Annotated in this window: 34 protein-coding genes and 1 tRNA gene (2 of these 35 running past the window's edge); 20 read left to right on the forward strand and 15 right to left on the reverse strand. The window is 38.4% G+C overall.

The window, feature by feature from the left end:
- On the forward strand, positions 1 to 1,205 hold the end of the coding sequence (locus ACY2LT_RS09290; RefSeq protein ID WP_491815322.1) for a T9SS type A sorting domain-containing protein. It extends 2,584 nt beyond the left edge of the window; the window shows 1,205 of its 3,789 coding nt (coding positions 2,585-3,789); its start codon lies off the left edge, out of view; its stop codon occupies positions 1,203 to 1,205.
- A 193-nt stretch (positions 1,206 to 1,398) separates the two neighbouring features.
- On the opposite strand, the gene rplT is transcribed toward ACY2LT_RS09290, so the two are convergent.
- The 5 genes from rplT to ACY2LT_RS09315 all read right to left on the reverse strand — a co-directional run bounded on the left by rplT (position 1,399) and on the right by ACY2LT_RS09315 (position 4,119).
- Positions 1,399 to 1,743, reverse strand: a complete 345-nt coding sequence (gene rplT / locus ACY2LT_RS09295; RefSeq protein ID WP_491815324.1) for a 50S ribosomal protein L20 — start codon at positions 1,741 to 1,743, stop codon at positions 1,399 to 1,401.
- Positions 1,744 to 1,818: 75 nt separating this feature from the next.
- Positions 1,819 to 2,013 (reverse strand): 50S ribosomal protein L35, encoded by a 195-nt coding sequence (rpmI, locus tag ACY2LT_RS09300; RefSeq protein ID WP_491815325.1) that lies wholly within the window; start codon positions 2,011 to 2,013, stop codon positions 1,819 to 1,821.
- Positions 2,014 to 2,085: 72 nt separating this feature from the next.
- Positions 2,086 to 3,195, reverse strand: coding sequence for an alanine racemase (gene alr, locus ACY2LT_RS09305; RefSeq protein WP_491815326.1), 1,110 nt, complete (start codon positions 3,193 to 3,195; stop codon positions 2,086 to 2,088).
- A gap of 22 nt (positions 3,196 to 3,217) precedes the next feature.
- The gene (locus ACY2LT_RS09310) at positions 3,218 to 3,763 is read right to left on the reverse strand and encodes a hydrolase (RefSeq protein WP_491815327.1); all 546 of its coding nucleotides are present in this window, start codon (positions 3,761 to 3,763) and stop codon (positions 3,218 to 3,220) included.
- Positions 3,764 to 3,765: 2 nt separating this feature from the next.
- On the reverse strand, positions 3,766 to 4,119 hold the full coding sequence (locus ACY2LT_RS09315; RefSeq protein ID WP_491815329.1) for an STAS domain-containing protein: 354 nt from the start codon (positions 4,117 to 4,119) through the stop codon (positions 3,766 to 3,768).
- 76 nt (positions 4,120 to 4,195) lie between these two features.
- Between ACY2LT_RS09315 and ACY2LT_RS09320 the strand changes: the two genes are divergently transcribed.
- From ACY2LT_RS09320 to ACY2LT_RS09365, 10 genes are all read left to right on the forward strand, one after another.
- On the forward strand, positions 4,196 to 5,215 hold the full coding sequence (locus tag ACY2LT_RS09320) for a glycosyltransferase family 9 protein (RefSeq protein WP_491815330.1): 1,020 nt from the start codon (positions 4,196 to 4,198) through the stop codon (positions 5,213 to 5,215).
- Between the two features lie 156 nt (positions 5,216 to 5,371).
- Complete coding sequence (locus tag ACY2LT_RS09325; protein ID WP_491815332.1) at positions 5,372 to 7,474, forward strand: tetratricopeptide repeat protein; 2,103 nt, start codon at positions 5,372 to 5,374, stop codon at positions 7,472 to 7,474.
- Between the two features lie 2 nt (positions 7,475 to 7,476).
- The gene (locus ACY2LT_RS09330; RefSeq protein WP_491815333.1) at positions 7,477 to 8,580 is read left to right on the forward strand and encodes a two-component system sensor histidine kinase NtrB; all 1,104 of its coding nucleotides are present in this window, start codon (positions 7,477 to 7,479) and stop codon (positions 8,578 to 8,580) included.
- A 28-nt stretch (positions 8,581 to 8,608) separates the two neighbouring features.
- Entirely contained in the window at positions 8,609 to 10,033 is a 1,425-nt protein-coding gene (locus ACY2LT_RS09335; RefSeq protein WP_491815335.1) for a sigma-54-dependent transcriptional regulator, read from the forward strand.
- Positions 10,034 to 10,118: 85 nt separating this feature from the next.
- A complete protein-coding gene (locus ACY2LT_RS09340) occupies positions 10,119 to 11,429 on the forward strand; it encodes a HEAT repeat domain-containing protein (protein WP_491815337.1) in 1,311 nt (436 codons plus the stop codon).
- A 65-nt stretch (positions 11,430 to 11,494) separates the two neighbouring features.
- Positions 11,495 to 12,406 carry a CheR family methyltransferase gene (locus ACY2LT_RS09345; protein ID WP_491815339.1) on the forward strand — a complete coding sequence of 304 codons (912 nt, stop codon included), beginning with the start codon at positions 11,495 to 11,497 and terminating at the stop codon, positions 12,404 to 12,406.
- 24 nt (positions 12,407 to 12,430) lie between these two features.
- A complete protein-coding gene (locus ACY2LT_RS09350; protein ID WP_491815341.1) occupies positions 12,431 to 12,796 on the forward strand; it encodes a response regulator in 366 nt (121 codons plus the stop codon).
- Between the two features lie 66 nt (positions 12,797 to 12,862).
- A complete protein-coding gene (locus ACY2LT_RS09355; protein WP_491815342.1) occupies positions 12,863 to 13,240 on the forward strand; it encodes a chemotaxis response regulator CheY in 378 nt (125 codons plus the stop codon).
- 12 nt (positions 13,241 to 13,252) lie between these two features.
- Positions 13,253 to 14,215, forward strand: a complete 963-nt coding sequence (locus ACY2LT_RS09360; protein ID WP_491815343.1) for a hypothetical protein — start codon at positions 13,253 to 13,255, stop codon at positions 14,213 to 14,215.
- A gap of 12 nt (positions 14,216 to 14,227) precedes the next feature.
- Entirely contained in the window at positions 14,228 to 16,276 is a 2,049-nt protein-coding gene (locus ACY2LT_RS09365) for a chemotaxis protein CheA (RefSeq protein WP_491815344.1), read from the forward strand.
- Positions 16,277 to 16,281: 5 nt separating this feature from the next.
- Here ACY2LT_RS09365 and ACY2LT_RS09370 read toward each other — a convergent pair whose 3' ends face one another.
- From ACY2LT_RS09370 to ACY2LT_RS09380, 3 genes are read right to left on the reverse strand one after another with little or no spacing between them, the layout of a single operon-like run.
- Positions 16,282 to 16,941, reverse strand: a complete 660-nt coding sequence (locus ACY2LT_RS09370) for an O-methyltransferase (protein ID WP_491815345.1) — start codon at positions 16,939 to 16,941, stop codon at positions 16,282 to 16,284.
- 16 nt (positions 16,942 to 16,957) lie between these two features.
- Positions 16,958 to 17,905, reverse strand: coding sequence for an MlaD family protein (locus ACY2LT_RS09375; protein WP_491815347.1), 948 nt, complete (start codon positions 17,903 to 17,905; stop codon positions 16,958 to 16,960).
- A gap of 16 nt (positions 17,906 to 17,921) precedes the next feature.
- Positions 17,922 to 18,434 (reverse strand): single-stranded DNA-binding protein, encoded by a 513-nt coding sequence (locus tag ACY2LT_RS09380; RefSeq protein ID WP_491815348.1) that lies wholly within the window; start codon positions 18,432 to 18,434, stop codon positions 17,922 to 17,924.
- Between the two features lie 290 nt (positions 18,435 to 18,724).
- On the opposite strand from ACY2LT_RS09380, the gene ACY2LT_RS09385 reads away from it, so the two are divergent.
- Positions 18,725 to 18,797, forward strand: a tRNA-Thr gene (locus ACY2LT_RS09385).
- A gap of 120 nt (positions 18,798 to 18,917) precedes the next feature.
- Here the strand turns inward: ACY2LT_RS09385 and ACY2LT_RS09390 are convergent.
- Together ACY2LT_RS09390 and ACY2LT_RS09395 are read right to left on the reverse strand one after the other, a co-directional pair.
- Complete coding sequence (locus ACY2LT_RS09390; RefSeq protein WP_491815350.1) at positions 18,918 to 21,329, reverse strand: TonB-dependent receptor domain-containing protein; 2,412 nt, start codon at positions 21,327 to 21,329, stop codon at positions 18,918 to 18,920.
- Positions 21,330 to 21,438: 109 nt separating this feature from the next.
- Positions 21,439 to 22,509, reverse strand: coding sequence for a DUF2279 domain-containing protein (locus tag ACY2LT_RS09395; RefSeq protein WP_491815351.1), 1,071 nt, complete (start codon positions 22,507 to 22,509; stop codon positions 21,439 to 21,441).
- Positions 22,510 to 22,661: 152 nt separating this feature from the next.
- On the opposite strand from ACY2LT_RS09395, the gene dnaB reads away from it, so the two are divergent.
- Positions 22,662 to 24,092: a replicative DNA helicase gene (dnaB, locus tag ACY2LT_RS09400; protein WP_491815352.1), complete on the forward strand. Its 1,431-nt coding sequence runs from the start codon at positions 22,662 to 22,664 to the stop codon at positions 24,090 to 24,092.
- A gap of 19 nt (positions 24,093 to 24,111) precedes the next feature.
- Positions 24,112 to 25,362 (forward strand): imidazolonepropionase, encoded by a 1,251-nt coding sequence (gene hutI, locus ACY2LT_RS09405; protein ID WP_491815353.1) that lies wholly within the window; start codon positions 24,112 to 24,114, stop codon positions 25,360 to 25,362.
- A gap of 47 nt (positions 25,363 to 25,409) precedes the next feature.
- On the opposite strand, the gene ACY2LT_RS09410 is transcribed toward hutI, so the two are convergent.
- Both ACY2LT_RS09410 and ACY2LT_RS09415 read right to left on the reverse strand, forming a co-directional pair.
- A complete protein-coding gene (locus ACY2LT_RS09410; protein ID WP_491815354.1) occupies positions 25,410 to 26,429 on the reverse strand; it encodes a D-alanine--D-alanine ligase in 1,020 nt (339 codons plus the stop codon).
- A 1-nt stretch (position 26,430) separates the two neighbouring features.
- Positions 26,431 to 27,273 carry a uracil-DNA glycosylase gene (locus ACY2LT_RS09415; protein ID WP_491815355.1) on the reverse strand — a complete coding sequence of 281 codons (843 nt, stop codon included), beginning with the start codon at positions 27,271 to 27,273 and terminating at the stop codon, positions 26,431 to 26,433.
- Between the two features lie 160 nt (positions 27,274 to 27,433).
- On the opposite strand from ACY2LT_RS09415, the gene ACY2LT_RS09420 reads away from it, so the two are divergent.
- The gene (locus tag ACY2LT_RS09420) at positions 27,434 to 27,994 is read left to right on the forward strand and encodes a tetratricopeptide repeat protein (RefSeq protein WP_491815356.1); all 561 of its coding nucleotides are present in this window, start codon (positions 27,434 to 27,436) and stop codon (positions 27,992 to 27,994) included.
- Here the strand turns inward: ACY2LT_RS09420 and ACY2LT_RS09425 are convergent, their stop codons facing one another.
- Entirely contained in the window at positions 27,995 to 29,245 is a 1,251-nt protein-coding gene (locus ACY2LT_RS09425; protein ID WP_491815358.1) for a NupC/NupG family nucleoside CNT transporter, read from the reverse strand.
- Positions 29,246 to 29,254: 9 nt separating this feature from the next.
- The gene (glmS, locus tag ACY2LT_RS09430) at positions 29,255 to 31,087 is read right to left on the reverse strand and encodes a glutamine--fructose-6-phosphate transaminase (isomerizing) (RefSeq protein ID WP_491816788.1); all 1,833 of its coding nucleotides are present in this window, start codon (positions 31,085 to 31,087) and stop codon (positions 29,255 to 29,257) included.
- Positions 31,088 to 31,476: 389 nt separating this feature from the next.
- Here glmS and ACY2LT_RS09435 point away from each other — a divergent pair, with 389 nt between their 5' ends.
- Positions 31,477 to 48,309: an MBG domain-containing protein gene (locus tag ACY2LT_RS09435; RefSeq protein ID WP_491815359.1), complete on the forward strand. Its 16,833-nt coding sequence runs from the start codon at positions 31,477 to 31,479 to the stop codon at positions 48,307 to 48,309.
- Between the two features lie 81 nt (positions 48,310 to 48,390).
- On the opposite strand, the gene kbl is transcribed toward ACY2LT_RS09435, so the two are convergent.
- On the reverse strand, positions 48,391 to 49,635 hold the full coding sequence (gene kbl, locus ACY2LT_RS09440; RefSeq protein ID WP_491815360.1) for a glycine C-acetyltransferase: 1,245 nt from the start codon (positions 49,633 to 49,635) through the stop codon (positions 48,391 to 48,393).
- A 283-nt stretch (positions 49,636 to 49,918) separates the two neighbouring features.
- Between kbl and ACY2LT_RS09445 the strand changes: the two genes are divergently transcribed.
- From ACY2LT_RS09445 to ACY2LT_RS09460, 4 genes are all read left to right on the forward strand, one after another.
- Complete coding sequence (locus ACY2LT_RS09445; RefSeq protein WP_491815361.1) at positions 49,919 to 53,068, forward strand: PEP/pyruvate-binding domain-containing protein; 3,150 nt, start codon at positions 49,919 to 49,921, stop codon at positions 53,066 to 53,068.
- Between the two features lie 61 nt (positions 53,069 to 53,129).
- Positions 53,130 to 54,194 carry a class I fructose-bisphosphate aldolase gene (locus ACY2LT_RS09450; protein ID WP_491815363.1) on the forward strand — a complete coding sequence of 355 codons (1,065 nt, stop codon included), beginning with the start codon at positions 53,130 to 53,132 and terminating at the stop codon, positions 54,192 to 54,194.
- 348 nt (positions 54,195 to 54,542) lie between these two features.
- The gene (gene metG, locus ACY2LT_RS09455; RefSeq protein WP_491815364.1) at positions 54,543 to 56,759 is read left to right on the forward strand and encodes a methionine--tRNA ligase; all 2,217 of its coding nucleotides are present in this window, start codon (positions 54,543 to 54,545) and stop codon (positions 56,757 to 56,759) included.
- A gap of 18 nt (positions 56,760 to 56,777) precedes the next feature.
- Positions 56,778 to 57,671: the 5' portion of a Wzz/FepE/Etk N-terminal domain-containing protein gene (locus ACY2LT_RS09460; RefSeq protein WP_491815365.1), read on the forward strand. Its footprint extends 255 nt past the window's final position; the window shows 894 of its 1,149 coding nt (coding positions 1-894); its start codon is at positions 56,778 to 56,780; its stop codon lies beyond the right edge, outside the window.

Here is a 57,671-nt window from a genome sequence, read left to right on the forward strand (position 1 = left end):
TCTATGGTCCTGATTTAAGCGAATTCCAAATAATCAATAAGTTCAATACTCCTTTTATTCTGAAAGAAAATGAATTGCTGAATATTTCTATTAGGTTTGAACCTAAAACGCCGGGCGATAAAAGGATTTATGCAAAAATTGTTATTCCCGGCGATACAATTTATGCTGAAATCAAAGGTCGCGGCATCGGCTACGGTTTAACTTCTTTGGGCGATATTGTCGATTTCGGCACTCTTGATATTAATGATTATCGCGATACTACGCTTGTCGGATTTATCCGTAATATCTCCCAAAGTAATATTACAATCGATAGCATTTACTTCGCAGGTCCAACTGATAAATATTTCAAACTTCTCTCTTTCCCTGAAACTCCTTTTGTCCTCACTTCCAACCAGTCTATCGATTTGAACTTAAGGTTTATTCCATATCATTTGGGTAGAAGTAATGGAGTGATCGCTATCAAGCATAGCGGTTCCCAGGTTCCTCTGTTCATCAACTTATTTGGAAATGCAACCGGTGTTCTGTTTGATAGTCTTCAAATCGAAGTAGGTAATATTACAGGGGCAAGCGGTAAAATAGTTGAATTACCTATCAAAATCACTAACCTTTCAGAAAATAAGCTCCTCAAACTTAATAATATTAAAGCAAGCTTATCTTTCAACTCTACTATGCTCGCTCCGATTGGCACTTTTGCTGATGATGTAATAGACTTATATAATAGAACTATTACGTTTGTAATGCCATTCGATGGTCGCCTGTCTGAAAATCATTTCTCAATTAAATTTCACGTTGGAACAGGCAATGATACGGTAACCGCTCTGAAGCTGTTCAATGTATATCCACTTGAAGATATTAAAGTTAAATTTCTAACCACTGATGGCTCTTTCAAATTAACAGGTTATTGCAATCAAGGTGGTCCGCGACTTTTCGACCCGGTTTCCGGTAATTTTAGCTTAGCTCAAAATCGACCTAATCCTTTTACTGTATCGACGACAATCGATTTTGAATTGCTCGAACAAGGTTTTTCCAGCCTGAAAATTTACGACCTTACCGGGCAATTGATAAAAGTCGTTTTCGAAGAATACAGAAAACAAGGGAAATATTCAGTTATTTTGAATGCTGTCGATATTGCACCAGGTTTGTATTATTACGTATTAGAAACACCAACTCAGAAATATATCAGAAATATGAGAGTGTTAAAATAATTCACTGGGGCAACTATAATAGTTGCCCTTTTTTTTATTTAATAGCAACAGTTCTCGTGCAATTATTCATCTGTCTCCAAACTTTCATCTCATCTTGAAATATATGTAATTGAGTATATTAAATATTAAAAAAATCTATAAATAAAAAAGGCTACTCGAAAGTAGCCTTTATTTAAAAATTATTAAGTAAAATTTACATTACTTGCTTTACAATAGCTGCAAAAACTTCTGGTTTATTCGTTGCATAATAAGCCAAAACTTTGCGATTGATTACTACACCTTTTTCTTTTAGTGCGTGTATCAATCTTGAATATGTAGTGCCATTTAATCGGGCCGCTGCATTGATACGAACAATCCACAAACTGCGGTATTCGCGTTTCTTTAATTTTCTTCCCACGTATGCGTGGAGCAACCCTTTTTCAATGTGGTTCTTCGCTATTGTCCAGACATTTTTGCGACGCCCCCAGTAACCTTTGGCGAGCTTTAACATTTTTTTACGTCTGGCACGCGAAGCTACTTTGTTGACTGACCTTGGCATAATAAAAACCCTTAATAATTAAACAAACATTAACGGACTTAGGGAGAGCTTCGATACCCCATTCGTCCAAAAAAATTAAAGCGCAAGCAAACGTTTTACTCTTGGCTCATCCACTGCCGAAATTAACGTAGTCGTGCGAAGCAATCTCTTGCGTTTTGGAGATTTCTTCGTAAGAATATGGCTGTGATAAGCTCTCTTACGTTTAATCTTGCCGCTTCCTGTGATTTCAAAGCGTTTCTTTGCCGAACCGCTTGCTTTCATTTTTGGCATAATAATCACCCGTAAGCTTTGATAAAAATCGAACTACAAAATTACAATTAATTCTATTATAAAAAAAGAAAATTATTGATTTATTATTATCCGCGGCACTCGCTTCGTAATTAAAGTTGTTACTTCATACGTGATTGTTCCTGCTAATTCAGCAATTTCATAAACTGATATCTCTTCGTTTCCTTGCCTTCCGATTATCACGACTTCGTCTAATGGTTCTACTTCACTGTTCCCTATATCGAACATACATTCGTCCATACAAATTGTACCAATTTGATTGTATCTTTTTCCTTTTATCAAACACTGCATCTTGTTGCTTAGATTTCTCAGAAGTCCATCGCCATATCCAATTGGCACAACTGCAACATTTGTATCTTTTTCAGCAATATATTTGAGTGAATAACCTACAGTTTCACCTTTTTTTACCGGTTTAATTAACTGCACCCGCGATTTCAAGCTAAGAACTGGCTTCAAATCCATCTTCTCTGCAAGCTCCTCGGTGCTCATCAATCCGTGCAGCGAAATGCCCGGTCTTACAAGATTGCACGCTTTGCAGGGAATATTGACAAGTCCTGCACTATTCGATAGATGTTTGTATTTAAATTTATATCCTTTGCTTTCAATGTATTCAACAGTTCGGTTGAATATTTCCATCTGTTCCAAAGCAAATTCTAAGTCATCACTATCAGCAGTGGATAAATGCGAGCAAATCCCAATGATTTCCACATTCTCCAGTTTATCTGCATTTTCGATAAATTTTGCTGCTTCTTCTGGTGAAACTCCATCGCGATGCATCCCCGTATCTACAAACAAATGGGCATAGACAACCTTGTTCTGTGCCTTAGCTTTCTCAGAAAATAATCGGGCAATTTCGAAACTAGAAAAAGTTGTTTCTATATTGAATTCCAAATATTTCTCGATTTCATCTTCCTGAGCTGAAACAAGCACAATCATTTTCCCGCGGTCGCCCAATTGCCGCACCTCGATTGCCTCTTCGACAAACGCAAATCCGAGATATTCAACTCCTTCTTCGCGCAAAACTTTAGCATAATGCTCTATTCCGTGTCCGTAAGCATTTGATTTCACCATTGCTACTATTGATGAATTCGGCGCGAATTTTTTTATCTGGGAAATATTATGGCGAAGGTTGCTCTCGTTTAACTCCGCAACTGTATATCTCATTTATTTCCTCTTTATGCTCGTTTTATTTTATTATTTTAGATATTTCTCTAAATTTTGGATGTTTGGAAGTGTTCGTGATTTCCATTAACACCGACTCATATGTACCTGGAAAAGCACCTTCTCTCAACATCCTCTTCAAACCATACTTTTTATCAGACAGCTTCCTCGACGAGACGCAATCTGCGACAACAAACGGATTAAAGTCATTTGCTATCAAATCTCTTACCGTTTGCATAACGCAAATATGAGCCTCTATTCCTGTTATTATTACGTTTTTTCTTCTCGATTGGCGAAGAGTGTCCAATACTTCGTCGCAACCTAAACAGCTAAAAGTATCCTTTTCAATGGGTTTGTAATCATCACCAAGCACATCAATCAATCTATCCGCCGTTCTCCCAAGCCCTTTAGGATATTGCTCGGTAACGATTATCGGCACTTCTAATAGCTTTAAGCCACTAATCAATCTTTCATTATTATTTATTAATTCTTCATTTTGATATATATAAGGCAACAATTTCGATTGAATATCGATTATCAATGCGATTGAATTATCAGGTGTGAGAACCATTTTTATTCTTCTGTTTCTTTCACAAAAGTTTCTAACGCTTCGTCCACTGTATCGTAGAACTCAAACAACTCATCAATTCGTGTGATGTTCATCAAACTACGAACAAAATCTTTTACACCAGTCAAAATGACAGGTATTGAGTAATCTTTCAGTTGTCTGTGAGCGAGCAGCAATGCCCCAAGACCCGAACTATCTATTGCTTCTACCGGTGATAAATCGATTATTAATGCTTCAATATCTGGTTGTGCCACTATCAAAAGCTTCGCTTTCAGCTGAGCTGCCACCTGCCCGTCTACATTAGAATTTTTCAAACGGAATATCACAATATTATTCTGGTTTTCTAACGTAAAGTTCATTTTATTCCCTACTATTTTTTATATTTAATCTTATTCATATTTTTATTAATTTGTTTAAATATCAATTCATTAATATATGAAATTATTTGAAAAAAACAATATTTTAATCGCAAGATTTAGTTCCATAGGTGATGTGGTTCTTACCACTCCTCTTCTTCGTGCTATCAAAGAGCAAGTCCCTGATTCTAAAATCACTTACATTACTACTAAACCTATGGCTTGCCTTCTCGAAGGAAACCCATTCATTGATAAATTGTTCCTGTTCGATAAATCTGACTCGAATCGTCAAATTCAAATTCTGAAAAGGGATATTCTCCGGGCTAACAACTCTCAAAAGTATAGCATTGCTATCGATTTGCAAAACAACCTTCGCAGCAAAATAATGCTTTCTGGACTTTATGAAAATAAAATAAGCTACAATAAATACAGGCTTTATAAACTTTCGCTTGTTCATCTTAAATGGCTTATTCGCAAACCTAAGCACGTTGTCGATAGATACTTCGAGGCTCTCGCTCATCTTAACGTTTACAATAAAAATTACAAAACCGAAATTTTTGTTTATAATAAAGAAGCAAGAAAGCATAAGAACGAAAAATTAATTTTCGGTATTGCTCACGGAGCCCAACACTTCACAAAACAATGGCTTCCCGAATACTTTGCCGAACTAATGAGACTAATCTCATCACAATATCAGGCTCAATTCTACTTGTTTGGCAACAAAAACGAAATTGATAATTCAAATATCATCACAAACTTGTTTAATGTTAATGTTGAAAATTTCACCGGGAAGCTCTCACTTTCCGATACTATCAATAAAATAAGCGAATGCGGCTATTTTATTTCCAATGATACCGGACTAATGCATATTGCCTCAGCTTTGCAAAAGCCAATTGTTGCAATTTTCGGCTCCACTGTTCCTGAACTTGGCTTTACTCCCTATGGTGTCAAAAATATTATATCCCAGGTTAGTTTGAATTGCCGCCCCTGTAGCCATATCGGACGCTCCAACTGTCCCAAAAAACATTTCAACTGTATGAAAAAAATCACTCCACACCAGGTATTCAGTGATTTACAAAATTTGATAAGCATTCAATAATAATATTTTAGAACGTACAAATTGAATAAAATATATTAATATATAAAACGTAAATTATTTGTTTGTAGAATATTCGCCATTTTGTTATTTTTGTTATAAATAATTGGTAATTATGAAAATAGTTACAACTTTTTTGTATTATTGAGAAATTCAAAAATGCGTTCAATACCAATAAATCGGCAATTTTTGCTTTTTCTGCTACTCGTATCGCTTAGTTCGTGTTTCCGATATGATAATTTTACCGCATACTTCAATACATACTACAATGCTAATCGCCTGCTTAAAGAAGCCGAAGAAGAGTTCGAATACCAGGAAGAAAAAAAACGTGTGCTGCCTCGTGTTCTGATTCCCGTCCAGCCTGTGAGTATTGAGATTCCACGTCGAAGCGGTATGCCCGATTTTTTGCAGGAATTCATCATTAATAGATTTAAACGCCAACCCGTCAACGCTAAGCTTGATTCAATCATTATCAAAGGTTCTAAAATCTTAGCATACAAGCCGAAAAGCGATTATGTCGAAGATGTGCTTTACTTGATGGCAAAAACTTATTTTTACCGTGAAGAGTGGCTGCCCTCGCAAGTAAAATGCAGTGAGCTTATCGATAAATTCCCTGATGGCAAGCTGTCTCCCGATGCACATTTATTGCTCGCTTTAAACCTATTAGTTCAGCAGAAATTTTACGCCGGCAGAATAATTCTCTCCCGCACAGTTGATATTGCCTGGCAGAAAAAACGTTACGACATCCTTTCTGATGCTTTCAGAATTGAAGCCGAACTTGCTCTTTACGAAAACGATTTGCCCTCGGCTCTTAAACCATATTTGCAGGCAGTTGCTCAATCAGATGACGAAGAAATGAAAGCCCGCTGGCAGCTTGAACTTGCCTCACTTCTTTTCCGTATGGGAATGTTCGAACGTGCAGAAGTTGAATTTGCTAATGTCCTGAAATATAAACCCGATTACTTGGGCATTTTCGAAGCCCATCTGTACAGAGCTGCCTCGCTTATCCGACTTGGGAAAACCGACGAAGCCGAAAAAATTCTCAACCGTCTCGATAACGATGGAAAATTCAGCGAATGGCGTGTTTATGTTCATACTCAAAGAATGCAAATTGCCCGTTATCATAACGACGAAGAAAAAATTGCTCAGTTTGAACGCACTGCCGATTCTTTGTATAACGTCAATCCTGTTACTTCTGCCTTTGCTTATGAACGTGGTATTGATCTCTATTTGAAAAATGATTATTCAAAAGCTCGAATGTATTTCGCCCGCGGTCGTGCTTCAGGGAATGTTCAGAATAATTTCTCAGATCAAATGTATCAACTCCTTAATGCGTGGGATTCCTATCAGACAAAAACAAGAGACGCACTCGCAAGATTGCAACGCGGCGAGTCACTTCAGGACACTTCACGCAAAATCTTAGCTAATGATTTATTCGAACTGGGGCGTGTTCACTCCCGACTTAGAAACATTGATAGCTCTCTCTATTACTATAATATCGCCATGACTGCTTCTCCAGAAAGCGATACTACTTCGGCACGTTATCTTTATGTTGTCTCATACCATCTGAGAGCTTCTGATTTGAGAACTTCTGATTCTCTGCTTGAAGTGATTGTTGAAAAATATCCCAAAACTGAATACGGCAGAGAAGCTATGAAAATTTTAGGCTATACAAAAGCCTTCGTTCAAGACACTGTCGAGGAAATTTATTCTTCTGGTAGAGATTTGATGAAATTCGGAGATTATAATTTTGCAATTAAGCAATTTCAAAGAGTTTATCTAAATTATCCAAATTCGGTTTTAGCTCCAAGAGCATTATATAATATTGGCTGGATATTTGAACGTTTCAAATCTTTGCCCGATAGTGCTTTAACTTATTATTCCCTGTTAATTGAAAAGTATCCGAATTCAGATTATGCAAAAGATGTCAAACTTAGCGTTGAATACCTTCTCGCTGTTCGCAGTGGGGAGCCAATTCCCGAACACCTTCGCGATCGGGAAAAAACCGTTTTCGAGAAAAAAGATATTCAGCTCCACGACCCGAATTTCAACCCAAATTTGCCTAAACAAGATAATGTAAAAGACTTGCTTAAACCCGAAAATTTACTGAAAAAAGCTGTTGAAACAATTATCGAGCAACCATCAGAAGAATTTCAGAAATTGAAAAATCTTAAACCGGAAGAACTTGTTCCTCTCCAAAAAAATGAAACTGTGCCAGATAGCACAAAAATTAATCCTGATGTGAAAAAAGAAAAGAAATAGTTATGGCAAAATCCGAAAAGAAAAGAGAATCACTAAAAGCAAAAGTCGAACGTTTAGAAAAACAACTTTCCTGGTATAAATCCTTTTTCGATAATGCCTCAGATGCTGTTTTCATCGTTCAACCAGAAACCTGGTGCATCCTTGATGCGAATGAGTATGCAGCATCTCTTTTGGGCACTTCCCGCGATGAACTTATTGGTTCAACATTACCCCAATTTCGCCGTATTTTTAAATTGTTGCAGAAATCAAGTTCTCCAATGGTTCTTAGCGAACTATCTTTGGAAACTAATAATGACGAAAGCCTTATGGTTGAAGTAAGTGCTCGCTTTGTCCAATATGACGGAAAAAATTTAATTCAGGCAATTGCCAGAGATGTTAGCGAGCAACACGCTCTCACCGATAAGCTGGTCCAGGCTGATAAACTTGTTCTTTTGGGGCAACTCTCCGCTGGTGTTGCTCACGAAATAAGAAATCCACTCGCAGCTGTTAATTTAAACCTGCAAATTCTTAAACGCAATATTTCCGAGAATGCTCCGGAATTTGATTATATTAATACCGCATTGCAAGGAGTAGAACGCATTTCTCGAATTGTCGAAGTTACTTTGAATTTCTCTCGTCCTACAATTCCAGATGTCAAAGAAGTTAATTTAAATTCTCTTGTCCCGACTACTCTTGAATTAGTTGCCTCTGTGCTGAAACGAAAAGAAATCACAGTTGAATTGCAACTTCAGGATAATTTGCCTCTTGTTGCTGCCGACGAGAAGCAATTACAGCAAGTTTTCGTCAATCTCATTACAAACTCTGCCGACGCAATTAAAACAAAAGGCAATATTATTATTAAAACTTATGTAGAATCCGGTATAAAACATAACGAAGGCGAGATGGTAGTTGTCTCCATTACCGATAATGGCGTCGGTATTACTCCCGAAGATTTATCCAAAATATTCAATCCGTTCTTTACTCGTAAACCTGATGGAACAGGTCTCGGACTGCCTATTACTCAAAGAATATTGCACCAACACGGTGGTGTTATAGATGTCGAAAGCAAAGTTGGTGTCGGTACTACTTTTTATGTTAAATTACCTGTTCCAAAACAATTTGAATGATATTTGTAAAAATAAATAAGGGTTAAGAATGTCCAAAAATAATTACACAATAGTAGTAATAGAGGACGATCCATTAGTCAATCAAACTGTCAAAGGTATTCTTTCCAGTAAGTACTCAAAAGTAGTTACCTTTACAGATGCAAATCAGGCGCTTGACGAACTTCATATGATCTCGCCCGATCTAATTCTTCTCGATATCTTCTTAGGGCATGCAAACGGGCTTGATATTTTGGAGCAACTTCGAAAGCAGGGATACTCTATGCCGGTTATCATTATGACTGCCTTCTCCGATATTAAAATGGCGGTCCGTGCAATGAGACTCGGGGCAGAAGATTTTATTGTTAAACCTCTCGACCTCGAACAACTCGAAGTTTCCGTCGAACGTGCTTTGAAAAACTTTGATCTGCGCCGTCAAGTCGATATCTTATCCGAACAACTGAAAAAAGATCAACCAAGCGAGATTTTAGGTTCGTCCGAGGCAATGCTGAAAGCTATCGAAATGGCTAAAATTGTCGCTCGTGCCGATGATACCACAGTACTTATACTTGGTGAATCAGGTACCGGTAAAGAATTGATGGCTCGCTTTATTCACGAAAATTCTCCGCGTGCCAAAGGTCCTTTTGTTACTATTAATTGCGGAGCAATCCCCAGAGAACTTGCAGAAAATGAACTCTTTGGCTATGAACGTGGTGCTTTCACCGGTGCAACAGAAAAAGTCAAGCAAGGCAAATTCGAACAGGCTCACCACGGCACAATTCTGCTGGATGAAATTGCCGAACTAAGTTTGGAACTTCAAGTAAAATTACTCCGTGTTTTGCAGGAAAGGCAATACTACCGTCTTGGCGGTTCAAAAGAAATCTCTGTTGATGTGCGCGTTATAGCCTCTACTAACAAAGATTTAGAAAAGTTGGTCGAAGAAGGCTCTTTCCGCGAAGACCTCTATTACCGTTTGAATGTTGCTCGTATTCTTTTGCCACCGCTTCGTGAACGCGGTGGTGATATCCTGAAAATTGCAACCGCTTTCGTTAATGAATTCAATCTGAAATTCGGTAAAAATATCAAAGGGTTTTCTCCCGAAGCCGTAGAAGCTATCAATAATTATCATTGGAAAGGAAATGTAAGAGAACTTCGGAACGTTATTGAACGTGTCGTTCTTCTCGAATCTAATGATTTAATTACTAAAGAATCTCTAAGCTTCCTCAAGTCCACTACGACAAGCGTGCAAATACCGGGAAAACAAACAATCGAGCTTGCCGAAGGACAGCACTTCCTCCAAATTTCAAAATCTGGTGCACCTATGGGAAATGTTGTCCGTGATTTGATTATCCAGACATTGAAAATCACTAACGGCAACCAGATTAAAGCTGCTAAAATTTTAGGCATTTCCCGTGCCAAATTGCGTTATAGAATTGAGCAATTAGGAATTAATATTACTGGAAAAAATATTGAGTAAAAATAAAATAATTTTGCTTGATATTTATCTATAATAAAATTATTTTAACTATATTAAATTATACAAAATTAATTTTTGTAATTCTATGGATAAAGCACGCTTAATAAAAGAGCTTAACGAAGGGAACGAAACATCTTTACTTATAGAAACCATTATTTCTATTGCCCAGACAAATGATTTCGACGAAGATGTTGTAAAATCTCTTTGTGAATTAATCACTCATGATGATAGCGGCGTTCGTGATGTCGCTGTTCGAGCTTTGTGTGATTTGAAAGGAGATTTGGCACGCCTTGCAGCTGAAATTATTGCTCCGCATATTCTAAGTCATAATATCGAGCTTCGTAATACTGCTGGCGATATTCTGGCTCACCTTGGTGAACCCTCTGCCGAATTTCTTCTGAACTATCTGGACAATCCTGACCCTGATGTCAGAAAATTTGCGTGCGATTTGTTCGGGCTTATTAACACTCGCCACCTTGCTCATAGAATTCATCCTTTGCTCGACGATCCAGATGAAAATGTTGTTCAGGCAGCTATTGAAACACTCGGGAATTATCAGGATGAAGCCATTATTGAAAAATTAGTTAAAATTTACAACACCAAAGAAGAACAAAAACCAAATGTTATCGAAGCCCTTGGCAAAATTGGCTCACGAAAAGCTATTGATTTCCTTATATTTGCTTTAACAGACGAAAAAGACGATTTTCTTAAAACTGAAATTATCGATGCCTTATCCATAAATTGCGATGATATTGAAGTAGCTCGCCAACTTTTTTCAAAAATAGAAGAAGTTAGCGAAACAATTCAGATTATTATCCTAAAAACTGTTGCAGCTATATCATTTAGGTTAGGTGAAGAATTTACTCTGCCCGATAATTTACGATACCTTGCCTACAAAGCCCTATTCGACGACGATGATGATATTCGTGCCGCTGGTCTTATTTCCTTAGGAAATGTGTTTGTAAAAGACGATTTCCCATCATTAATGAATGAAATTTTCAAAGGCAATAGCGATACTCAAAGCTTTGTTTTAGAAAAGTTGTTGAAATGTAACTCACCCGAAATTATTAAAGATTTTTTCAAATCTTTTTATAATGAAATTATTAATCGGTCAATGATTGGTTGCGATATAGATTTTCTTTCATTGCTTACTTATCTTTGGGATGAAACTCCGGATAATAACAAATATGCAGTAATCGATGTTATTTCTGATAATCTGATTGTTTGCAAATCAATCGAGTGTGCCTCTGCTCTCGAATTAATATTTAAACTTGATTATCAGAAATCAATTGAAAAAATTAAACAATTGTATGTTATCTCAGACGACAATAATAAAGAGTATATTGAAGAATTGTTCAATAATGCAGGAATCGACATAAGTTTAATTCATCATTAGAATTTTTTGTTTTTTTATTATGAATTGTTTATTAAGTTATAATACATTATTAATGAGTTTAGTAAATGGCAGCTCGATTATTTCAATTTGGGGCTGGCAAGCCAACAGAAGAAAGTAAAGAAGTAAAAAAAATAGTGCCGGTGAAAATGGAACTAAGTGATAATACTTTTAATGAGTTAAGAAATTTTATATACGATCAGTGTGGAATTTACTATACTGACAATAAAAAGTATTTGCTCGAAGGAAGAATTGCAAAACGTATTTCCAATAATAAACTTTCTTCGTTCGAAGAATATTTGAATTTCCTTCGCTCTCCGATGGGAAGAAACGAACTGAATGAACTTTTCGATGCTATTACTATCAACGAGACTTATTTTTTCCGTGCTCCCCAGCAGTTCGAAGCTTTTGAAACCCATATTGTCCCGGAAATCCTTTCTACCCGCCAAAATTTATTCAACCCTGTATTTCGTATTTGGAGCGCAGCCTCTTCAACCGGCGAAGAAGCCTACACCCTGGCTATGATTGTTGCTGAAAAGCTAAAACCAATGTATCCTCGCGTGCAATTCCAGATTCTTGCAAGTGATATTAATAAATCTGTATTGGAACAAGCTCAACAAGGCGTTTATAAAGAATATTCTATCAGAAATGTTCCACCACATCTGCTAAAAAAATATTTCACTCAGCATGGCACAAACTATGTCCTAAGCGATGAAATAAAACAGATGGTTAAATTTATGAGTATTAATCTCTATGATGCCCAGCAAATGCGTACTGTTACTAATTGCGATGTTATATTTTGCTGTAATGTGTTGATTTATTTTGATATGCCATCTAAACAGCAGGTGGTTACTCATCTTTATAATTCTCTTAACAAAGGTGGATACTTGTTCATTGGTTACTCCGAATCTTTGCACGGTATCTCAAAGGCATTTAAATTGGTTCATTTCCCTAAAGCTATGGCTTATCAAAAAGAATAATTTTGAATTAATTCGGGTTTGAAGATGGCAAAAACAATATTAATAGCCGAAGATTCACCATCAGTTCGCAAGTTTATTACGCTTGCACTCAAAATTAAAGGCTATCGCGTGCTTTCTGCCCAGGACGGTATGGAAGCCCTCGAAATTCTTCCAAAAGAAAAAATAGATTTGCTGATTACTGATTTAAATATGCCTAATATTGATGGATTTAAACTTATTCGCTCCATACGTCAAAATCCGGAATATAAAGATATTCCTATTATTATTCTCTCTTCTCTTGCAAAAGATGAAGATGTTAATGCTGGGCTGGCTGCCGGTGCAAATTCATATTTAATCAAACCTTTCAATACAAAACGAATTCAATATGAAGTTGCAAAATATATTGGATAATCCTATTAAAGTTTTGTCCCATTTTATCGATAATAATATTGAATAATAAATTTATGAGGTTGTTTTATGATTTTTTTAGTTGTGGATGATTCTCCAACTATGAGAAGAATAGTGATAAATGCACTTAAAACTTTCGGCTACAATGACGTTATTGAAGCCGGCGACGGACAAGAAGCACTCGAAAAACTTCATCAAAATAAGGTTGATTTCGTTATCACAGACTGGAATATGCCTAATATGAGCGGTCTCGATCTTACTAAAGCTATTCGTTCGGACGCTCAATTAGCTCATCTTCCTATTCTTATGGTTACCACACGTGGTCTTAAACAGGATATTATCGAAGCTCTGAAAGCAAGAGTTAATAACTATGTAGTTAAGCCTTTTACTCCACAAGTGCTTAAAGAAAAATTAGATGCTGTCCTTAAAACTATTCAAAATTCATAGTTTGGAGTTGATATGAAACAAAAAGATATTTCCCTTTTGCTCCAAAAAGCTGATGAATTGAGAGCACTTTTCGTATTAGGTCAGAGAGTTATCCCTTTCCTCGAAGAGATTTTTATTTTCGTAAGTGAAATTCAGCCACTTTTGGATGAAATAAATGCCTCTATTCAAGAGAATTTAAAGAAAATGCCTTCCGCTTCTAAGCAACTCAGCAAAGTTACAGAAGCTACCGAAATGGCAATTACCGAAGTTATGGATATAGTTGATGGTATCCAGTATAAAGTTGAAATTATCAAAAAGAACTATAATAGAATTATTGAAATTGTCCAAAAGAAAAGAGAAAATCCTATTGCTTTGCTCGAAGCACTTTATAAAGCAATTGAAAATGGTGAAGACCTTAAACAACATCTTCCCGTACTCGCAACAATTATTACAACAATGAAAAAAATTCCTAATGCTGAAATTGACAAGATTTCTAATGAAACCGAAGAATTAATTTCCAGCATTACAAACGATTCAAACTCTATTATGATTTCACTTCAGGTGCAGGATATTACTGCTCAGCAAATTGCTGCAGTTAATAACCTACTTGAAACTATCCAGGGCAAATTAACTAAAATTCTCCACCATTTCAATGAATCCGAAATTAGCGAACTTATGCATAAAGAGCATTCACCAGACGATAAAATGCAGGTTTCCCAACTCCATCGCAAAATTGCTTTCGATCCCGAAGCAGTTGAAGCTATGGCTAATAAAGAATTCCGCCAACAACAAGTCGATGAGGTTATAGAGCAAGTTGAAAGCGGAAACTTAGATGAACCAATTGATATGGATGAAATTGAAAAAATGTTCTCTAACCAAAATCCTTCGACTGAAGCAACCGGTGATACCAAATCCCCGGTCGTCGAAGATAATACCGAGGAAGATTCATTCGAGCAATTCTCTCAAGACGATATAGATGCTCTTTTTGGTAAATAATTTGGAGTGATTATGGCTTCGATGAGTTTTAACGACCCTGAAATGCAAGAATTATTCGAAGGTTACCTGATTGAAACTTCTGAACTTCTCGAAAATTTAAGCCAGGATCTAATTGAAATTGAAACAAAGGCAGACGATTTAGATTTAATAAATAGAATTTTCCGTAGTTTCCATACCATCAAGGGAACCTCTTCCTTTATGGGTTTCAATGCTATTGCTGATATTACACACCATGCCGAAGATATTCTTAATAAACTTCGTCGAGGCGAGATTAATGTTAATCAAGAAATCATAGATGTCCTTCTTGAAGTGCAGGACTGGATAACGATGATGGTTGCTCAAATTAAAGAAGGCAACGAACCATATGCCGATTACTCTGAAACTATTGCTAAAATCCAGCGTTTGAAAGACACTCAGGCTCAGTCCACCTCATCAGAAGCACAAGATGCTCAACAAACACAGCAAATATTACCTGAGGGAACAAGTTTTGTCGAAGCTGTCCTTTCTAATCCTGAAATTGCTACCAAGCCTGGCGATTTCACTGATGAAGAATTGAAACTTATCGATGCCGCTTTCCAGGAAATTAATGTCAAATTCAAAGACGAAATTTCTCAAACAAGTGATACGGTCGATACCAGTAACGAGCAGGTCGAAGATCAAACTGTTACTCCAGAGCCTCCACCTGTTCAAGAACAACAAAAGCCTGTTGAACATATTCACGGAATACCTGTTGTCGAATCTTCTGTTCAACATACAGTTGATCAGCCAGTAATACAACAAAATATTGCATCATCGCAACAAACCAAACCATCTCCCAGCAAAGAAACTTCAAAAGCTCCCGGTAAAGCCATCTCGTCTGATACTATCAGAATTGATGTCAATCGCGTCGAAGCTCTTATGGATTTATCCGGGGAACTTGTGCTTGGTCGCAACCGTTTAGCTCAGATTACCGAATTGGTAGAGCAGGAATTTGGTAAAAATGAACACGTTCGCGATTTAATTGAAACTACTGCCCAAATTGATTTCGTTACTTCCGAAATTCAGGCTGCTGTAATGCGTATGCGTATGGTGCCAATTGGCAAACTCTACCAAAAAGCTCCTCGTATTGTTCGCGACCTTAGCAAAGAATTTGGCAAGAAAATTAATCTAATCGTTAAAGGTGAAGAAACAGAAATAGACCGTGGTATTATTGAAGAATTAAATGATCCTCTTGTCCATATGATTCGCAATTCTTGCGATCACGGTATAGAACCTTCAGAAGATAGAATTCGCCTTGGCAAACCTGAATATGGAACAATTACCTTAGACGCAGACCAGGAAGGCAATAACATTGTTCTGCGTATTTCCGACGACGGTCGCGGAATGGATCCGGAAAAACTTAAAGCAAAAGCTATCGAAAAAGGAATCCTCACTCCCGAACAAGCATCACAAATGTCACCACGTGAAGCATTCCAACTTATTTTTGCTCCCGGATTTAGCACTGCTGCCAAAGTTACTGCTGTGTCCGGTCGTGGTGTTGGTATGGACGTCGTCCGTTCCAATATCCAGAACCTGAAAGGAATGATTGATATTGAATCCGAAATTGGCAAAGGAACTACTTTTATAATTAAACTTCCTCTTACCCTTGCTATTATTCAAGGCTTGCTTGTTAAAGTGCAAGACGAAACTTATGCTCTTCCGCTTAGCTCCGTTGTTGAGGTTGTTGCAATAAATACTGATAGCGTCTATACCGTTAGCCATCAGGAAGTAATCCGTATTCGTCAGGAAGTAATTCCAATTCTTAGATTAGATAAAGTTTTAGGCGTTACTAATCCACGCGAAGAATTAGATAATCGCTATGTCGTCAATGTTGGCTTGGGTATGCAACGCATCGGACTTGTTGTTGATGAACTTCTCGGACAACAAGAAATTGTGATCAAGTCGCTCGGTGAATATTTAGGAAGTATAATAGGTGTAGCTGGTTCTACTATTTTAGGAGATGGGCGAGTAATTATGATTATTGACGTTGCCGACCTGATTCAGTCAATCTACAAAAATCAGTTTATGCAATTTGGCAAATAGCCGGTTTATTTCTTTATTCCCATTATCAAGCCATCGCCGATGGGAACAAGAGTTACAAAATAGTTCTCATTGTAAAGAAATTTTTCGTTAAAATTCTTTATCGATTTTACTTCATTTGGGTCGCGCTCGGGTGCACTATCAAGCACGTATCCAAAAGCAAATGCATTGTCTGCTGCAAATATCCCACCTTTTCTGATAAACGGTGTGAGCTTATTTAAATAAATGTAATAGCCGGGTTTATCCGCATCCACAAATACAAAATCTAACTCATAATCAAATTTACAATTTTCTACAAAATTTCGTCCATCATCGCAAATTACTTCAATCTTATTCGCGACACCTGCTATCTCAGCATTTTCCTTGATGATTTTCGCATATTCCGGATTTAGTTCAACTGCTACAAGTTTCCCGTCCTCTGGTAATGCCCTTGCCATAGAAATTGCACTATATCCGGCAAGACTGCCAATTTCAAGCACATATTTTGCCTGCATTGCTTTAAGCAAAAATTGCATAAATCTTGCTTGATTTCCACTTATGTGGATTTTCGGAAGTCCCTTGTGCTCAGCATTCTCCAATACTTTTTGCATAATTTCATCCTCAGCTGTAAACTGAGTATGCAAATATCTATCGAGTTCCTCTGTAACAACCGTTGTTTTTGCAGACATTGCTATTCCTTTCAAATTATGGTCGGGTTCCTAACCTGACGTTTACATTTACTCCGTGCTTTTCTATTTGGTTCAGCAGAGTATTAATTGATTTCAATGTTGAATCAAGTTCACTCGCGAGTTTCTTGTCGTAAATTAATCGGTTCGCAAGACCACTCCCCGAACGAACCTCTTCGGTAATACTATTAATATTCACAAGTGTTTTATCAGCCTCGCCGATAGTATTTTGCATCTTCGAAAGCAAATCATTTGCGATCGTTAATGCACTCTCTATTTGACCTATGATTTTATTTAGTTTCGGTTCATTTTGAGAATAAGTTTTCTTCAAATCAGATACAAGAATATTTAAATTGCTAACTGTAGTTTGCAGAACAGAGTAATTTTCTTTAATGAAGGTATTCAGGTTTTGAGTTATTTCGCTTGTATTATGTGCAATTGTTTCAAGATTATCAAGCAATTGCTTGTTGTTCATTACATAATTGAGATTTTGAGTGAGAGTATCAAGATTCTTCACAAGCGAAGCAGCATCATTACTCACTTCGCCCAATGTTGCAACCAAATCGGACAAATCCGCAGTCGCTCTTCCCGGTATCTCCTTGCTTATATCAAAAGGTTTGTTCAATTTCCCAGGAATAATTTCTATTTTCTTTCCGCCGGTAATTTCTAATATTGTTATTCTTGCATAACAATCAGCCCTCAAATTTTCAATGGTCTCCATATCTGCTGTTATCAGAACAGAGCCATTATCGTTTGCGATAGACTTAACTACACCACACCGCACACCATTAACAACTACCGGCGAGCCTTCTGTTATCCCGCCGGAGTTGTCAAATCTAAATTTCACTAAATTTTTCGCTGGTGAAATGCTTACTCCTTTCGCAAGCGAAAGTCCAATTATTAAGATAATTATTGCGAGTACTGATACTATGCCAACTTTTATCTCGATTTTCTTTTGTTTATTCATCTCTTCCCGTCAATTATCAGAAAGGACTATCATCGTTTTTCTTATCCGATTCGTCGAAATCGAAAGATTCGTCGAAAGTATCAGTTAGCTCGGTGTCAAAATCCGAAAAATCATTCGCATCAAAACTTGTATCAGGATATAGTGAATCAGAAATAATTCTTTCCTCTGCACTGTCAGCATTTTCCTTTTGCTTACGTGCATCAAGAACAATCATATTTTCAGCAATTACCTCAACAATATTGCGGCGCGTGTTGCTGTTTTTGTCCTCAATTGTTCTTGTCTGCAATTTACCTTCAAGATAAATTCGCGTTCCTTTGCGAAGCAACTTCTGACATACTTCTGCAAGCCCGCGCCACGCAACAATGGTATGCCAATCTGTGTGCTCCTGTAAATTCCCGTTGCGGTCCTTCCAGGTTTCCGATGTTGCTAATCTAAATGTTGCAACAGGTATTCCACTCGGTGTGAATTTTAATTCGGGATCTCTTCCCACATTTCCAATTAACATTACTTTGTTTAAAGTTCTCGACATACTTTTCTCCAAACGTTATAATTAATCACCCTTTCACATTCTTTTATTGAAAAAATAATATTATTATTAACGATTATGTTAAAAAAAAATTTATATTTTCTACTCCAATGATAATATTTTTTCTAAAAATCCTTTCATAACTTATTTGAATTATTATCAAATATTATCTTTGTGATATTTATCTCTAAATTTTCCATAAAAAATGCGATTTTTTAAAAAAATATTTTGGTTGTTATCTGAAAAGTCCTTATTTTTGTATTCGTCAATTGACGCTGTTCTTTCTAAATAAAGCCACTTTAGCTCAGCTGGTAGAGCAGCTGATTTGTAATCAGCCGGTCGGCGGTTCGAGTCCGTCAAGTGGCTCTCAAAAGCAGGCAATTAAAGCCTGCTTTTTTGTTTTATGCTTTTGGGCTATTCTTTGCTACAATAAAAATAAGGCAAATCGAAAGATTTGCCTTATTTTTTTGTTAAACTAATAACGGACTAAAACTCATCGAAATCCATTCCGCCACCGGAATTGTCTGTTTGACGTCGGCGTTCACGTTGTTTAGGTCCTTCATTTATTTTATACTGGAATCCAAGATAAGCTACTCTGGTTTCACGTTTCATTGTATAGCGATTATAAAAACTTGAATTTTCTGCATATCCACCGAATTTCATCTCATTAAATATATCTGAAATACGGAATGTAAGTGCAAGTTTCCTATCAAACATTTCATAACGCGCTCCAAAATCAAATGAACTAAACGAATATCTCTGTCCTTGTGCTGTTATTGTTGGTCCGGTGTAAAAGCCTGTTATTTGCATCGATAGTTCACGCGATAAAAATATACTTGCATTGCTTCTAATTGACCAACTGTAATCATTATTGTCCATTTCAAGAGATTTATCCTTTCCCTTTATTTCCGAACGATAATACGAAAAATCACTCGATAGCCTCATAAATTTGAAATAATCGAATGTTACATTTAGTTCCAAACCATAATTAGTTCCCTTTGCCACATTTTCGAAAGTTGTTTTGATAATACCGTCTGAAACAATATTGGCGACGAAAGATATGTTATCATCTGTCTGGCGATAAAATAGAGTTGGAGTAACCGACAAAATTTCGAAATTCTTTACATAAGCAATCTCGTATGCATTTATAAATTCCGGCTTTAATTTCGGATTTCCTCCACGTAAGTTATATGGGTCAGAATAATCTACAAATGGGTTCAGAAAATGTGAACGTGGACGATTTATCCGACGCGAATAATTTATCTGAAATTCATCAGTTTTTGATAGTTTGTAGCTGAAATTTGCTGAAGGGAAAAAATTTGCATAATCTTGTCCGTTTTTCTCACCCGTTGTTTTGAGTTCAGTTTCTATTTTGCTATGCTCAAATCGTAACCCAAATTGAACCGAAAAATCGTCGAACTTCCCACTAACTATTGCATATGCCGCAGAAATACGTTCATTATATAAAAAGTGATTCGATTTGGTTGTGTCCAAAGCTGAATATTGGAAAAACTTATAATCATCATCAAGCTTCTGGAAAGAGACTTTTGCACCTGTTTCAAGTTTATAATTCCCAAATGGATATGAATAATCAGATTGTATATTGATGTTCCGGTTAATATTATTTGACTTTGTTGCCTCTTCTAAAACTGTTCCGACTGGTACTTGCCACGTTTGAATGTAATTCCCGTCATCACTGCCATCAAATTCCGAAAAATATACATCAAATGTTAAATCGTGCCCGCGCTCACCGAAATTATGTTTATAATTCAAAGAGTAATCCCAGTATGGATTATCGTCTTCGTCTTTTGATATTCTGTAATATAAACTATTCGGATTAGTTGCAAAATTCAGGTAATTCTCATACTCAATATTTCTTTTTCTAGTTCCCTCCGATGCCCTATATGAAGCAGACATCGAAAGTTGATCGAATTTGGTAAAATTATATTCGAAACCTGTTCTAATACCTTGATTTAAAAAACTTCTGCGATTTTGGAAATCTTGTAATAATTCTGTGGTGTCTTTCAGTCGGGTTATTCTATATGAATTGCCGCTTCCTTGCATACGCCGGGAACCATAATCATAATTCAGAAAAAAGTTCCAGTCTCCATACTGATATGTTGAATTCACAGAAAATGAATATTTATCCTTAGTTCCCAAATTTACACTGAACAAACCATTCAGCCCTTCATCTCTCTTTTGATTCAGAATAACGTTGATTATCCCTGTCATTCCTTCTGCATCGTATCTGGCTGATGGATTAGTTATGATCTCAATACTTTCAATTGAAGAGGCAGGTGTTTGCTCGAAAAAAATTGTTGGACTTATACTTGTAGGCTTACCATTAATTTGAAGGCGGAAATTTGAACTGCCACGAAGGCTTACATTACCATCAATATCTACGCTCACAGATGGAATGTTCTTGATTATATCAAGAGCGGTTCCACCAGTTGCAGCAATATTTTTATCAACATTAAATATCCTTTTGCCTTGCGAGTATTCCACCATCTGTCTTTCAGCAGTTACTTCAACTGCATTTGTGCGTGTCGCGCTCTGTATTAACCCAATCGTGTTTAAATCAACAGTTCTTATCTCTCGTGTAATTGCTATCGGTTCTGAATTAAAAGTCTCGTATCCTACATAATTTATGCGAACGATGTATGTCCCCAATCGGATGTTGCTGATTTCAAATTTTCCTGATGCATCTGCTACCGCTCCTGTTGCTACCGATGAATCAGGTAATGCGATTACTGATACATTTGCACGTGAAAGTGGTGCACTTGTAGCAGCATCAACTATTTTTCCCTTAATTGTTCCTCCCCGTTGGGGTTGCTGTCCAAATATATCTAATCCGGTTATTGTTATTAATAATAGAGCAAAACAAAACACTTTTTTCATAAGAAAAACCTACTGAATTAATTACTAAAAACAATACTAAGACGTTTGAAAATGAAAAAGGTTTAAAAATTTTTTAAGAAGAAATTCATTTTTTAGGTTTTCTTGCTCTTTATTTGAACGAAATGTGAAACGGATAAACTAAATATAATTTGGTAACTCTTCCAAATTCAACAGCCGGCGATGGGAACTTAAAGTAATTCAGGTTCTGCCTTAGCCAATTCCAGAAGCGTCCTCCCTCTGGCAGTAAGTGAATTAAATTATAATCTAATGCAATTATATATCTCGGGCTTCCAAAATAAAATCCATCAACCCATTTGTCTCCTCGGCACGGCTTACATTTCCCCAAGGATGCCTGCACGGTATCGCAAAGTCCTCTCACCGCATATCCGAAAGATAATTCTAACCATTTGGGAATATGTTGTGATACACTTTCAGGTAAAGTGTTCCTCAAATTTACTGATAGCCACAATGTATGCGAACTATAATCATCGTTAAACATTTCGTGAGGATAACGCTTCCTTTCATTGTGCCAGTCAGCAGGAAAATACATAAATTTTGGCGTAAAGTTCTGAAGGTATGGAATGTAGAATTGTCCTATATGCAACGCTGCGCCGGCAACATCTGCATAAAAATCTGACGGGCTAAATCCCCACTGCTTCCCATAACCGTCCAATATTTCTATGTATGTTGAATAAGATAACCCAAAAGCAGTTCCGGCGATTGTTGCACTTTCCCAACTTAAACCTCCTTGCATAAATCCTTCTGTCATTAAGGTTGAAGTAAGGTAGCAACCATAGATATGCCCGGCTTTATCAGCATACATTGCATATTTGCCGTCTTCCTGTATCTTGAATTTTGTCTGCTCTTTCCAGATTGTTCCCATCTGAAATTGATGTTGCCAATATAAAAATGCTGATAAAACACCTACAAATATCCCAAAGTTTAATGGTTTGATATGCGTTTTCTTATATGGCAGCTCTCCCGTAATTGTATGTCTCGCTGCTCCGGCTATTGTAAACTGGCTTTGCTCCCATCTTTCGTAATCTTGACTAACGTCTGATTGCACTGTATCAACGTTTTTCTCTGGATAAAGCAACAATCCCGTAACATTGCAGTTGCAATCTTCAGCATACAGGCATATGCAATTAAACAGCAAATATAAAAATATTGTTTTCTTCATAAGCTAATGAGCAAAATTAGATGTATTTTTTGTATTATTCCAAATATAATTTAGATGTGGAAAACTATGTTCACAATTATTTTATAATTTTAAGCCCAATTATTAACTCATAATTAATATTTTTGCTATTGAAAATTATCAAATAGAAAAAGATGGAAGCAAAAAGAAGAAACATAAAGAAATTGGACGAAGCCCCAAATTTAATAAGTGCAAATATTCCTCCTCATTCCCGTGAAGCTGAAATTGCTGTGCTGGGTGCAATGATGCTGAGCCGCGAAGCTATCTCTCGCGCTCAATCTTTGCTTGAACCTAATTCTTTCTTCGACCCCCGTCACAAAATTATCTACGAAGCTTTGATTAATTTAAACGAGAAGGGGCTCAACGGCGACCTAATTTCTCTCAAAGAGCATCTTAAAAGTCGAGGCGTGCTCGACGAAGTCGGAGGCATTCAGTATCTTTCAGAAATTAGCTCTCTAACCCCAACCGCAGCACTAATTGATAATCACACCCGAATTGTTCAGGAAAAATACCTGAAACGTAGATTAATTGAAGTTGCTGGCAATATCCTGAAAAATGCCTACAGCGAAGCAACTGACGCTCTCGAAGAAATTGATTCTGCCGAAGCTCAAATCTTCTCTATCGCCGAAAAGCTACTTCATAAAAACTATACTTCTATGAAAACTCTTGCCCATCAAGCTTATGAGATGATTGTCCGGCTTTCTCACCGCTCAAACGATGGGCTTAGCGGTTTGCCAACTGGATTTATCGAACTTGACCAAATGCTTGGTGGATTGCAGAATTCAGATTTGATTATTATTGCTGCCCGTCCGTCAATGGGTAAAACAGCCTTTGCCCTTTCTATGGTTCGCAATATTGTTGTTGGCGAAAAATTGCCGGTTGCCTTCTTTTCCCTCGAAATGACTGCTATCCAGCTTGTCCTTAGATTGATTTCTGCCGAAGCTCAAATTAATCAGCAAAAACTTCGCACCGGTAGAATTTCCTCCGAAGAAAATGCAAAAATTATTTCGGCTTTGGGAAAACTTGCTGATGCTCCACTTTTTATCGACGATACCGCCGGGTTGCCTATTATGGAGCTTCGGGCTAAAGCCAGACGCTTGAAATATGAACACAATATTAAATTATTGGTTGTAGATTATTTGCAATTAATCCATCCACCAAAAGCAGAAAGCAGAGAACGTGAAATCTCGATTATTTCACAATCTTTGAAAAATCTGGCAAAAGAACTCGATATCCCAATAATTGCTCTTGCTCAGCTCAATCGTTTGGTTGAAAATCGCGCCGACAAGCGTCCTATGCTTAGCGACCTACGTGAGTCCGGTTCAATCGAACAAGATGCCGACGTGGTAATGTTCATTAACCGTCCGGAAGTTTATAAAATTATGAAATACGAAGATGGGGCACCAACCGAAAATACTGCCGAAATCATTATCGGAAAGCAACGTAACGGTCCTACTGGTGTCAAACGCCTTGCTTTTGTCAAAGATTTTGCTCAATTCGGCAATCTTGCTTATCAATATGAAGAACCTCCTTATCAACAGGATGTTGATGTTTCTGATTTCTAATAATTGCAAGGAACTATAAATGGCTACTTTAATAAAAAATATCTCTTCGCTTGTTACAATAAACGCCAACGGTAAACCATTCAAATGCGGCGAAGAAATGTCCAATATTGGCGAAATTCAAAACGGCGCTATCATTTTCCAGGAGAAAATTCTGTTTGTCGGAACAACTGATGATGCTTTACGTTTTATTTTCAATAATAATATTCAAATTCAACACACAATTGATGCCTTAGGAAAAACTGTTCTTCCGGGATTTGTTGATTCGCATACTCATTTTGTTTTTGCAGGGAACCGCTCATCTGAATTTGCTCGCCGGCTCCGTGGAGTTACCTACCAACAAATCGCAAAGGAAGGTGGTGGCATTCTAACCACAATGAAAGCAACTCGCGAAGCAAGTTTAAACCAACTTGTTGAAAATGGTATGAAACTTGCCAATTCCGCTCTTCAACACGGAACTACAACTGTCGAAATCAAAAGCGGTTACGGGCTCTCGCTTGATTCCGAAATTCGTCAGCTCGAAGCTATTGCTGTTTTGAAAAAAACTGCTCATCAAAACATTGTTTCTACATTTCTTGGGGCTCACGATTTCCCGCCCGAATATGCAAATAACCGCGATGCCTATGTAGATTTGATATGCAACGAAATGCTTCCTCTTGTTGCACAGAAGAAACTTGCTTCCTTCTGTGATGCTTTTGTTGATGAAGGCTACTATACTACCAAACAAGGACGGAAAATTTTCCAACGTGCCAAAGAATTAGGACTGAAAATCAAAGCACACGCCGACGAACTCGCAAACGTTGCGGCTGCTGAACTTGCTGCCGAACTCGGAGCTATATCTGCCGACCATTTGCTTTTTATTTCTGATAGCGGAATTGATGCTTTAAAAAATGCTGGAACAGTTGCAACCTTGTTGCCCGGAACTGCATATTTTACTCGTCTGCCGTATGCTCCAGCCCGAAAATTAATTGAAAGCGGCGCGATTGTTGCTCTTGCTACTGATTGCAACCCCGGCTCCTGCTTTACCGAAAATATGCAAATGATTCTTTCGCTTGCTGTGATAAATATGAAAATGACTGCCGAAGAAGCTCTTACAGCTGCTACTTTAAATGCTGCTGCTGCTCTTTGCCTGAGCTCACAGGTCGGAAGTCTGGAAATTGGTAAGCAAGCAGATTTGCTCATTGCAGATGTTTCCTCATATACCGACTTGTTCTATCATTTCGGAATTAATCACATTCAAAGCGTTTTTGTAAATGGAAAAAAAGTAGTCTGAACTTAATTGTTCAGACTACTTTTTTATTCGTCTTATTTTTTTGTTATTTATTTTTCCAAAGCGAGCTTTATTATTCTTTCGCAAAGTTCAGGAAATTCTATTCCAATTTGCTTTGCCGCTTTCGGTACTAACGAAGTTGCAGTAAATCCCGGAACTGTATTTATTTCCAGAAAATATGGTTGCCCCTCATCTGTTAATCGAAAATCAACACGACTAAATCCGCTACATCCTAAAACGTTGTGTGCTGTAATCGATAGTCCTTTAACAAATTCAGCTATATCTTCATCAATTTCTGCCGGGCAAACATATTGCGTCTTGCCTTTTGTATATTTATGTTCATAATCATAAAATCCGCTTTCTGGAATTATTTCTATCACAGGCAAAGCCTCGTCTCCGACAATTCCAACAGTTATTTCACGCCCATCTATATATTGCTCGATAAGCACATCACGGCAGTATTTTCCCGCCTCCGCAATCCCACGCGCTATCTCATCTAAATTCCCATCTCTCACTATTGTCAAACCTATCGTTGAACCTTGGTCATTCGGCTTAATCACAAGTTCATTTCCAAATTCGTTCCTGATTTCCTTTATTACTTCAAATTCATCTGCTGTTTCAGGAGTAACAAGAGTGCCAGCCGGAACAGGTATTCCGGCAACAAGCATTAAATTTTTTGTTGTAGCTTTGTCAATAGAAATTGCATTTGCTTTTACTCCACTGCCAGTGTATGGAATTCCCCTCAATTCAAGCAACGACTGTATTATTCCATCTTCTCCATATTTTCCGTGAAGCACGATAAACGCACAATCGATATTGTCGAATATCTCTGAATTTATGCACTCAATAATTGACTTTGGGGAAAATATCTTTAGTTCATCCAATGTATTAAAATGATTAACGTTGTTTATGTGCTCTTCAGCTTTTATTTGTCCGTCTTTCCCAAAAGCAGGGTCCACAGGGACAACATCATAACCAAGGCTGCGTAATGCTTCTACAACGGCTCGACCACCGCTTATTGATACATTCCTTTCGGTAGAAATACCACCAAACAATACTGCTATTCTCATTTTACTCCTTTTTAGATTTTTCTATTGATTCATCATACAATTTTCTTAATAATTTCATATCTTCCCAAACTGGTTTCTTCCAGTTAGGATTGCGTAATAATGCAGCTGGATGATATGTAACTAAAGTTTGAATTCCATTATAATCGAATAACTTGCCTCTTATATCACCCATTTTATAGTTTGATTTTAATAGCGTGTTCGCTGCTGTTAGTCCAAGTGCCAAAATAAACTTTGGTCTGATAAGCTCGATTTGCTTCAGAAGAAATGGTTCGCAGGCTTCTACTTCGTTTTTTGCCGGAACCCTGTTTCCGGGAGGACGGCACTTGTTTATGTTTCCGATGAAAACGTCCTTTCTTTCAAAACCAACCGATTCTAATATTTTTGTCAGCAATTGCCCTGCTCTTCCTACAAATGGACGTCCCTGCATATCCTCGTCTGCACCCGGTGCTTCCCCAATTACCATTATATCTGCATCTGGATTGCCCTCGCCAAAAACAAACTTTGTGCGTGTCATCCCAAGAGGGCATTTCTGACAATCTTTTATTTTATTATACAACTCATCTAATGATTTCGCTCTGTCCCAATCAGGCAAAACTTTCTCGTCCAGTAAGGTCGGTGCGACACTTACTTGTATAGATTGTTTGATTTCCTCAGATTTTTTCTCTTCCATTTTAATTATGCTTTCCTGTGGTTTTTTGCTTGCCTGATTTTCAGTTTTAGTTGTGGGTGGCACCGGAACCGCTTCGTATTGCTTCGGCATTTCCTCAAAATAGATATATTCGCCCGTTTGCTGGCGTATTCCCTCAAAATATACGATAATTTTGTCGAAAATATCTTTATGCATAGTATGCTTTATATTTATTTTGCAAATTAAGATTTTTTTCAACGCTTCAAAAATACAATTTTGTGTGTTTTGTGAATTATTCATTACAATATTGTTTTTGCTGAATTCAATATATTTACTATATTTAAATATATTTTTCTTTCAAAGAAGGAGTTACTCTTTGAAAAATTTTACTTATTTTTTGCTTTCACTATTAATCTTCGCTGCTTGCACTCCTGTTGGGGCTCGTAATCAGTCTTCACCAAAAGGCAAATCACTCCCTGTCGAAACAAAAAATCGCTTCTCCGACACAACTTTTATTGATATCAACTATTCTCCACCAAAGGAAATGACTAAAAGCGTTCAAGCGATGAACGATGAACTAAAGCAAGCCATTGACCTTTATCACGATGGCAAAGTCAATGAAGCTTGCGAAATCTTTGCTCGTCTTCTAACCAATACCAATAAGCAAGCAAAAGACTATCAAATTCTTCTTTATTATTCTTCCGAATGCTACATTGCTAAAAATATGTTCGAACCGGCAAAAAAACTATTGACAGACATCCTTTCATTAGATGAACTATTTGACGATATTAAAGAAAAATCACTCGTGCGCCTTGGGCAGGTTTATTGTATTGAAAACAAAAAAACAGAAGCTGACCGTTTGTTTCGTCAGCTTCGTCGGGAATATCCTAAATCGAAATATATAAAACTTGCTGATTGCGATGCAATAAAGAAATAGCTAAATTAATATACTTGCAATAATTGTTGTCATAATATTTGTAAGTGCACCAATAATCATTGCTCTCAACCCAAGCTGGGCTATCTCGTTTCTACGTTCCGGTGCCATACTTCCAATTCCGCCAATTTGAATTGCAATTGAACTGAAATTTGCAAAACCACACAGTGCAAAAGCTGCTAATTTAGCTGTGCGTTCGCTTATTGCACCATTGCGAATTAGCACCGACAAATCAGAATAAGCGATGAATTCATTGATGCTCACTTTTGTTCCTACAAGACTTCCGAATACTTTTGCTTCTTCGGCTGGTATTCCTACCAAATATGCAAAAGGCTGAAATACTACTCCCAAAAGTTCTCTCAAACTGCTCGGAAACCAGGATATTCCAGTATGAACTAACTGTGCACTTATAAATCCCATAAAAGCGTCAATTACTGCAATTAAAGCTATAAATGCAATAAGCATTGCCATAATGTTAAGCGCCAGTTTCATACCGTCAGAAGCACCATTTGTTATTGCTACAAGTGCACTTTCCGACTTCGGAATATCCACTTTTTTGATGTCTTCCATCGTTTTTGTTCCATCTTGCGGTGGAATCGCAATTTTCGAAAGATACAATCCACCCGGAACAGAAATCAATGATGCAGTTATCAAAATCGTTGCCGATATGCCCATCTGCACAAACGCCGCCATCACTCCACCCGCTATCGTTGCAAATCCACAGACCATTATTGAATTAATTTCAGAGCGTGTCGCTGTCGGGATATAATGTCTGATAAGTAGCGGTGCTTCAGTTTGCCCCATAAATACATTTGCAGAACCCGAAAGTGATTCTATCCCGCTTGTTCCCATTGTTTTCATCATTACCCAAGCCATTCCTTGCACAATTTTTTGCATTACCCCAAAATGGTATAGCAACGAAACAAACGACGAGAAAAATATTATTGTTACCGAAACCACTACTGCAAACTGAAAGCCAAAAGTAGTTGCGAAATTTGGATTAATAACATTTCCAAATAAAAATTCAGCCGCCTTATTGCTGTATCCAAGAAATATTGCTACTTGGTCGCCGAACCATTTGAAAAATGCTACGCCAGCAGGAAAATTCAGCACTATCGCGCCGATTATAAATTGTAATGCTACTCCCCACAATACAATTCTCCACGGGAATTGTCTTTTTTTCTCGCTCATTATCCAAACAATGAACATTATCAGTAGCATCCCGAATACTGCTATTAATTTCTGTAGTAGCATAAATAATTCCTATTCAACTGTTACACTTTTTGCTAAATTTCGAGGTTGGTCGATTGGGCGTCCCAATTCTTTTGCAAAGAAATATGCCAGCAATTGCAACGGAACAACCGATAGAATTGGTGTAAGCATAGGTAAAGTTTCCGGAATATAAAATACATCATTTGCGAATTGCTTGATTTGTGTGTCTCCCTCTGTTGCAATGGCTATTACTTTTCCTCCGCGGGCACGCACTTCCTCAATATTTGAAAGTATTTTATGATAAATTTCATCTTTTGTCGCAATAAAAACAACCGGCATATTCTCGTCTATCAACGCTATCGGTCCGTGCTTCATCTCCGCGGCTGGGTATCCTTCTGCGTGAATGTATGATATTTCCTTTAATTTCAACGCACCTTCCAATGCAACCGGGAAATTATAACCGCGTCCTAAATAAAGTATGTTTTTGGCATATATATATTTCTTCGCAATTTGCTTTATGTCTTCGCAATGTCCTAATATTTGTGTTATTTTATCAGGCAATTGCATGATTTCATTTGCAATGCGTTTGCCATCAAGCTGCGAAAGATTTTTCATTCTTCCGAGATATAGTGCCACCAATGCAAGCACCATTACCTGCGATGTAAATGCCTTTGTCGAGGCAACCCCGATTTCTGGTCCTGCGTGAATGTAAATCCCGGCCTCTGTTTCACGTGCAATGGAACTTCCTACCACGTTCACTATTCCAAGCACTGTGCAGCCTTTCTGCTTTGCTTCATATACTGCTGCAAGTGTGTCTGCTGTCTCGCCACTTTGCGAAATTGCAAAAACAATATCATCGGGATATAGCACAGGATTGCGATAGCGAAATTCCGATGCGTATTCTACCTCTACTGGAATGCCTGCCAGTTGCTCAAACATATATTCACCCACCAATGCCGAATGCCACGAGGTTCCGCAAGCTGTAAATATTATTCGCTTTGCATTTCGTAGCTTTTCGGCTACATTTCGCAATCCTCCGAGCTTCACATTTCCTTTGTCTGCTATTAAACGTCCTTTGTACGCATTTTGAATTGTGTACGGTTGCTCGTGTATTTCTTTCAGCATAAAGTGTTCAAATCCACCTTTTTCAAGTTCCTCCAAATCGAATTCTATTTGATGAATTTGATTATTTGTCTCGATATTATCTATTGTCTTTGTTGCAAAATTATCTTTACAAACAATTGCCATTTCATTGTCCGAAAGATAAATGACTTGCTTTGTGTATTGAATAATTGCTGTTGCGTCACTTGCTACAATATATTCTCCGTCTCCAATTCCAAGCACCATCGGGCTACCTCTCCGGGCAGCTATGATTTTATCTGGCTCGTCTAATGATAACACCAGCAAACCAAACGTTCCAACAACCTCCGACAACGCTTTTCTGACAGATAATTCTAAATTGTTTGTTTGTTCATAAAATGCACCAATTAATACAGCAAGCACTTCTGTATCTGTTTCCGTATGAAATGAATAACCTCGCTTGATTAGTGCTTTTTTCAACAATCCATAGTTTTCAATTATTCCATTGTGCACAATTGAAATTCGTCCGCTGTTATCTCTATGTGGATGTGCATTTACATCGCTTGGAGCACCGTGTGTAGCCCAACGTGTGTGAGCTATCCCAATACTGCTTTTGTGATTTTTTCCTTCGAGTAAAGTCTCTAAATCTGCAACTTTTCCTTGCTTCTTGTAAGTTATTAATGCATCATCATCAATAATACTTAACCCAGCACTATCGTAACCTCGATACTCCAACCTTTTCAGTCCATTCACCAATACATCTACAGCCTGACGTTCTCCAATATATCCAACTATTCCGCACATATTTAACCTTTTTTTCAAACTACACAATATAACTTAACAAATATAGCAATTTATTATGTTCAAACTTAATAATTTGTTTTATGCTCATTTTTTTATAAAAACTGTAATTTCATTAAACCTCTTGAATTAAGCAATTGATTTACTCTTAATAATGTAAATAGAAATAACATAAAATATAGAAATGATGATTTCCATATTTAACAATCTAACACTTATGCTTATTATTAAATAAAAACACAAAATTATTAATTAACTTGTAAAATATTTTTATTTTTCATACATTTATACAATTATTGTTTATTATTTTTCAATTAATTACATAATATGATTGCTTTTGTCTATCTAAGTGTCGAATTTTCTAATATTTAATAAATTTTCAGGAGATTCTTATGAAAAAGTCTCTATTCCTTTTATTATGTGCTTTTGTGTATTTATCCGGTGTCGCTCCGTCTTTTGCTCAGTCACCGACAGCACAAGCACGCTATATCGCTGCAACAAATGTTCAATCGTCTTCATTATCCCTTGCCTGGATTAATGGCAATGGCAATCGCCGTATAGTGGTAGCTTATGATGCTACTGCTAATGGTGCACCCGACTGGACCGCTGTCAGAATCTATTTGAATAATTTGAACAGCGAATATACTGCAAATACTGATTTCTCTCTTGCTCCCGCAGTCGATGCAACTCTTTCTAACTACAAGGTAGTTGGTTTGCTCACAAGTTCTTCGAGAACTTTAACTGTTACCGGTCTAACGGCCGGGCACGAGTATTCGTTTCACGTGTTTGAGTATAATTATTATGGCACAACTGCCTATTATATGACTTCCGCTGGAACAACTTTAAATCCTCGCAATATTTCTACTGTTAATTTGTTGCCTCCGTCAGGTTTGACAAATGGCACTCTCACAAATAATTCAGCTAATATATCCTGGACTCACGCAGCCGGTGCCTTAGGCTATTATCTTGATGTTCGTATTAAAAACGGTGCTATTCTCACAAGCTACGATCTTCTGGATATTGGTTATGTCAATTCTTATGTAGTTGTTGGACTCTCTGCAGGCACTCAATATGAATGGAGACTTCGCTCATACAATGCTAATACAATTAGTGCAGCTTCAGCCTGGCAAGAGTTCACTACAGCTGCTGTCCCTGCTGCTCCTACTGTATCAAGTGTTGTTGCAACTCCAACTGTTTTGAACAAGGCTGGTAATGCATTCTCTATCGCCGTTACTTTTAGTGAAGAAATGGACCCAACAGCTATTGGCACTGTTACTTTTTCAACAGATGTCAGCACTACTCTCACTTTCAATTATGGCTACTGGAATTCAACCAATACAACCTATACCCTTGTTTATACTGTAAGTGCTCCTTCTAATCAGTATGCAGCAAATGTTGGGGTTACCGTTCCTACTGATTTTACAAGTGCCGCCGGTGTTGCTCTCTCCGCTGCACATACAGAAAATAATGTATTCACTATTGATAGACAAACTGCTACTGTTACCTCTGTCAGTTCTCAAACGTCAGATGGTACTTATGGCATTGGTTCTGCTATCAACGTTCGCATAACTTTTAGCGAACCAGTTACGTTTACTCCCAACAGTGGTAGTATGCAAATTGAACTTGAAACAGGAGCAACAGATAGATTTGCTACCTCAAACTCTTCTCAAACAAATACTACCACTCTTGATTTAACTTATACTGTTCAGGAAGGTGACGTTTCTGCAGATCTTGATTATACAGCCACAAATGCATTTACTTTGCTCGGCGATGCAACAATCAAAGATGCTGCCGGAAACGATGCAGTTCTTACATTGCCTGCTGTCGGTGGTGCTTCCTCTATTGCTGGTCAAAAGGCTATCGTTATTGATGGTGTGCGTCCCACTGTTACCTCAATCGCTAAGCAAACACCTGCTTCCCAGAAAACTAACGTTAATTCCGTTACCTGGCGTGTTCAGTTTAGCGAACCTGTTACAAATGCAAGTGTTACATCTGGTGATTTCGCATTAGCCGCAGTTTCTGGTGATATAACTGGTGCTTCGATTTCAACTGTCTCACCAACAGTTGCTAACGATCCACACGATTTATATGACGTTACTGCTGATGTTACCGGACTAAATGCCGAAATTAAACTCAATTTCACCGGTTCTGTAACAGATGCCGCAAACAATACTTCAAGCTCAAGCTATACTACCGGTGAAACATACCTTGTTGACCATACTAATCCATCTGCAACAGTTTCTTCGCCTGCTAACAACTCTTATCAGAAATCAATCACTCAAATTGCCGGAACTGCTTCTGATGCCGGAACCCCAAATTCTGGTGTTCAATCTGTTCAGGTCGCTGTTTGGATTGATAACGACTCAGATGGTTCATTTGATGCTGGTGATTATTACTGGGATGGCAATGACTGGACAACAGCAACTAATCAAACCTGGGTTGATGCTACTACTTCTAATGATTGGGCAAACTGGTCTTATTCATTGAGCATTTCTTCAGGCAATGCAACATATTACGTCGAACGTAAAGTAGTTGACTATGCTGGAAATACATTCTCTGATGCGGAAGGAACTACAACGCATAAATTCTATATTGACAACACTGCACCAACACAGAGTGCTCCAACAGTTACTGCTCTGAACGGAACTGTCAGAGCTGGCTACTATAACAAAACTAACACTGGTTTTAGAGTATCTGTTACACTTGATAATGATGCTTCTCTTGTAGGTGGCAACTTCAAAGTTCAATTCCAGACTGCAGACGATGCCGCATTTACTTCGAATGCTTCCGCTTGGGCTGATGTAACTGTAATCCCAACTCATTCTATCCAGAGTGGCGAACCAAACACTACTATTAATAAAGATCTTACTTCTGCAGAATTCGAAAATTTAGTGACAGAAGGCAAATATATTCGTTTCCGTGCTGTTACAACAGATGCCGCTGGCAATTCAACTAATGGCACTGAGTCTTCTTCGACACTCAGAGATATCACACTCCCGACTTTCTCCTCTTCGTCTAATGTTGGGGCAGCTTCTAACGGTGCAACTGACTTCATCGATATTACTTTCAGCGAGCCGGTCTATTCTGATAACGATGGCACAGGTGCTCTGATTGCTTCGGACTTCAGCCTTGCTTTTTCGGCTGGAACAGATGGTACAGCTACAGGGGCAACAATTGTAGGCATCAGGCAAGCCAATAGTTCAGATTATTCTGCCGCAACTGCTCTTTCCGGTGGAGAAACTACTGTCCGTGTTTTCTTTAATGTTACTGGCACGCCAAACGGAGGTGAAACTGTAACCATTACTCCTGCTGGTGCAAGCTCTATTTACGATGTTGCTGGCAATGCAATGCAAGCTTCTCAAACTACCGGTGCAAAACCTCTTCGCGACCAAACTCCTCCTCAAATTTATCTTGTAAGTGATAACGGTGCTACATTTGTAAAAGAAAATTCAACTGTTACTATTACTTTCTTTGTAACCGAAGTTGGTGGATTTACCACTGGTGTCAATCCTAACGTAGAAATCTTGCAAAATGATGGTTCCGCAATTGGTGCCGGTTCTTTTGCTACTTTCACAAGTCGTTCAGGTAGCGGCACTATAGGCGATCCCTATTCTTATTCATATACCTATACAGTTCCTTCCGGCGATTATCCTAACGTCCGTATTCGTGTAACAGCAACTGATGCAGCGGGTAATTCTGCAACTCCTTTTGTGCTCACTACCAATACTTTCAGCATTGACAACACTGCTCCAGTGCAGAATGCAGTTCAATTTACTGCTTTGAACGGCACTATCGTTGCCAATAGCTACAATTCAACTAACAATGGTGTCCAGCTCACAATTCCTCTTGCAAACGATGTTTCTCTTGTTGGTGGTAACTTTATAGTTCAATATCAAACAGCAGATGACGACGCATTTACATCTAATCCTTCCAGTTGGACAAATCTTACAGATATTCCTACTCATAATATCACTAATGGTCAGCAGGGAACTAATATTACCAAGACCCTTACAGATGCTCAATTTACTGCTCTTGTTCAGGAAGACAAATTCATTCGTTTCCGTGCTGTTACAACAGATGCCGCTGGCAATTCAACTCAAGGTAGTGCTTCTTCCTCTGTAAAACGTGATGAAACCGCTCCGGCTCTTTCAACTGTAGAAATTACTTCTAATAATGCTGTTAATAATCTTGCAAAATCTGGTAATGTTGTTACTTTATCAATCGTTGCTCCTTCTGATATTCAAAGCCCGACTGTAGTTTTCAAAAGCAACAATACTACTCTGACAAACGCCGTTAATATCGCCGGTGGTCCTACAAGTTGGACTGCAACTGTAACTGTTCACGCAAGTGATCAGGACGGTTTAATCACATTTACTATAGATTACTCTGATATTTATGGCAACCCCGGCAATCAGGTTACCGCTACCACAAATTCCTCGAGCGTTACAATTGATAACACTGTTCCTGCCAATTCCCAGATTTCTTCTGTTGTTACAACTGGTGGAACAATCGTTGCCGGATATTGGAATTCTACTAATACTGGCTTGGAATTAACCGTTCCGGTTCCAAACGACGCTTCGCTTGTGGATGGTACAATCCAGCTTCAGGCAAGTCGGGATAATTTTGCAACACCACTCAATCTTGGCTCTGCTTACACAATTCAAAACTCTGATTTGAACACTAATAAAGTTATGACAATTACTGATGCTACTTTCGAAGCACTCGCTGGCTTTGCTGATGGTGATGTATTTAAATTCCGTGCAGTGCTTACTGATAAAGCAGGCAACCAAACTGCTGGCACTGCTGCTGCAACTACTATTACCATAGACCAAACTGCTCCTGCTTCCGCTAATATCGCTTCTCGCACTGCTACCGGTGGCACAATCGTATCAAACTATTTCAATAATACCAATACCGGTGTGAGTGTTGTAGTTGATATACCTAACGATGCAACTTTAGAAGGTGGTAATGCAGTTTTGCAAGCTCGTGTTGGTACAAATCAATTTGTAAACGTCGGTGCATTAACAAATACAATCTTAAATTCTGAAATAAATAGCACAAAGACGCTGACTGTAGCTCGCTCTGGCTCTGCAAATATTGATTTAGAAGAACTCGACGGCTGGGCTTCAGGTGTTAATATTGATTTCCGTGTTGTTCTTACTGATATTGCCGGAAACACTACAAATGGCAGCACTTTCGCTACTCCTCTTGCTGTTGATATTGTTGCTCCAAACGCTCCTGTTGTTACCTTGAATAACGGCAATACAATTAATTTAACAAATGTAACAAATGTTTCATTGAGCTTTACTCACGGTGGTGGTGATATTGCTACATACAATTATTCAATCAGCGATGGAACAAATACCATTAGCCAGGCTGATCAGGCTATTTCCGTTTCGCCTGTTACTATCACCGGCTTAGATCTTTCGACCCTTGACGATGGAACTATTACGGCTACAGTAACTCTTCGCGATGCTGCAGGTAACTTATCTAATGCAGGTCAGGACACAGAAACCAAAAATGCCAACGCAGCTACTGTCCAAAATGTTACTGTTACAAACGTTAACGGCACCTACGGAATTGGCTCGAACATTAATGTTAGAGTTACTTTCAATAAAGTCGTTGCTTTCAATCCTGGTGATGGCACTCTTCAACTTCAGCTCGAAACCGGAACCACTGATAGATATGCTACAACTAATACTGCTCAGTCTATTGTAGATGGTAAAAACTACATTGATTTAGTTTACGTAGTTCAGGAAGACGACTATAATTCTGATTTAGATTATGTTTCAACAGGTTCCTTATCATTAACCGGCACAGCCGTTATTACTGATATTGATGGCAACCCTGTTACTGTGCTTACTCTCCCGGCAGTTGGCGGAGCAAATTCTATCGCTGGTCAAAAAGCAATTGTGATTGATGGTGTCAAACCAACATTTGCATTACAATATTTCTATAATACTGCACTCACAGTCCCATATATAGACAATGCAAAATTTAGCACAAGCAATGCTGCTTATCTGAGAATTACTTCTTCAAAACCTCTTGCTTCTGCTCCGGTTATATCTATTAATTCACAAGGTTCTTCAAACGATGTCAATAATGTTACCGCTACCGCTGTCGGTGGTAACAATTTCAGAATTAACCGCACTTTTGTAAATGATCCAAATACTGATGGAACTAAACGCGAACGCATTACTATTACCGCTACAGACCTTGCAGGAAACAGTGTTACTGCTCAGTTAGGTGAATCGGATCATCCGGAAACAGGTAATCCTGCTGTTTCTAACTACATTACTGCCGGCACAACCACTGCTAAACTTGGATACATTGATTGCTCTGCTCCTTCATTCACAGTTGAATACTTCTCTGATTTGAATTTAACTACTTCACTTGGGGCAAATCCTCGCTTGAAAGCTGGCACTTACTACATTAAAATTGTTGCTAACGAGGCCCTCGCTTCTGCTCCTTCAGTTACAATTAATGCCGAAGGTTCTGCAAACGATGTTACTGCCGCTCTTGCTACTTTGGTTTCTGGCAACACTTATAGATATACCCGTACTATTGTTAATGATGTCGCTGCTGTTGGTGCAACCCCGGAAACTATTACTATTTACGGAATAGATGAAGCAGGCAACGAAGCTAATAATGTTGTTCCGACAACTCACGGCAACACTGCCGTCTATACCGATACAAAATCGCCTGTTATTTCTCCTGTTTCTATCGTATCAAATAATACTACTCAAACAAATAAAGCATTAATAGGCGATCAGGTGAAAATTACTTTGGTTTCTGATGAAACTCTTACAGGCGTTACTGCTAATTCAATAACAAGTGGTGGAAATGCTGTTACAAATACTCCAACAATTACTAATCCAAGCGGAAATACTTGGGAAATTGCTTATATTGTTCATACAAATGATACCGATGGTTTGGTTGCTTTCAACTTAACCGCTACAGACCTTGCTGGAAATACTTCGACCGTCTTGGCTACAACTGATGCATCTTCTGTAACTGTTGATAAAGCTCCTCCTGCTGTTACTACACTTACCAATACAACACAATTCGGTAATGATCGCTGGGCTCGCACTGGTGAGCAAATCACAGTGAATTTAGTAACTAATGAACCTGTTGCTGTCAATACTGCAACAATCGGTGGCAAAACTTTGACTGTTAGCCCGAATGCCGGATTTAACACAACATATACATTAACTTATACAACCGATGGCACAGAAACTGAAGGTGCTATGAACTTATCTATTGGAGTAATTGATCAGGCTGGTAATGCTGCTACATTTACTCACGCCGATCTTACCGGTGGTTCATTGCAAATTGTATTCGACAAAACTCTTCCTTCTATTTCTGCTGGCACTATCACTGCTCCGGATGCTTCTACAATTTGGGCAACCGGTTCGCATAATATAGAATGGACTGTCGGAAATATTACTGATGGTGGTAGTGGACTTGCTTCAACTCCAATCACTCTCGAATATTTTGATGGCACCAACTGGAATACAATTCAGAGCAATCTTGCAAATACCAGTCCATTCGCTTGGAATGTGCCAAATATCAATACTAATGCCACAAAAATCCGTTTGACTGCTGTTGATAATGCCGGAAATACTGCATCTCAGGAAAGTGCTGTGTTTACAATCGATAATATTGGTCCTTCCGTTGTGCTTTCCAATAATATTTCTAACAGACAAGAAGTAAAACAAGGTTCAGTTGTCAAAATTATTGCAACATTTACAGATGTTTCGCCAATTTCAGAATCTACTGTACCTACAATTTCTATTACTAATGGCAATGGCACCGGAAATGATATTGTAAATGCTTCAATGAGCAAGACATCCAATACAGAATGGTATTACGACTGGACAGTTCCAAACGGAGACTTCACCTGCAATATAAGCGTTTCCGCAACAGATGTTGCCGGCAACTCCAATCAAGTCCCAACCGGAGTTACTTCATACATTGTTGATAATACACAGCCAACTGTTGTCTTATCCAATAACCTTTCAAATACAAACTGTGTTCGCAATTCCGATGGAACTCTTACAATTACAGCTACATTTACTGAAACAAACACTATTAATGAAACTATTCCTCCAAAAATTACAATTACAAATGGCGCTGGAAATGGTAGCGATATTACAAATGTAAATATGACCAAATCAACCAACAAAGTCTGGACTTACACCTGGACTATTCCAAACGACAACCTTAATGCTCTTGTTTGTAACATTAGTATTTCTGCATCAGACCTTGCTGGAAATACCAATCAGGCTGCAACTGGTATTAACTCTATTACTGTGGACAATGTTAGACCTTCTGTCGCTCTGTCTTCTGCTTCGACAACTTATGTTAATGCTCCATATAGCGTAACTGTTACTTTCAGTGAGCAGGTAGATGGTTTTGCGCAAACCGATATCGTAAAAACAGGCACAGCAAATGCTACAATTTCTGATTTTACAACTTCTGATAATATCACATGGACATTTACTGTTACTCCTTCTTCAGAAGGTTCAATCATCCTTGATATACCGGAAAATGTTGCAAACGATTGTCCCGGCAATCTAAATACAGCTTCCAATACATTAACCCGAATTTATGATGTATCCGCTCCGTCAATTCCAACACGCACAATTGCAACAAGTGGAAACGAAGTCGGTGGAACAAAGTATGCTAAAATTGGTGAGGTAATTACTCTTACTCTTCAAGCTTCTAAACCGATCACTCAACCAACTGTTACAATTGGCGGATCTTCTGCAAATCTCACCGGAGTTGCACCAACAACAGACTACACTGCAACATTAACTGTTTCAGAAACTGTACCTGCTGCTGATGGCTCTGCTGCAATCAATGTTTCAAGCTATACAGACCAGGCAAGTAACCCTGGACCTACATACACCACTTTGAGTTCTGGTTCATTTGTTGTTGTAGACCGTGTGAAGCCATCCATCACTGCAGCTGGTAATGTTACTGTCGGTTCTGGTGCTACTAATAGATTTTTCGTTGATATTACATTTAATGAAGGTGTATATACAAACGCAAACGGCACCGGTGCTTTAACTGTTTCGGATTTTGATACTCCAATAATTGTTACTGGCAGCGATGGTGCAGTTACCTCCGCAACGATTACACACGTAACACAACCAAATAACTCTAACCCTGCTTTTGCTAGCCCACTTCTTGCCGGAGCTACTCAGGCAAGAGTATTCTTTACTACAAATGCTGCTCCAACAGGTGTTGAAACAATCAATATTCCTCTTAAAAATAGCGAAGTATTTGATATTGCCGGAAATGATGCACTCAATCAATCTACAACTCCAAAAACACTTCCGGACCGCAGCGCCCCAACTATTTCCAATATTGCTGTAAACGGTGTTTCAAACGGTCAGGTTTGGAAAAAGCAAGGCGACGTTGTTACTATCACTTTCAATATTGTTGAGGTTAGCGGTATTCAAGGCAATCCTGATGTTGTTCTTACCGACCAATCTTCAAATACATATTATCCTGTTTATCAAAGCGTTTCCGGTACTGGAACTATTGCCAACCCATATTTATACACTTACACTTATAATGTTGGGGCTGGTAATACCACTATGAATATTACAGTATCTGCAACTGATAATAATAATTTCACTGGAAATGCATCATTAAATAATGCTTTCACTGTTGATAATATCGCTCCGGAAGTTCAGTCTATTACCCGCAACCCGGTAACAAATGGCAGTAATTATATAACAAACGACGATGTCGTTTCATTTACTGTTGTTTTCAGCGAACCTGTTACTGGATTTGACAACTCAAAAGTAACATTGAACACAACTGGAACAGTCAATAACCCAAGCATTACCGTAACACAAAATACACCATCTAATTATACTGTTACTCTTGGAAGTTCTTCTATAGTTACTGGTGACGGCACCATTGGAATAACTGTAAATAATACCACAATTACTGATTACGCACTTAATCAATTAAATCCTACTGCTAACGGTGTTTCTCCGTTGTTTACAATAGATAATTCAATACCTTCAGTAGCGAGCATTACAGCATCTCCGACAACGATAAACGGAACGTATGTAGGTACAGGAACATTCACAATAACAGTAGTATTTAATGAGGATATGGACGCAGGTGTAGCGCCGGTGATAACCTTCCCCGCAGAGAACCCGACATCGTTAAGTTATGCGAGTGGATTATGGAGCAATGCTACAACGTATGTAGCAACATATAATGTAACGAACAATGGTTTGATATTATCGGATATAGACATAAGAGTAACAGGCGGTAAGGACGTAGCAGGTAACGTGATGGCACAAACAGATGCAGCAGATAAATTTAATATTAATTTGAACACACCGACATTGACAAGTGTAGGTATAGCATCGAACAATGCGAATACGTCGTATGCGAAGGTAGGCGATGAGGTAACGATAACGATAGTAGGTTCGGAAGCATTGCAGAATGTAACTGCAACAATCAATGGAGTAGCAGCTACAATAGCAGGCAGTGGAGCGAACTGGACAGCGAAGGCAGTAATGACAGCAGGGATGAACGAGGGCTTGGTAACATTTGCGATAAACTATGAGAATACGGCAGGCAATCCAGGCAGTACAGTAACAACGACAACGAACTCAAGTAGTGTTACTTTCGACAAAACTCAACCTGTTCTGACAATTACAGCACCGGCTGAGAATACAAAAGTAAACGGCAGCCAGGCATTGACCTATACAGCCAATGATACACACTTAGGAACAACCCGTGCAAGAGTAAGCAATAGCACACCGGCTGGAACATTTACAGCATTTGTATCTGGTTCGCAAATATCGACGATAGACGGCTGGGCAAATGTAGCAGATGGTTCATCCTTTACAGTAGAATTAGAGAATACAGATCTAGCAGGCAATCAAACAATAATCACCCGCAACTTTAATAAAGATGTAACAATTCCGACAGTAGCGAGCATTACAGCATCTCCGGCAACGATAAACGGTGCGTATGTAGGCACAGGAACATTTACGATAACAGTAGTATTTAATGAGGATATGGACGCAGGTGTAGCGCCGGTGATAACCTTCCCCGCAGAGAACCCGACATCGTTAAGTTATGCGAGTGGATTATGGAGCAATGCTACAACGTATGTAGCAACATATAATGTAACGAACAATGGTTTGATATTATCGGATATAGACATAAGAGTAACAGGCGGTAAGGACGTAGCAGGTAACGTGATGGCACAAACAGATGCAGCAGATAAATTTAATATTAATTTGAACACACCGACATTGACAAGTGTAGGTATAGCATCGAACAATGCGAATACGTCGTATGCGAAGGTAGGCGATGAGGTAACGATAACGATAGTAGGTTCGGAAGCATTGCAGAATGTAACTGCAACAATCAATGGAGTAGCGGCTACAATAGCAGGCAGTGGAGCGAACTGGACAGCGAAGGCAGTAATGACAGCAGGGATGAACGAGGGCTTGGTAACATTTGCGATAAACTATGAGAATACGGCAGGCAATCCAGGCAGTACAGTAACAACGACAACGAACTCAAGTAGTGTTACTTTCGACAAAACTCAACCTGTTCTGACAATTACAGCACCGGCTGAGAATACAAAAGTAAACGGCAGCCAGGCATTGACCTATACAGCCAATGATACACACTTAGGAACAACCCGTGCAAGAGTAAGCAATAGCACACCGGCTGGAACATTTACAGCATTTGTATCTGGTTCGCAAATATCGACGATAGACGGCTGGGCAAATGTAGCAGATGGTTCATCCTTTACAGTAGAATTAGAGAATACAGATCTAGCAGGCAATCAAACAATAATCACCCGCAACTTTAATAAAGATGTAACAATTCCGACAGTAGCGAGCATTACAGCATCTCCGGCAACGATAAACGGTGCGTATGTAGGCACAGGAACATTTACGATAACAGTAGTATTTAATGAGGATATGGACGGAGGCGTAGCGCCGACGATAACCTTCCCAGTAGAGAACCCGACATCGTTAAGTTATGCGAGTGGATTATGGAGCAATGCTACAACGTATGTAGCAACATATAATGTAACGAACAATGGTTTGATATTATCGGATATAGACATAAGAGTAACAGGCGGTAAGGACGTAGCAGGTAACGTGATGGCACAAACAGATGCAGCAGATAAATTTAATATTAATTTGAACACACCGACATTGACAAGTGTAGGTATAGCATCGAACAATGCGAATACGTCGTATGCGAAGGTAGGCGATGAGGTAACGATAACGATAGTAGGTTCGGAGGCATTGCAGAATGTAACTGCAACAATCAATGGAGTAGCGGCTACAATAGCAGGCAGTGGAGCGAACTGGACAGCGAAGGCAGTAATGACAGCAGGGATGAACGAGGGCTTGGTAACATTTGCGATAAACTATGAGAATACGGCAGGCAATCCAGGCAGTACAGTAACAACGACAACAAACTCAAGTAGCGTTACTTTCGACAAAACTCAACCTGTTGTTTCAATACTTACTCCTTCAAGTGGAACAAAAGTCAATAACCGTCAGATTACCTTCAATGTTACTGAAGCAAATGTAGGCAATACAACAGCATCTGCTGATGGAGCTACTTTTGTTGCGTTTACAAGTGGTATGTTGGCAAATCAAGTGGGTGGCTTCTCATTATTACCTGAAGGTTCGTTCACTGCAACAATTCGCCATATTGATGCAGCAGGAAATATTGGTGAAGCAACCATTAATCTTATCAAAGACGTAACTCCACCTGATATTTCTTCAATTTCACTAAATTGCAGTAACTCAGTTGTTACTATTAATTTCACAGAACCGGTTTATGGCAATGCTGATGCTACAGGTACATTATCAGATAGTAAGTTTTCCGTTAGCCGAACAGGTTCAGGAGCAAATGTTTCTGGTTTCTATTTAAATCCTGTTCCACCTGCTGGTTCATCTACTTCAACAATGACTTTAATATGGAGTGGTTCCTTCACTGGAAATGAATTATTAAACGTTGATGCAATAAACAATACATCTATTTACGATGAAGCAGGTAATGCAATGGTTTCGGGCACTCCTGCATCATACAATTCCAATATACCAATTACAGTTAATCAGCATCCACAAAATACTGCTGTATGTGTTGGATTGCCTGCTACTCTGACTGTGAATGCCAATGGTGGATTTTCAACTACTTATCAATGGCAGGTCAATTCTGGCAGTAGCTGGGCAGATATAACTAACGATGCCACTTACAGCGGTGCAACAACTAACACCCTTTCAATTAATTCTACCTTACTTTCAATGAACGGATGGCAATATAGAGTTGTTATCTCTAACAATTGCTATAATGGAGTAAATGCAACAGTTTCTAACGTTGCTACTCTTACAGTTAATCCTAATACAGATATTACTCAAAGCCCGCAAAACGTTACTATTTGTCAGGGTTCAGTAGCTAATCTGTCTTTTACTGCAACTGGCACTTTACCACTTTCTTACACTTGGCAGTATTATAACGGTTCAAATTGGGTTAATGCAGCTGATGGAACTCCTGCAAACGCAGTATATACTAATTTAGGAACAAACAATATTAGTATTTCTGGTCTTTCCTCCGGAACTCATCAGTTCCGTGTAGTTGTAAACGGTGGCTGTGGACTTGCTCAGACGTCATCTACAGCAACTGTTACAGTTAATCCACTGCCAAATGCAAGCATATCATCTAATGGTCCGACATCTTTCTGCTCCGGTGGTAATGTTACTCTTACCGCAGCTGAACCAACAGCCGCAAATATTACTTATCAATGGTACAAAGATGGTTCACCGATTGCAAATGCTAACGATAGAGAACTTACTGTTAACCAAACAGGTAGTTATTCTGTAACTGTTTCGAATACTTCAACTAATTGTTCTGCTTCAACTGCTTCTCCAACTTCAGTTACAGTTTATCCGTTACCAGTTCCTACAATTTCTGGGACTAATATTACAACAACTGGTGTAGATATTACACTTGAAACCGAACAAAATATGAGCAATTACACTTGGAATGTTGACGGTGGAACAATTTCTGTCAATAATGGTTATCAAATTACTGTTAGCTGGGCTACCACTGGTGTTAAAAATGTAACTGTTACATATACTGACCAGAATGGGTGCCAACCTGCTCAACCTACTGTTTATCAAGTTGGCGTTGGTGTTTCTTGCATAAATGTTGCTATTACTCAGCAGCCAACAGCAAGCCAAACTGTTTGCGAAGGATCTAATGTTACTCTTTCTGTTACTGCAACCGGCACAAACCCGGAATACGCTTGGTATAAGCAAGGCAGTGCTGTTGTTCTAAGCACCAATTCTACACTTGTTCTGAACAACATTCAAATTGCTGATGCAGGTCTGTATTATGTTGTTGTATCTAACAATTGTTCATCTGTTCAATCAAATGATGCCGTTGTTAATGTAACAAACAATGCAATACCATCAGTTTCTATTGCAATAAGCTCAGGATCAAACCCAACTTGTGCCGGCAATCCTGTTACCTTTACAGCTACTCCGACTAACGGCGGTGCTACTCCTTCATATCAATGGAAAGTCAATGGAAACAATGTTGGTAATAATCAACCTACATATACTTACATACCACAAAACAATGATGTTGTAACTGTTGAAATGACTTCAAGTTTAACTTGTGTAACAACTCAGACAGCTTCTTCTAACTCAATTGTGATGACCGTCAATCCTATACCTGCTGCTCCATCTGTTTCACCAGTCGTTCATACTTATTCTGGCACTTATGCTCCTGCATTGACGGCTTCTGGTCAGTCAGGTGCCATATTCAAGTGGTATTCAGATGCCGGATTAACTAATCTTGTCTTCACTGGTAATACTTTCAACCATACTCACAAAGATGCAGGCACTTATACCTATTATGTTACTCAAACTGTTTCTAATTGTGTAAGTGCAGCAGCAATTGCTACCGTTACTATCAATAAGGCTCAGCTTACTGTTACAGCAGACAATAAATCTAAAACTTATGGACAATCAGACCCTGTATTTACATATTCAATTACCGGTTTTGTCGGTGGTGAAGATGTCAATAATGCCAATGTTACTGGTTCCCCGATACTTAGCCGCCAAAATGGTGAAGATGTCGGAACATACAGCATTACTGTTGATTTGAACGATCTTTCGGCTCCAAACTATACGTTTACTCCTCAAAATGGAACTCTTACAATTAATAAGGCTACTCTTACATTTACTGCTGACGACAAATCTAAATGTCAAGGTTCACCAAATCCAAACTTGACTTATTCAGTAACTGGTTTCGTTTATGCTGAGAATGAATCTGTATTGGATCAATTACCAAATATCAATACAACTGCTGATGTTAATTCACCTGCTGGCACTTATCCGATAACTTTATCTGGAGGAAGTGATAATAATTATAATTATTCCTTCGTAAATGGAGCCTTAACTGTTTATCCGCTTCCTGTGCCTACTATCAGTGGTCCTACAAGCAGTCAGGTGGGTGTTGCAATTACTCTTAATACTGAAATAAATAAAATCAACTACATTTGGACAGCACAAGGCAATCCTACTATTACAAATGGCAACACTTCATCTCCTTCATTTGTCTGGAGCACTGCTGGTAATTATATCGTTACTGTTACATATACTGATAATAATGGTTGCACCGGTACATCGAGTAATTATACTGTAAATATTTCTGATGTTTGCAATAATGTTTCTATTAGCACACAACCACAGGATCAGACTGCTTGTGTAGGTGGAAACGCAACATTTAGCGTGGTAGCTACTGGTACAAATCCACAATATGCTTGGTATAAGCAAGGCAATCCAACTGTTCTTAGCACATCAAGCTCGCTTACAATCTCACCAGTGCAACTTTCAGATGCAGGTCAATACTACGTAGTAGTATCGAATAACTGTCCATCAATTGTTACATCAAACACTGTAACACTTACTGTTAATAATGTTCCTGCTCAGCCAGGTGCAATTACAGGAAATACAACAGTATGTGCCGGAACAAATGGAGTAACTTACTCAGTTACAAATGTTCCGGGCGTAACCTATACTTGGTCATATAGTGGTAATAATGTTACAGTTGCAAGTGGTCAAGGAACAAATGAAGTAACATTGAACTTTGCTGCAAACGCAACAAGTGGCACATTATCTGTTACACCATCGAACTCTTGTGGCAACGGAACTGCTCAGACATTAGCTATAACAGTTAATGCATTGCCAACTATTACTGCTCAGCCACAAAATACATCAGTAGTTGAAGGTTCTAACGCTACATTCACCGTTTCAGCAACTGGCGGCACACTCTCATATCAGTGGCAGGAAAACGACGGAAACGGTTGGAATGATATCGCTGGTGAAACATCTTCGACGCTCACGCTAAACAGTGTAACAGCATCAATGGATGGCTACCAGTACAGAGCTGTTATAACAAACAACTGCGGTAGTCAAAACTCAAATGCTGCAACTCTTACATTAATTGCTGCAACCCCAACTCAACAACCATCGTTCACACTTTCTTCATCCAAGACATCTATCAGCGTCGCTAGTATAACACCACCAACTACTCCGACTGCAACAGGTATGTTTAGATTGTTCCTCGCAATCCAAGGCGGTGGCTCACCTACACAGAACCCAGTCAATGGAAACAGCTATGGTGCAAACTCAGATTGGACATTTGCTCCTGTTCTTGGCAATGGTAGAGTAGTAAGCGATGGCAGTGTAACATCATTCTCGATAATTAATGTGCCAAGCAATACTTTATTCCGCATCATTGCATACGGCTACAACCAGATTGGTTCAAACGTATCATCGAGAGTATACAATACAACGTTAGGTGCAGATAACAACAAGACAGTTAAGACCAAGCTAAAGGAAGCATTCGAAGATGAGGTAATCAGCGGAACAACATTTGATGTAAGCCGCGTAGCACCGAACCCGGTATCGAACGAGATGTATTTGGATGTAATTGGTGGAAATGCAAATGCATACACATTCGAACTATACAATTCAGTAGGCGAACGAGTATTCACACGAGTAATGGAACTTCCGGCAGGTAGAAACGAAGTAGTGCTTTCGGTACAGAATGCAGCAGGAGTTCTGCCGGCAGGAGTATACAACTTACGAGTTCACAACGGTTCAGAGTACATTGACCAACGCATAGTGATTATGCCATAACGCATATGCTATCATACAAAAGAAAAGAAGCAGCCTCATCTGGGGCTGCTTCTTTATTTATTCTAAAATTAAGAATTCTTATTAAATCATTCCTAATTCTTTTCCAACTTTAATGAATTTTTCAATAGCAAAATCAATATGTTCGCTTTCGTGTGCAGCTGAAATCTGAACACGTATGCGGTCCTTGCCTCTTGGCACAACAGGGAATGAAAATGCTACAACATAAACACCTTCTTCAAGCATACGATTTGCAAAATCTACTGCCAATTGCGAACAATTCGGATATTTGCCGAACATAATTGGAGTAATTGGATGTATTCCGGGAAGAATGTCAAATCCAGCTTCCGTCATTGCTTTACGGAATTTCTTTGTGTTCTCTTCAAGCTTATCCCGAAGTTCAGTAGAAGCAGTAAGAATTTCTAAACATTTTATTGTTGCACCTACTACTGCCGGAGCAACTGTATTCGAAAACAAATATGGACGAGCCTTGTTGCGCATCCAGTCAATGATTTCTTTTCTACCTGAAATACATCCACCAGATGCTCCTCCAAGTGCCTTCCCAAACGTTGTTGTAATAATATCAATTCTATCCATTACCCCATAAAGTTCGTGTACCCCACGGCCAGTTTTTCCCATAAAACCAGACGAATGGCTTTCGTCAATCATTACAAGTGCATCATATTTCTCTGCTAAATCGCAAATTTCATCCAATTTTGCAATATCTCCATCCATCGAGAAAACGCTATCTGTAGCAATTACCTTGAAACGGCAGCCAGCTTCGTTTGCTTCTTTTAAGCAACGTTCCAATCCTTTTGCCATTTTGCCTGTTGCTGGATCTTCTTCTTCCACATCACGCATATCACTATGCTTGTATATCCAGCGTTTAGCCTTCGATAAGCGTATCCCGTCAATAATCGAAGCGTGATTGAGTGCATCTGTGATAATTGCGTCTTCTTCTTGAAAGAGTGGTTCGAATACTGCACCATTCGCATCAAAGCAGGAACTAAATAATATCGTATCTTCCGTTCCTAAAAATTCCGACATTTTTCTTTCCAGTTCTTTGTGTATATCCTGTGTACCACATATAAATCTTACCGAGGAAAGTCCAAATCCACGACTGTCAAGCGCCTGGTGTGCTGCTTTTACAAGCTCCGGATGTGATGACAAACCAAGATAATTATTTGCACAAAAGTTTAATACTTCTTTGCCACGAACGATAATTTTAGCCGCCTGAGGGCTCTCAATTATCCTTTCGTGCTTATAAAGCTTTTGCTCTTCTAATGTTTGAAGTTCTTTTTGCAAGAACTCTTTCATTTTTCCAAACATTTTCTATCTCCAAAAAAAACAAAAAAAGTTCTGCAAAATATGAAAATTTTAAATGATTTTTCAAATTATTTCAGATTCGGGTTGACTTCATTAATTGATAATGTTTTCAAATCTTTGGCTATATTTTGTTCTTTTAGAATAATTATAGCGTATTTTATTAATAACAAGACTTGCCCATAAATTAAGATATTTATTACTTGCAACTCAATTAGATATGTTTATTATTTTCCATAATATTTTCTTTTAGATAGCGTTTTTAATTAAAAACTATCAGAGGTTATCTATGAATAAAATTAAAGCGGAAGAGCTTCTTGCCGAACGCTCCAAAGAATTAAATTGCTTGTATTCAATTGAAGAAGTTTTAAGCAAACCTCAACTCACTTTAGATGAAATATTGGGAAAAATTGCTATTCTCTTGCCCGAAGCCTTCCGCTTCAATAAGGATTGCAAAGTAAAAATTTCTATCGACAACAAATTCGCCGCAACCAACGGTTTTAAACTCACTAAAAAAATAATTCGCGAAACTATATTTGAACAGAATAAACCTGTTGGTGAAATTGTTGTAGCCTACGATAACGAAAATTATGATTTCCTCGACGAAGAAAAGCGACTTGTGAAAACACTTGCCGATAGATTTGGTCATTTCCTTCTTTATTCCAAATTGAAGAAACTATTTGCCGAAGCAGAAGAAAGCGGCGATTTGACTAAAAAAGAATGGTTCGTCGTGCTTGATATTATCAAAAAAACTGACCAAAATTTGTTTTCTATCATCTCTCGAAAAATGCTTAACAACCTTTTCTGCAAAGGTATCGAAGAATCAAAACAACTTTTCGCTAAATTAGGAACAAACGTAGATATTCAATCCTCCACTGCTGAAGAAAATCGACCAACAAAAAAACAAGTTCTCGAAATATCTTTCTATCTTGGAAATGAAATTTTCGAAGTTGCTGCAAAATATTTATCTGACGACGAAATTCTTGCACTTGTCCAAAAATGGATTTACGAAGATAAATCTCATTTCCTTATCAAAGCACTTGCCAATTTAAATACACCATTGCCCGAAATTGCTGATGCAATTCGTCGCTTCTACAATATTAATCCAATTTCAATCAAGGAAATCACAACTCCTTTGCATAAAGGTATTCTGGTTGCCTTAATTCGACGATTTCTTACTGACCAACTCGAATATATTGAAATTGCAAAAAATTACATCAATATATCAGATTTTTACGATATTCTTCAAAATATGATTTTCACCACCGAAAGCCACGGCAAACTTGGTGGAAAAAGTGCCGGAATTTTGCTCGCTAAAAAAATAGTAGATAAACTTCAGGACGAAGAGGGACTTTTCAAAAATATTAAAACGCCCAAAACCTGGTATATTACCTCCGACGGACTTATGGCATTCCTCAACTACAACAATTTGGAAGATATTATTGAACAAAAATACAAGCCTCTCGAAGAAATTCGCTACGAATATCCTCATATTATTCAGGCATTCAAAAACTCGCATTTTCCGCAGGAAATTGTAAATGGGCTTTCCAATGCCTTGGACAATTTCGGCGACCATCCAATAATTGTTCGCTCTTCAAGTTTGCTCGAAGACCGCTTGGGTTCAGCTTTTGCTGGTAAATATAAAAGCTTGTTTTTGGCAAATCAGGGCAGCAAAAAAGAACGCCTCGAAGCATTGCTCGATGCTATTGCCGAAGTTTACGCTTCAACTTTCAGCCCCGACCCGATTGGCTACCGAACCGAACGCCAATTGCTGGATTTCAACGAAGAAATGGGTATTATGATTCAGGAAGTTGTCGGCAAACGTGTTGGTAAATACTTTTTCCCTGCTTTTGCAGGCGTCGCGTTTAGCAACAACGAGTTCCGTTGGTCGCCCCGTATCCGTAGGGAAGATGGGCTTGTTCGACTTGTCCCAGGTCTTGGAACCCGTGCAGTTGACCGCATAGGCAACGACTATCCAATCCTTGTGGCTCCCGGTCAGCCTGATTTGCGTGTGAACATTACTTTTCAAGATGTTATTTCCTATTCTCCTAAATTTATTGATGTGATAAATTTGGAAAAAAACACTTTCGAGACTATTTCTATCGATTCTCTTATTAAATCTGTTGGAAATTCCTATCCTATGATTAACGAGGTTTTCTCAATCATCGAACAAAATCACATTAAGCATCCATTTGGACTTGGTATCGACACAAATCGGGATGAAATAGTTGTTACATTCGAAAATTTAATATCAAAAACTAAATATATTAAACAAATTAATAAATTACTGAGTGAAATCAGTAGAATATTGAAAACACCTGTTGATATTGAGTTCGCTTGCGATGGCGATAGCCTCTATTTATTGCAATGCCGCCCTCAAAGCTCAGCGTTGGAAGGCACTGCCGCTCAAATTCCTTCGAATATTCCGCCAGATAAACTTATTTTCTCCGCAAACAAGCATATTTCAAATGGCAAAGTTGGTGATATTACCTATATTGTTTACGTCGATCCCGAAGCATACGCTCATCAGGAAAGTCTTGAAAAACTAAAGGACATTGGTCGTGCTGTCAGCAAGCTGAATAAATTACTCCCGAAACGAACATTTATTCTTATGGGACCGGGACGCTGGGGCAGCCGGGACGATATTCGTCTGGGTGTAAAAGTTACCTATTCAGATATTAATAATACCGCTGTCCTTGTCGAAATTGCTAAAAAGAAAGGTAGTTACGTTCCCGATTTGTCTTTCGGAACACACTTCTTTCAGGATTTGGTAGAATCTCAAATCAGATATATTCCTCTTTACCCGGATGAAGACGGAGTTGCCTTTAATTACGACTTTTTCTACAAAACTGAAAATACTCTTTCGCGATGGTGTCCCGAATACGAACACTTGCAAGATGTGCTGAAGGTCATTAATGTTCGTGAAGCAACTAACGGATTAGTTCTTCGCGTTCTTATGAATGCAGACGAAAATCTTGCAGTTGCAATGCTCGCCGACCCAATGGTTGCCGAAAAAACCGAAATTAAACACTCAGAACTTACTTTCAACGAAATTGGTTCCGACGAACCTCTTCAATGGCGAAAACGTATGATTGATAGCATTCTCGAGCATCTCGATCCTGTTCGCTTCGGTGTCAAAGAACTCTATCTCTATGGTTCTGTCTTCCTCGGAAATGCAACTGCAAAATCCGACATTGATTTTATTTGTATATTCCAAGGTTCCGAAGAACAGAAAAAAGAACTGAAAATCTGGATAGAAGGCTGGAACCTTGCTCTTAGTCGTATTAATTACAATAAAACTGGTTTCAAACTCGATCGCTTAATTGATTTTGCAATTCTCACCGAGAAAGAACTTGAACAACAAAAATACTATGCTGAACTTGTTGATTTAAGCAAAAATAAATCAAAAAAATTGCGTCTTTTAGGTGAAAACATTTAAAAACATATTTATATTTTGTCCGTCAAAAATAAGATTAATCAATTTATTCAAGGAGAAAAAAATGTCCAACAAGTTTTATGAATTATTAGGCGACAAAGCTGAATATTATCTCGGATTTAATAATCCAAAAATTCCAAAAGAATCGCTCACTCTGCCTTCATCCGATTTTGTAGACAAAGTCTGGCTAAATTCTGACCGCAATAACCGTGTGATCGGCAACTTACAATGGATTTATAATCACGGACGCCTTGCTGGCACAGGATACCTTTCTATCTTGCCTGTCGATCAAGGTATTGAACATTCCGCTGGAGCAAGTTTCGCTAAAAACCCTCAGTATTTCGATCCTGAAAATATTGTGCGTCTTGCAATCGAAGGTGGTTGCAACGCTGTTGCTTCAACATATGGTGTCTTAGGACTTGTCGCACGCAAGTATGCTCATAAAATCCCATTCATTGTCAAAATCAATCATAATGAATTACTTACTTACCCAAACGAATTCGATCAGGTGCTTTTTGGCACAATTGACGAAGCTTATAATATGGGGGCTGCTGCCGTCGGTGCTACTATTTACTTTGGCTCCGACCAATCACGCCGCCAAATCGTTGAAATTGCCGAAACATTCCAATATGCTCACGAACTCGGTATGGCAACCGTTCTCTGGTGCTATCTCCGCAATCCTGAATTCAAAAAAGACAAAGATTATCACGTTTCTGCAGACTTAACCGGTCAAGCTAATCATCTTGGTGTTACTATCGAAGCCGATATTATCAAGCAAAAACTTCCTGAAAACAATGGTGGCTATTTAGCTCTGAATATGGGTGGTTCGTCCTACGGTAAAATCGACAAGCGTGTTTATTCTGAACTCTCAAGCGATCATCCAATTGATCTAACTCGCTATCAGGTTGCTAATTGCTATATGGGCAAAGTTAGCTTGATTAATTCCGGTGGTGCAAGTGGTGATAACGACTTCGCCGAAGCTGCGATTACTGCAATTGTAAATAAACGTGCTGGTGGTGCAGGGCTTATCTCCGGTCGCAAAGCCTTCCAGCGTCCTATGGACGAAGGTGTGAAACTTCTCAATCTAATTCAGGATGTCTATCTCGATAAAGAAATTACTATTGCATAGTGTATATTATTTCATATCAGGGGTTCATTTATGAACCCCTTTTTTGTACTTATTCGAGAATAAAGCTCGATAAAAATCCTGCTAAATTAATTATTGTCTAAGTTCCATTTTGTTAGCCTTTTAATGTCCCATTCATTAGTTACTTTATTTTTCTTAGAAATCCGTTTGCTTAATTAATAGTTCATTCCTAAGTTTTTCTATATCTATTCTTTTTCGTTCTTCCAGCTTCGCTAACAATTCTTGCTACCACCCGTTTTCGTTGCGGAAACTATCTTCCTCCAATTTAACCCTTTTAAAATTAATCGAATATTGCTAATTTTGCTTTATTTTCATTTGACGGAACAATTAATGAAAAGAACTTTAATTACATCTGCTTTACCTTATGCTAATGGATATATTCATTTAGGTCACGCAGCAGGTGCTTATCTTCCTGCTGATATTTACGCCCGTTTTCTTCGGCTTTGCGGTGAACAAGTGCTGTACGTCTGTGGTTCAGACGAACACGGTGTTGCAATTACTATTTCAGCCGAAAAGGAAAATACTACTCCAAAAGCTATCATTGACAAATATCATTCAGCCAATGCCGAAGCCTTCAAAAAATTTGCAATGACTTTCGATATTTATTCACGCACTTCTACTGAAATTCATCACAGCACTGCGATTGAATTTTTTGCTGACCTGCTGCAAAAAGGCTATCTGGTTGAGAAAGAAGAAGAGCAATTTTTCGACGAAAAAGCACAAATGTTTCTGCCGGACCGTTATGTCGAAGGCACTTGCCCAAATTGCGGCTACGACCACGCCCGTGGCGACCAATGCGATAAATGCGGTGCATATTACAACCAATTAGAACTAAAAAATCCTCGTAGTATTATTAGTGGCGAACCTCCGGTTGTCCGCAAAACAACTCATTGGTATATGCGTTTCGGCGAATTCCAGAATTTTTTAGAAGAATACATAGAAAGTAAATCCTCCGAGTGGAAAGATAACGTTCTCCAGCAAAGCCGAAGCTGGCTTCGACAGGGGCTTTCCGACCGCGCTATCACTCGCGACCTTAATTGGGGTGTGCGACTTGACAAAGTCCCCGGCATCGACAAAAACAAAGCTAAGGGAAAAGTTCTATATGTTTGGTTTGATGCTGTGCTTGGATATATTTCTATCACTAAGGAATGGGCAGATCAACAAGCTCAAAACGGTCGCGGTAAATCTGACGACTGGAAAGTTTGGTGGCAGGACAACGATACTCGCTATATCGCTTTTATCGGAAAAGACAACATCGTCTTCCATACTTTGATTTTCCCCGCTATGCTCAAAGCCCGTGGCGGGTATATTCTTCCAAGCAATGTTCCGGCTAATGAATTCCTTAATTTAGAAGGTGAAAAATTTTCAAAGTCTCGTAATTGGAGTATCGATCTGCGCGACTTCCAGAAAGATTTCCCCGAGCCTCAATATACTGATGCTCTTCGATACACACTCGCTATGAACGCTCCCGAAACTCGCGATAGCGATTTCACTTGGCGCGATTTCCAAAATCGCAATAATAACGAACTCGCTGATATCTTCGGTAATTTTGTAAATAGAACACTTCAATTTGTTTTCAAAAATTTTGAACAAAAAATCCCTACTCTTTCCGAACAAGATAAATCCCTTGTCGGAAACTGGAATAATTTAATTGACACTCTCGAAGAGTACTTCAGCGACAACTATCTTGAAGCAATCGAAAAAGCTTCTCGTAAATTCTATGGCTTATTTAATGAAGCCGAATTTACCTTGATTACATCGGTTTGGAAACATTCCAAAGAAGCTCAACGACTTTTCAATAAATTCCGTTTTCGCGATGCAATTACAGAAACGATGAATATTGCTCGTGCTGCTAATAAATTTTTCAATGACGCTGAGCCCTGGAAAACAATCAAATCAGACCGCAATGCTACTGCTCGCACTCTCTTTATTTGTGCTCAACTGGTTTATTCTCTCTCGATTTTTCTTGCTCCAATTATCCCAAATTCTTCAAAGAGAGTCCAATTAATGCTCGGATGCGAACTTCAAACCGGTGAACCTAACTTCGATAATTCAAATGAAAATTATTGGCTTACCGCTACTTATCCTCGTCTCGAAGAAGGAACTCGTATTATGCAACCAAGTATTATTTTCAACAAAATTGAGGATAGTGTTATTACTGAGCAAATTAATAAACTTGGCAAACCTGCTAATCAAGACACTACGAAAAATGAACAAGAACTTATAGAATATGATGATTTTGCCCGGGTTCAATTGCGTACTGCTATTATTAAACAAGCTGAAAAACTTCCGAAATCAAAAAAATTACTGAAACTTATTGTTGAAGTTGGTAATAAGCAAAAACAAATTATTGCAGGAATCGCTGAACATTACGTACCTGATTATCTTATCGGGAAAATAATTGTTGTGGTTGATAACTTGAAGCCTGCAAAGCTTATGGGTGAAACATCTGAAGGAATGCTTCTTGCTGCATCAACCGAAGATGGACAGCTTTGCTTTGTGTCACCAGAAAAACCTGAAATTGGTTCAGGTGCCATTGTTAAATAAATACTTATCAGAATAAAAATGGAACAAGAAAAACAATTAGAAAATAATTTCGATGGTATGTATTTGACAGCTCTGCTCTTCAAATACAAAAAAGTAATAATTGCTACAATTATTGCTTCAGCAATAGTTTCTACTGTCGTGGCTTTTCTCCTTCCAGTTTGGTACACAGCATCTATAAATGCTGTCCCTCCGCAAACATCAATGACTGGACTGGAAAACGCAATGGGTAGCATTTCATCTACTCTGCGCGATATTGGGCTTGCACGCGTAGGTGGCTCAAGCTCAAGTGGCTATTCACTCACAGTTATTTTACTTAGCCGATCAGTTAAAGATTCAATGATTAAAAAATACGATTTACGCAAAGTTTACAAAATGGAGAATGATAAGTATGAAGACTTGTTGAAAGAATTCGAAAGTAACCTCGATATTACTTACGATAAAGAAGGTAATTACGTTATTTCTGTTACAGACCGCGACCCTAAACGTGCCGCTCAGATGGCTAATGATTATGTGCAAATTGCAAACCACTTTGCTGCTGAATTATTTAAAAAAGAGTCTAACTTTAACCGCGTTTATATGGAACAGAGAGTTAAATCAATTGATTCTACTATCTCGGCTCTATCCAACCAGCTTGGCTCTCTTTCGCAGCAAAGTCTGATGTTTTCTCCACAGGAACAAGCTCGTGCCGTTAGTCAGGCTATTGTCGAACTAAAAGCTCAGGTCTATCAAACAGAGATTGAATACGACCTTCTTCGCACTACTTTTGGGGAAAACGATGCTCTATCTCAAGTAAAAAAGAAAATGTTAGACGAAACTCGTAAAAAACTACACGAAGCAATGAGCAAACCCGGATTTGCCGGCAACTTTAAAATTGATGAAAGCGGACGCATTGGTATCGAATTCACTAAACTT

This window comes from Eximiradius proteiniborus (assembly GCF_058546985.1).

What these genes read in the sequence shown, in the direction of transcription:
- rplT (WP_491815324.1), bottom strand. Translation starts at nt 1,743, where the DNA reads ATGCCAAGGTCAGTCAACAAAGTAGCTTCGCGTGCCAGACGTAAAAAA.
- rpmI (WP_491815325.1), bottom strand. Translation starts at nt 2,013, where the DNA reads ATGCCAAAAATGAAAGCAAGCGGTTCGGCAAAGAAACGCTTTGAAATC.
- alr (WP_491815326.1), bottom strand. Translation starts at nt 3,195, where the DNA reads ATGAGATATACAGTTGCGGAGTTAAACGAGAGCAACCTTCGCCATAAT.
- ACY2LT_RS09310 (WP_491815327.1), bottom strand. Translation starts at nt 3,763, where the DNA reads ATGGTTCTCACACCTGATAATTCAATCGCATTGATAATCGATATTCAA.
- ACY2LT_RS09315 (WP_491815329.1), bottom strand. Translation starts at nt 4,119, where the DNA reads ATGAACTTTACGTTAGAAAACCAGAATAATATTGTGATATTCCGTTTG.
- ACY2LT_RS09320 (WP_491815330.1), top strand. Translation starts at nt 4,196, where the DNA reads ATGAAATTATTTGAAAAAAACAATATTTTAATCGCAAGATTTAGTTCC.
- ACY2LT_RS09325 (WP_491815332.1), top strand. Translation starts at nt 5,372, where the DNA reads ATGCGTTCAATACCAATAAATCGGCAATTTTTGCTTTTTCTGCTACTC.
- ACY2LT_RS09330 (WP_491815333.1), top strand. Translation starts at nt 7,477, where the DNA reads ATGGCAAAATCCGAAAAGAAAAGAGAATCACTAAAAGCAAAAGTCGAA.
- ACY2LT_RS09335 (WP_491815335.1), top strand. Translation starts at nt 8,609, where the DNA reads ATGTCCAAAAATAATTACACAATAGTAGTAATAGAGGACGATCCATTA.
- ACY2LT_RS09340 (WP_491815337.1), top strand. Translation starts at nt 10,119, where the DNA reads ATGGATAAAGCACGCTTAATAAAAGAGCTTAACGAAGGGAACGAAACA.
- ACY2LT_RS09345 (WP_491815339.1), top strand. Translation starts at nt 11,495, where the DNA reads ATGGCAGCTCGATTATTTCAATTTGGGGCTGGCAAGCCAACAGAAGAA.
- ACY2LT_RS09350 (WP_491815341.1), top strand. Translation starts at nt 12,431, where the DNA reads ATGGCAAAAACAATATTAATAGCCGAAGATTCACCATCAGTTCGCAAG.
- ACY2LT_RS09355 (WP_491815342.1), top strand. Translation starts at nt 12,863, where the DNA reads ATGATTTTTTTAGTTGTGGATGATTCTCCAACTATGAGAAGAATAGTG.
- ACY2LT_RS09360 (WP_491815343.1), top strand. Translation starts at nt 13,253, where the DNA reads ATGAAACAAAAAGATATTTCCCTTTTGCTCCAAAAAGCTGATGAATTG.
- ACY2LT_RS09365 (WP_491815344.1), top strand. Translation starts at nt 14,228, where the DNA reads ATGGCTTCGATGAGTTTTAACGACCCTGAAATGCAAGAATTATTCGAA.
- ACY2LT_RS09370 (WP_491815345.1), bottom strand. Translation starts at nt 16,941, where the DNA reads ATGTCTGCAAAAACAACGGTTGTTACAGAGGAACTCGATAGATATTTG.
- ACY2LT_RS09375 (WP_491815347.1), bottom strand. Translation starts at nt 17,905, where the DNA reads ATGAATAAACAAAAGAAAATCGAGATAAAAGTTGGCATAGTATCAGTA.
- ACY2LT_RS09380 (WP_491815348.1), bottom strand. Translation starts at nt 18,434, where the DNA reads ATGTCGAGAACTTTAAACAAAGTAATGTTAATTGGAAATGTGGGAAGA.
- ACY2LT_RS09390 (WP_491815350.1), bottom strand. Translation starts at nt 21,329, where the DNA reads ATGAAAAAAGTGTTTTGTTTTGCTCTATTATTAATAACAATAACCGGA.
- ACY2LT_RS09395 (WP_491815351.1), bottom strand. Translation starts at nt 22,509, where the DNA reads ATGAAGAAAACAATATTTTTATATTTGCTGTTTAATTGCATATGCCTG.
- dnaB (WP_491815352.1), top strand. Translation starts at nt 22,662, where the DNA reads ATGGAAGCAAAAAGAAGAAACATAAAGAAATTGGACGAAGCCCCAAAT.
- hutI (WP_491815353.1), top strand. Translation starts at nt 24,112, where the DNA reads ATGGCTACTTTAATAAAAAATATCTCTTCGCTTGTTACAATAAACGCC.
- ACY2LT_RS09410 (WP_491815354.1), bottom strand. Translation starts at nt 26,429, where the DNA reads ATGAGAATAGCAGTATTGTTTGGTGGTATTTCTACCGAAAGGAATGTA.
- ACY2LT_RS09415 (WP_491815355.1), bottom strand. Translation starts at nt 27,273, where the DNA reads ATGCATAAAGATATTTTCGACAAAATTATCGTATATTTTGAGGGAATA.
- ACY2LT_RS09425 (WP_491815358.1), bottom strand. Translation starts at nt 29,245, where the DNA reads ATGCTACTACAGAAATTAATAGCAGTATTCGGGATGCTACTGATAATG.
- glmS (WP_491816788.1), bottom strand. Translation starts at nt 31,087, where the DNA reads ATGTGCGGAATAGTTGGATATATTGGAGAACGTCAGGCTGTAGATGTA.
- ACY2LT_RS09435 (WP_491815359.1), top strand. Translation starts at nt 31,477, where the DNA reads ATGAAAAAGTCTCTATTCCTTTTATTATGTGCTTTTGTGTATTTATCC.
- kbl (WP_491815360.1), bottom strand. Translation starts at nt 49,635, where the DNA reads ATGTTTGGAAAAATGAAAGAGTTCTTGCAAAAAGAACTTCAAACATTA.
- ACY2LT_RS09445 (WP_491815361.1), top strand. Translation starts at nt 49,919, where the DNA reads ATGAATAAAATTAAAGCGGAAGAGCTTCTTGCCGAACGCTCCAAAGAA.
- ACY2LT_RS09450 (WP_491815363.1), top strand. Translation starts at nt 53,130, where the DNA reads ATGTCCAACAAGTTTTATGAATTATTAGGCGACAAAGCTGAATATTAT.
- metG (WP_491815364.1), top strand. Translation starts at nt 54,543, where the DNA reads ATGAAAAGAACTTTAATTACATCTGCTTTACCTTATGCTAATGGATAT.